The organism is Anaeromassilibacillus sp. Marseille-P3371 (assembly GCF_900169665.1).
Lineage (GTDB): Bacteria > Bacillota > Clostridia > Oscillospirales > Acutalibacteraceae > Anaeromassilibacillus.
Window position 1 is genome coordinate 1114292 of record NZ_LT835157.1, and the last position, 57671, is coordinate 1171962.

Genomic DNA, 57671 nt, shown 5'->3' on the forward strand with positions numbered 1-57671 from the left:
TTATCAGGATTTTTCTGCTGCCATTCCCTGACTGTCCTTATGGCGAGCTGTGCGGCCAGGTCAGCCGGGAAATGAAACTCGCCAGTGGAGATACAGCAGAAGGCTACGCTATGTAGGCCTTTTTCCGCCGCCAGATCCAAACAGGTGCGGTAGCAGCTTGCCAATAGTTCCCGGTCATTTTTTGTTACGACTCCATAGATGATTGGGCCAACGGTGTGCAGTACATAGCGGCATGGCAGGCTATACGCTTTCGTGATTTTTGCCCTGCCGGCGGGTTCTTCTTTCTTCTGCCCCGCCATGACACGGGCACATTCCAGACGAAGCTGTACCCCCGCATAGGTGTGAATGGCGTTGTCGATGCAGCCGTGACAGGGGACGAAGCAGCCCAGCAGCCGGCTATTTGCCGCATTCACAATAGCATCAGCGGCAAGGGTAGTAATATCACCCTGCCAGAGATAAAGTCCAGGTTGTACCGGCGCCAGACCGGCCAGCTTTGTAACACCCTTTTCGGCAAGACGCTCCCGCAGGTAAGCGTCTTGTACATTCAGAAAATCCTCACTTGCCGGGATAGGCGGGCGCGCATTCATCAGGCTGCGCAGAAGCCGCCGCTTTTCCGAGAGAGTATCCGGCACATGAATCTCTGTATATTCTTTGCGTTCCGCCAGCAGATAGCGGAGCAGATAATCCAATCTTTCGTCCTGTGTCATCCGTCTTACCTCCGCTCAATCGCCCTTGCGGGGCAGATCTCATAGCAGTTCCCGCAATGCAAACAGTGTTCCTGCCGGATGATGGCGGGCTTTGCCGAAATATCAATGCACTTCTGCGGGCACTTGGAATAGCACAGCTTACAGCCAATACACTTGTCTGTCACAAAGTAGCCGGTTTTCTCTGTCTGCGCACCACCGAAGGAAAAACTGGCGCGTTCAATCGGCTGTTTGGAAAGGTCAAACCATTCTCCCGTCCCTTCGTAAATTCTGAAAACCGTAAGGGCGCTGCGAGAGCGCACATCGGGATAGATTTTTTCCATGTACGGATTTTTTCGGAACAGGGCGGGCAGGCTGTCCGGCCCGGTTTCCTTTGCCTTACCCTGCACCGACACGGCCACACAGGAAAGGGTATCTTCGCCCTTCATGGCGGTAAATGCGATATTTTCATTGGATTTCAAACGGTTATAAAAATTCTTCCCCTTTGCAGTCAGGAAGTAAAGGCCGTTTTCATCGTAGTCCATGATGTCAATGGCGCAGGTGACTGGTCGTCCCTCGCTGTCCGTCGTGGCAAAAACGGTGGAGTGGATTTTCTCCACGATGTATTGCAAATAATCTTTTGTCTGCATAAGGAACCTCCTATTTCTGCCTGCCCTTTAAGGTAGGGGTAAGCCGTTTGTAAAGCGGCATGGTGACAATGCTGATCCCAATTCCTTTCAGCAAATTAAATGGGAATGCATTGAACAGTACAACATCCAATTTGGTCTTGATGAATGGGATAAACTCGCCAAAAGAAGCAATCAGTTGGTCGAGCGGCATAAATACTTCAAATACGGGAAGCAGAATAAAGTAGTTGACAATGGCCGCTCCAACTCCCATAATGATGCTGGCAATCAAGCAGGCAAGCATCGCCGTTTTCTTTGTTTTGTGAAATTTATAGATAAGCCCGGCAGTTACCACAAAACTGCTTCCCATGATAAAATTCGCAAGTTCACCGATTCCACCAGTAGAGGAAGTGAGCAGCTGCAAGGCGTTTTTGACAAATTCAATCAATATGCCCGATACAGGACCGTATGCAAAAGCTCCGATCAGTGCGGGCAAATCCGACAAATCCATACGCGCAAAGGTTGGAGACAGCGGAACAGGAAATTCAAAAAAAGCGAGCACAAAGGCGATGGCAGAAAGTACGGCGGTCATTGTGAGCATACGCACGTTCTGGATGGATGATTTCCTTCGGACAGTAATTGTTTTCTCCATAATTCTCCTATTGAGATATGATTTAGATTAAGAACAAGCCCCGCGAAGTCTGACACTTGCGGGGCTGTTCTTGTCATATCCTCTCTCGTCCAGACTTTTACTGTCGGTAACGGAATTGCACCGTTTCGGCTGCCCTTGCAGTTCGCAGACTGTTACTGCCGGTCAGGAATTTCACCTTGCCCCGAAGATATTTGAGTTCTGTTTACAGGTCGTATTCCTTGGGCGGGTTGCCGGAGAAGTCGGCGATTACTGCATGAACATCCTTCAGGTAGAACACCTCAAAGATAGGATTGGTAGCCTCGCCGTACTGCCCCTTGACGATGGGGTTCTGGATGCACATAGCCTTGGCAGCCATGTTGTTCTCAAACACAGCCTTGCCGTTCAGACGAATCCACGCATAGGCCGGGCTGGAAACGGAAACTTCGATATTGGGGTTGGCCTGCATATCTTTGTAGACTTCCTTCTGGTTGTTGGTGCAGAACCACAGCTTGCCGTCCAGTTCACCGGCAAACATGAAGGGGCGGCACTTGGCCTTGCCGTCACGGCCTACAGTAGCCAGATACTGTACGGGATTTTCCTGCAAAAACTTTACGACTTCGTTCATGATGAATACCTCCTGATTTTGAATGTAGGTTTTGGGGATTGCAATTTTTGTCTTGCAATATTATAATAAATCTGTAAGTATCTATTGTAAAGTAAGCACTTTATTGTGCTGTAGTTACTAAAAAGAAACTATTGAAAGGAAGTGATACCATGCAGCAAACAAAAGAGTTGCCCGCCTGCCCGGTAGAAACAACGCTTATGCTGATCGGAGACAAGTGGAAAGTCCTAATTCTGCGTGACCTCATGCCTGGAACAAAGCGGTTTGGAGAGTTAAAGAAATCCATTGGCAGCGTATCGCAGAAGGTTCTGACCGCCCAGCTTCGGGATATGGAAGAAAAGGGCCTTGTCAATCGCCATGTATACGCAGAGGTCCCGCCACGGGTGGAGTACAGCCTGACCGACTTGGGAAAAAGCCTGAAACCAATCCTGGACGCCATGTGGATCTGGGGCGAGGGCTATAAGGCGCAAAATGGTTGAGCAGAAAAAATATTTTCTGGACATATTTCATCGCCTATAGTTGGATCTAACCAATCGATCCTGCGCTTTATCATAAGCCTTCATGTCATCACGCATAAAGGAAATTTCAGCAAGTGCTCTTGACAAATCCCTTCACCTGCGCTACTCTCTTTGTAAGACAGGGAGAAGAACAATACCTCGAACGGCACGGTTCTGCCTACATCTCAAAGCAGTTCGGCGGAAGATCAAAAACAGGAAGCCATACACGGCCCGAACAGATAGTTTCGGATCGTGTATGGCTTTTTCATTTGCCGGACGGAAAGAAGGCTCCCCTTATGGCGCGGGGCAGGCCGTCAGTACCGGCCCCACAGGGGCTTACCCAAAAAGAGGAGCTTTCCGGGGTAAGGCAGGAATAGCCGCTTGAAAGCAGTGTTTTCAACGGATTTTACAGGTGTGATTTTTGAAGATTGCCCGAAAAAACGTCTTACAGCGTTTTCGGGAGAAAGGGGCATGATTGAGCCGCAGAGAACCTACTGTTTCGCCAGAATCCTTACGCGGGAGAAGATCCTTACCCCTACCGCCTACGCATACCGCACCAAAGGGGGCCGCCACTCTGCTCTGAATCTGGACAAGCCCTACACCCGGTCCGACAGCACGGTGGCCGGCATTCTGGAGCATGAGGAATATATCGGCAATACCATCAACTGCCGGACCTATACTCCATCCTTCAAGAACAAAAAGAGCCTTTTGAACCCGCCGGACAAGATACTCCGCTTTGGGGGCACCCATGAGCCATTGATCGACCTGGACACTTGGGAGATCGTCCAGCGGGTACGGCAGGGCAAACGGGGGCCCATCAAGATGAGACAGCAGGATATGCTCTCCGGGCTGGTTTACTGCACGGACTGCGGCTCACGGTACTACCTTTGCCGGTGCGGGAGCTGGGACGAGAGCCAGTACACCTTCGTCTGCGGCAAGTACCACTGCTATAAGGAGGACTGCACGCCCCACACCATCAAAACAGCGGCCTTGCGGCAGATCGTGCTGAGTGAGATTCGGCGGGTGTCTGCCGAGGCGAGGGAACATTGGGACGAGCTGTTCCAGCGGCTTACCAGCAGCCACCAGAGCAGAGTGAAAAAGGAGCTTGCGGCCAAGCAGCGGGAACTGGACAAGGGAGGACGGCGGCTGAAAGACCTGGAAACGCTGTTCCGCCGTTCCTTCGAGGAGCTGGTTTTGGGACATCTCTCCGACGGGCAGTTTCAAACACTGGTAAAAGGCTATAAACTGGAAAAGGCGGAGCTGGAGGCAAAGACAGAAACGCTCAAAGACGAGATTGCAAACTGGCAGGACACGCTTCAGAACGCCGACCGCTTCCGCAAGCTGGTGGACAAGTACACAGATATTGCGGAACTAACGCTGGAACTGGTGCGGGAGTTTATCCAGAGAATTGAGATACACGAGCGTTCCGGACGGTACAAGAAAAAGCACTATACCCAGCAGGTCGATATTTACTTTAATTTCATCGGCCAGGCATAACAAAACGGCCCCAGGATGCCGTAACATCCTGGGGCCGCTCTAGAACTACAATACATCCTTATCCGGGCGGATGATTTGCTTGCCGGCGCTTGTTTTATTTTGCAACAGAATCGTATTATTTTAGATTTTCTATATAATGGGTAATCCCATCTTCATCGGTAGGGGAGACATCACTATAAGTATGGAACAAAGAAAGGTTCTCCACATGGCGCAACGCCCCGCCCGCTTCAATCTGGTAAAGTGGACTCATGGTTTCCATGGAAAGATAATCCCCATTGCAATACGTCTCATAAGAACTACCGTAATCCGGATAAGCAGCGTCGGACTGCACAAAGCGTTTGATGAGGGTATACGTGCGATCTACATAGGCGGCCCATCCGAGCGCATTATTGGTACCAAGTTTAAGAGGCTTTTCGTTCGACGAATCGTGCTGAATCGTAATATACCGGTTTCCAATGTAAAGACGTTTATCCCGCGGATCGGTGTAGGGCCAAAACGTTAAAACACGGTTCGGTGGGAGTTCATCCTCCTCATTAACGCGGTTTTGTGGAATAATTTCCAAACCGCCCCCACGAACCATCGTGATGGGCCAAAGGGAGAGCATCTGTCGATCCTTAGAAAAATTCTTGACACTGTGTACCAGCATCACATCAGAGGAGTTTTCCCCCATAACGATTTCCAAACGGGTTTGAACTTCATTTTGTTTCTGTTTTGCCGAGGAAAAGGTCACGCCGTCCGGAAGCAATGCATAAATGACCGGATCGTTATCTGGAAAATAGGATTCCGGCATCTTCTCAGGGGCGAGCCATAATCGGTGTCCACCATAGAAATAACACGCCGCCCCTTCGGAATAATAGTCGTCCATGAATGCGTTCTGCATTTTATACTTGCGCTCCAAGTCGTTGTACAGAACATTTTCGCCTCCAACAAACCCAAAGCGTACAATACGTGGACCACAATCGATGGTCACAACAACATCAATGACGCCGTTGGAGAGCTGTACACACTTTCCATAATTTTCAAAATCAATTTCCTTGAGCTCCAAAAGAATGACACGTCCTTTAAATGAAAATTTATTCTTGCGGAGGCCCCGCAAAAGAGACGGAATCATGCTGGAAAGGAAGCTGCATATTGTCCCGTATCTTGCATATTCCTGCCGTCCAATCTCGCCCACAGGGCTGGGGGATTGGAAGAAAAAGGGAATATACGTCCGTTGATTGGCTCTCTAATTCAATCACATTTCGCGCATCATTGTCAAGAGATAAAATATCCGATGAATTGGCGATGATAGGGCGTTTTGTGGTCATTTTTGATACATGCAAAATTTCTGCTCCCCGCGTATTCATTCCCAATATGCGTACATACGGGGGAAGGCCTGCGGCATGGGGACGATTGATCCCCAGGAAAGCCGAGAGAACCAGCCGGCGGATTCTTGCCAAAGGGTAGCGCTTGGTTTTGACGGATTGATAGAGCGTCTCAAGTGAATCTGCTGTTCGAACAGCGGCGTACAAACGGTTTTCCAATCCTTCGCTGACATCCGGTAAAGAAGCGAATGCAGATGGCTCCATGGTTCTTAGTTTTGCCAGAATGGCGCGTTCCATCCGCGTTAAGGATGCAGGAGCGTGTCCGGCTTCCAATTCAGTTTGCAAAATCATCGCTGCCGCTGTTGGCATGTGGGCAGCAAAGGCCCCATTTTGTGCGGTAAGGGAACGGATCAGGCTGGCACTGGCTGCTTGTACATTCTTATCAAAAGAGTCATGTGCAGCGCCGATCCGCTTCATGGTAAAGACGCGCAGGGACGAGGATAGGGTGCGGATGGCCTTGCAATATTCTACTCCCAGCGTGTTGTTCGGGCTTTGTAGAATCTGGGCGGTATCTGGACCAGCCAATCGCTCCACGGCGCGTTCCCGTGCACGGGCAAATGTACAACCGGCGGCGAGTTCATCATGCAGGAGTGGTGGAAATGTAGGGGAGAGCAAGATGTCCGCTAAAGAGAGCAAGCGAGCGGCATCCCCACATTCACTTCCGAAGCTGATGACATCTGCCCCAAGGCAATCCAATAAAAAAACGCCGCCCTGTGCAAATTTTTCTGCGGGGGCCATCGCCCAGGGAAGGGGAAGCTCCACAACGAGATCCACACCGCAAAGAAGCGCTTGCTTTGCACGCATATGTTTATCGAGGAGGGCGGGCTCACCGCGTTGCACGTAGTTCCCACTCATAACGGCGACAATATGCGTGGCGCCCTGCCTGCGGGTTTCCTTTACTAGGGCAAGATGTCCCAAATGGAACGGGTTGTATTCACAAATAATTCCGGCAATCTGCATTTCCTTGGAAAACTCCTTGAATTTGTTCGATTCTTGTACTATTATAATAATACCATATTGTCTGATGTTTTTAAAATAAATTTGGTTCCAAAGAGATTTTTCTCTGTTTTATCCAAACGACAATATCGGATGAAAAGAGCAGTGTGGCTGTATCGGACGAAATCCCCGATATATCCTGAGGGACAGTGCACTGCAAAACAGGAGGAGAGGTTTCCAATGAAAGTTTTGGTTATCAATGCTGGTAGTTCCTCGTTGAAGTATCAGCTGATCGACATGGACAGCGAGCGGATGCTGGCCAAAGGCAATTGCGAAAGAATCGGTATGGACGGCAGCATCTTTATTCATAAAACGTCCGATGGCCGTGGAAAACGGGTTCAGGTCCCGATGAAGGACCACACGGATGCATTCATGTATGTCACACAAGCATTGACCGATGCAAAGGTGGGCGTGATTAAGAATCTGGACGAGGTCAGTGCAATTGGCCACCGTGTAGCACAGGGCGGATCAATTTTCCGGAAGTCTGTTCTGGTCAACAATGAGGTCATCGAGGGAATTCGCAGCTTGATCCCATTGGCCCCGCTGCACAATGGCCCAGAGCTGGAAGGGATTCTTGCCTGCCAAAAGGTATTTGGCGAAGAGCTTCCGGAGGTTGTGGTATTTGATACTTCGTTCCATTCCACAATGCCGCCCAAGGCCTATATGTATGCGATCCCCTACGAGTATTATAAAAAATATGGAATCCGCCGTTATGGCTTCCATGGAACATCCCACCGGTATGTCAGCCGCCATTGTGCGCATTTGATGCACCAGCCGTTGGAGGACATCAAGATGGTGACCTGCCATATTGGGAACGGTTCTTCGATTGCAGCAATCCAGGATGGCCGTGTCATTGATACCAGTATGGGATTGACGCCGCTAGATGGCTTTATGATGGGAACCCGCTGCGGCTCTTTGGACCCATCCATTGTCACCTTCCTGATGGAAAAAGAGAATTTGACACCCAGCCAAATGGATGAGGTCCTCAATAAGAAATCGGGCCTGCTCGGTGTTTCCGGTGTTTCCAGTGACGACCGCGACGTTACGAAGGCTGCAATTGAAGGCAATCCGCGCGCAATCCTGGCACATGACATGCTGGCCTATCAGATTATCAAGCAGATTGGCGCCTATGCGGCGGCGATGAACGGTCTGGATGCAGTCGTCTTTACCGCTGGTTTGGGTGAAAATCAGCCGCACCACCGTTATGCAATTTGCCGCGGCCTGCGTTATCTCGGATTGAAGATCGATGCAGAACGCAACGAAGAGATGGTTGGCGGCAAGGAAGGGAAAATTTCCACATTTGATTCCCAGGTGGCAGTCTATGTCATCCCCACCAACGAAGAGCTGGTCATCGCGCGTGATACCAAGGTGATCGTCGAGAAGTTGAACTATGCGTCTACAGAGGACAAGACTATTGTCGACTTGGAGGACATCTAAAGTATTTAAAACGTACATTTTTATAAATCAAATTCAAAAACGTGGGGTGGATTGCAAATAATCCATCCCACGTTTTTGTGTTTTTATTTTTCGAATCCCCCATGCAAGATCGATCCGATAAGAGATCTTTGACTAAAGTGGGACAGCGTGCTTATGCTTTTCTCTCAACTTCTAAGCAATCTCAGACCTTTCGGCCTTTTGGCTTTTGATCACTTTCAGACGAGAAAATTCTTCGCGTTCCTTTTCCTCCAATGCGTCTGTGATAAATTTGACGGTTTGTTCAAAACGAGGAATCATAATATTTTTCAAGGCATTGGCACGCTTTTGCGTCTTTTTGATGGCATCTGCCAACCGGTACACACTGTTTTCGACCTCTGCCAATTCAGCGGTTAAACGCTTGACTTCGTTGAATTTATTATAGGCGTCGTCCAACAGGATGTTGGTTGTATTTAAGCCAAAGGGGATGGGGATATCGCGCGGTGTCAAGGAAACCATGGGAATTTCTACACCCATAACGCTGCGATAGGCTACGTTCAGACCGTCATCCAGCGGGACAGTCTGAGAAAGTTCACCGCAGATTCCCAATGTAATATTAGCTCTCTGCAAAGCCGCATAGGCATCCTCATAGGTTTGATCGATCTTTCCTTGGATGGAATTGGCACGATCAATCAACGCCATCATTTCGCGAATCAGGATATTGCGTTTCCGATCCAACAGTTCAAATCCAGTACGGGAGAGTTCCAGGGACTTCTTGGTAGCCAGGAGGTTTCCTTTGGTAGGTACGACTTGATTAGCCATAATGGGTTCCCTCTTTTCCTTACCGGCACAACGTTACGGTGCTTGTTCGGCGGGTTGGACTTTTCGCTCCGCCTCTGATTCAAGCTGCTTTTTGGCCTTTTCATAATATTGATCGAGCAGAGCATCATCCACGCGGTCCAGTTCTTCGCGCGGCAATGTGGCCAGCAGCCTCCAACCAAGGTCAAGGCTCTCATCGATGCTGCGGTTTTCATTGAATCCCTGGTTGACATATTGATTCTCGAATCGCTTGCCAAATTCTAGATATTTTTTGTCTGTAGGGGAAAGCTCTTCTTCGCCGATGACGGAAGCCAGTGATCGTGCATCCATCACCTTTGCATAGGCGGCAAAGAGCTGATTGGACAGCGCAGAGTGATCTTTGCGCGTATAACCGGCGCCAATGCCGTCCTTCATCAGGCGGGAAAGCGAAGGGAGAACGGACACCGGCGGATAGATGCCGCTGTTGTCCAGACTGCGGTCCAGAACAATCTGTCCTTCGGTGATATAACCGGTCAAGTCGGGGACCGGGTGGGTGACGTCATCGTTTGGCATGGTAAGAATCGGAATCTGTGTGACAGACCCCTCTTTGCCGCGAACCATGCCTGCGCGTTCATACAGGGAGGCCAAGTCCGAATATAGATAGCCCGGATAACCCTTTCTTCCGGGAATTTCTCCTTTGCTGGAGCTGAATTCGCGCAACGCTTCCGCATAGGACGTCATATCCGTCATGATGACCAATACATGCATGCCGAGTTCAAAAGCAAGATATTCTGCAACCGTCAGAGCGCAACGGGGGGTCAATATACGCTCGATGATCGGGTCGTTCGAAAGATTTAAGAACATGACCACCTTTTGTAGAACACCGGATTCGTCAAAAGAACGGCGGAAGTATTCCGCTACATCGTTTTTGGCGCCCATGGCGGCGAAGACGATGGCGAAATTGTTCTCGTTCGCATCCTTGATTTTGGCTTGACGTGCGATTTGGACAGCTAACTCGTTATGCTTCATGCCGGAACCGGAGAAGATCGGCAGCTTCTGTCCCCGAATCAAGGTCATCAGAACGTCAATGGTGGAAATACCGGTATTGATGTAGTTCTTTGGATAAATTCGAGAGACCGGGTTGATCGGCGTACCGTTGATGTTCGCGCGCTTGAGCGGGAAAATATCGCCCAATCCGTCAATCGGACGGCCAGCGCCGTCAAAGACGCGCCCTAGAATCTCCGGAGAGAGCGGCATTTCCATCGGATGGCCCAACAGCCGTGTGCGTGTGTTTTGGAGGGAGATACCACGTGTGCCTTCGAACACTTGAATCACGACGCGCTTGCCCTCCATTTGCACAATACGCCCCTGGCGCATCGTGCCATCGTCCATGCGGATGTCGACTACCTCTTCAAAGGAAGCATTTTCTACATCGTCCAGAACGATCAAGGAGCCATTGATCTCCTTGACACCGATATAATCCAGAATCATATTATCACCTGCTTCCCTATGCGTTGACAATGCTGGACAGCGTTTCATCGATCTCTTTAACATATTCGTCGAACTGTTCCAGCTGATTGTTTGGTATGTCGTATTTCATTTTGACTAGCTTGTCAAACAAACCGGTTTCTACAATTCCAGAAATCGGGACACTGGCCGCGACCAGTTGCTTGGCTTTTTTATATAGGTGCAAAATGACACGCATCATTTGCTTTTGTTTCTCCAGTGGTACGAAGGTATCGTCTGCATGGAATGCATTTTGCTGAAGGAATCCGACACGAATGACACGCGCGGTCTCAATAATCAGTTTTTGATCGTCCGGCAAAACATCGGAACCAATTAGCTTGACGATCTCCATCAGTTGATTTTCCTCCTGGAGGATATGGGAGATGCGTTGACGGTACTTGACAAATTCCTCGCCGACATGATCGGTATACCACTGGTCCAAATCGCCAAAATATTCGCTATAGCTCTGGGTCCAGTTGATTGCCGGATAGTGGCGGGCATAGGCCAACGCCTTATCCAGCGCCCAAAAACAGCGGGTAAAACGTTTGGTGTTCTGTGTAACTGGCTCTGAAAAGTCGGACCCCTGCGGGGATACGGCGCCAATAATCGTGACAGAACCATCCGTCCCGTTGAGATTTTTGGTCATGCCTGCACGCTCATAGAATTCTGACAAACGGCTGGGTAAATAGGCAGGGAAGCCTTCCTCGGCCGGCATTTCTTCCAATCGGCCGCTGATTTCGCGGAGAGCTTCCGCCCAACGGGAGGTGGAATCGGCCATGATGGCGACGTGGTAGCCCATATCGCGGTAATATTCGGCCAAAGTGATACCGGTGTAGATGGACGCCTCGCGCGCCGCCACCGGCATGTTGCTTGTATTAGCAATCAGGACCGTGCGGTCCGTCATGGGACGGCCGGATTTCGGGTCGATCAATTCCGAAAACTCATCCAGAACCTGGCTCATCTCGTTGCCGCGCTCGCCGCATCCGACATAGATGATGATGTCTGCATCACACCATTTCGCAAGCTGATGCTGCGTCATGGTTTTGCCCGTGCCAAATCCACCAGGAATGGCAGCTGTGCCGCCTTTGGCGAGGGGGAAGAGCGTATCGATCACCCGCTGTCCGGTAATCAATGGGACATCGGTCCGCAGACGCTGAGAGACTGGGCGCGGAATACGGATCGGCCATTTCTGGCAGAGGGAGAGCGCATGCAGTACTCCATTCTCATCTTGTAGAGTCACAATCGTGTCATTGATGCGATACAGTCCATTTGGGACAACCGTTTGAACAACGCCGTTTAATTGTGGCGGTACCATACATTTATGGCGAATGATCGGTGTTTCCGGGCACTCAGCATAAATATCCCCGCTGTTGAGCCGGTCTCCCGGTTTGACAGTGACAGTAATTTCCCACTGACGCTGGGAATCCAGCGAGGATACGGAACTGCCGCGGGAAATGAATGCACCGCTCTCCTCTTCAATTGCTTTCAAGGGGCGCTCAATACCGTCAAAGATGTTGTCCAAGATGCCCGGACCAAGTGTGACATTCATTGGGCTGCCCGTTCCTACTACGGGTTCTCCTGGGCGAAGGCCTGTAGTCTCTTCATATACCTGAATCGTGGTAAACGCACTGGTGATACCGATGACTTCACCGACCAGCCGTTCCTTCCCGACATACACCATCTCCATCATGGAGAAAGACTGCGCAGCCTTGACCGTGACGACTGGGCCGTTGATACCGTATATGACCGTTTCATTTTTCATGTTTGGATCATTCCTTTCCCATCCTGTGGCCGCACGGCTATCCAGCCACCGTCAGTCCAGAGTTTTCTTCAAACCAACCGCGCTGTTCCTCCAGCATGGCGTCCAAGGTTTCATCTGCCATGACGCCCATCTCGCTGTTGTAAGCGCGGAGACCACCGATCCGGATGGTGGGATCGGTTTCAAAGGTACAGGGGTGACCAAATGCTTCCGCGATTTGCTGCTGATAGGAGGCATCCTCTTCGCGAAGGCGGATGACTGTACCAGGCTGCTGGAACACGGCAGCTAGATTGCGGGCATACTTTTGCATTAAGGCAGCATACGCCGGTTTTTGTGTATAGGAGCGCAGTTCTTCCGCCGCTCGTGAAAAAATCTGCTCCATAATCCCACGGCGTTTTTCCAGCAAGGCCCGCCGGCCGTCCATCTCCCGCTGTGCCATCTCGCGGGAAATGCCGCTGCGCATCTGGGCCATTTCCTTTTGTATCAGGTGATATGCCTCTGTAAGAACTTCAACCTCTGCCTCGTCCAATTCTTTTTGCTTAAATGCGGCGACCTCTTCTTCGATCTTCTTTCTTTGCTCTTCGCCGTAATGGAGGATCGCCTGATAGAATTTTCCGATTTTTTCATCGTTGTGATTGATAGCCATGTCAAACCCCCATTCTGCCGGGAAGCGGCCTAAATTTTAATCCCGATGGCCTCGCGGACATAGCGGGTAATGGAATCTTTGGTGCGCCCATTGCCATGCCGGTCGGGGATCTCCACAATTAACGGGCGCTTGGCTTTGAGCTTCAGATCGTAGATCATTTCCGGGCAAAGTTGGAGTAGGCGTTCGGTAATTAGAATGACGGCGACATCCTCCATTGCCATCGCTTCGGTCAATGCTTTTTTGACCTCCTCAGGCTCATGCACCACGATTCCTTCGATACCTGCCAGACGCATCCCGACCTGTGTATCTACGTTGTCGCTGATCAGATAAAAGCGCATATGAATCCTTCTTCCTGTAGGCCGTGGGCACGCCTGTGTTATACTTTATTCAGAATTAGAATGGAGATCAATAGGCCATACAGAGCAATGCCTTCACCCAACGCCACGAAAATCAGGGATTTACCGAAAGCCTTCGGGTCCTCGCTGGTTGCTCCGATGGCCGCTGGGGCCGCCGCTGCGACTGCGATACCGCCGCCAATACCAGCCAGACCGGTGACCAAGGCGGCTGCAAGCAATCCCATCCCCTTGGAATTGTCCACCGGGGCCGTAGCTGTTTGCGATGTAGTGGCTGTGGTATCCGGTGTACTGTCCTCAGAAGCAGCAGATGCGATCATTGGCGCTGCAAAGGTAACGACACATACAGCTAGGAAAGCGATTAACTGGGTTGCAACAGCCTGGCTGGTCTTCTTTCCACGCTTTACTGCACGGATGGAGAGCGCCACGGATACAACCAGAAAGACGATTGGAATACATAACACGATACTCATGACAAATACCTCCAAAAATGATTTTTTCACAGCTTTGGAATCTATGTTTCGCCGCGCCAAAGTGGCCGGTGTAGAGGATAACAGGGGACATGTGCGTACACGTTTTGCCGGCTAGACTTGTGCGCATTATGCATCCCTGCGAACCACAACGGGATGAAATGGTCGGCCGTCTCCGTCAAAGAAGCGGCTGAACATCTCATAAAACTCCAGACGCAGAACCTGAATCCCCACCAACAGGCCTTCCAAACCCATCACAAACACATTGCCGACGACGGCAATCAGGATATAACCAATGCCGCTGGTCATTTCTGCCAAGGTAAATACCACGAGCATCATACCAGCATGAACCAATACAAATGCGCCTACACGCAGAAAGGACATAGTGTTGGTTGCATAGCTGAGCAGGTATTCGAAAACCTCAAAAAAATTCTGCATGAGGAAATTTCCCCAACTCTCCGGTTTCCAGTCGGAGCGGCGCTCCAATAGTCCCCCGAGCACTTCCCGGAAGAAAATCACCACAATTGGCAGTACGATCAAACCGAGCACATAGGCGGTGTTGACAATCTGCCAGCCAAAAATCAGCTGCCCTCCAAATCCCACGACCAAAGACACATAGAATACAAGCCCTGCTAACCCATTTGGACCAAATAGGGCATTTTCCCAGTGCCTTCTGCGCAGGCAAGAGTAGATGTTGATGAGAATGGCCACAACGACCAGGAGCATGCCGATACCTACGGCTGAATAGATAATCAGGTTTGTAGTGTTTGGCTCCATCACTTCGATGGGTTTTTCGTCCAGACCGAACACGTTCCGGTAGAATGGGTCCAACACATGTTCAAAGCCAAAAACAGAGCCAAAAACCGTTCCGAAAATAGCCGATGAAATTCCACAGGGGATCAATGCCTTGCCGAGTTTCATCTTTTTGAATTTCCACATCAACCATCCAACGATGGAGACGCAGATTCCCTGTCCGAGATCTCCAAACATGATGCCAAACAGCAACACATAGGTGATTGCAACAAACGGTGTGGGGTCCACCTCATCGTAAGAGGGAAGGCCGTACATATCGACAAAGAACTCAAAAGGCTTGAAAATCTTTTTATTCTTTAGTGCAACGGGAGGAGAGTGGCTCATCTCCTCTTCCGCATTTTCAAAGGTGTATTCGACCGATTCCAGTTGGCCGAGCGCTCGTCGAAGGTCTGGCTCGCGGTCGGCCGGAACCCAGCCGGTCAAAATAAAATTGTCATTGTACCGCGCCGCATAACGGCGGATTCCAAAATAAACAGATTTTTCTGTCAAAAAGGAAAAGACCTTCTGACACTCTTCTTCCTCCTGTTTCCAGAGTGCGTCAATCTGCCGGTCCACGCGCTGGATGCGGGCGATTTCTTTATCGCGCAGGCCGCGCAGTTCTTCCACACCACTTTCCGGCGTACCCTTTAGCTCGGTAAAGCTGGTACGTTCAAAATAGAGGCTGGAAAAAATACGGTCTACCTCGCTTACAACATCAATTGGCGCAAAATAAACGCCCCAATAATGCTGCTCATCGCTGGTACAAGGGAAAAAGATGACATAGGGATTCTGGTTGTAGGATTGCAATTTTTCGTAGCCCTCTTTTGGAAGAGAGCCAAAACGGACCTTGATGTATTTGCAGTCGTGAATTTCATCGAGATTCAAATCCATCCCGACGAAGTGGCTGACTTGTTCAATTTCGCGGGTAAATCGCTCCACTTCCTGCTGCGCTTGAGTGCGTTCTGTTTGTAAATCGTTCAGGGAAGTGGCAAGGCGGCGAACATATGCGTCCAACTCTTCGCGGGAGTATTGGACATTTTCCATCTGTGATTCATCCAGAAGCACCAATTTTTTATGGGAACCATTCACCGCATCGGTAAGTTTCTGGAGTGGAGCAGAATACGGGTTCTCCTCATTTAACGGAGAGAAACCGGATGTATCCGAATAAAAGGAGAGGGAATTGTCCGGATGGAACGAGCCGGACTTTCCACAGACAGCAGTCACACGGTCTAGATCGATCATCCGGCCGATAATGCTCGCTACCTTAATCTTCTGTACAGCCAACCATCACGCCTCCTTTCATGAAAAATCGGCAACAGTGAGTAGTTTTTGAATTTCTTCAGGCGCCAATTGATAACGGATTCCTTCCACGATGTTGATGATGTCCTGAATTTCGATCTGCGCTAAGAAGATATAAGAGAGCATCACCACGGAAGGATGTGTAGAAAAGCGGATGTCATGACGGCAGGTTAAATATTTCATTCGGTCAGGAACTTGATCGATATACGTGTGTGCAATTTTCTGGCAACGTTTTCCAATCGGTGCTTTTGCCAGAATGTTCAAAACATCTTCTGGTTCCGCATCGAGCATCTCATCCAGAAGGTGTGGATGAATGGTGCCAAAGGGAAGCAGGGTACTGCGGATGAAGTCAGGCCCCTCTTGGTAAAACGCCTTGAGGCGGACAATACGCGACACATTGATCAGATCGATGTAGACCTGAAACATTTCGCGCAGTTGGCGGGCCGCCTCACCGCGGGTATATTGGTCGATGATAGCAAAGGCACTCTTATACAAATAGGTATATAGGGCATTTTCGATCCCAGTGTAGTTCATTGGAATGCCTGGAATCGGCCGAAACGGTTCAATCAATTTCCGATAAGGAGTATGGCTGAGCGCGTTGAGCAAATCATCGTACGTTTTGACGTGTGCCAGCGCATAGAGGTCGATGCGCGTATGACGGTTCAAAAAAGCGGGGAGGGAAAAGAGGTATTCCTCTGGATTGCCGGCGCCCAGATACATCAGACTATGCAAAATCTGTTCGATCTCGCTGTGTTCCAACAGATAGTCGGCAAAATGTTCCCCGACAGAAAGCTCATACCGGCACAGTGACGCATAGTCTTCAAAGAGTTTCTGGCGTAGCTTTCCTTCCAATTGGCCGCGATGAACCTCATTTTCATTGATGCCTGCCAACACCTTGTTGTAGGCAGTGCGACTCTTTAGATACCCGGCGACCTCGCCCACAGATTTACAATTTAGCAGTTCCCGATAGTTTTCCTTTGTCAGACGCTTTCCATACATGGCGCGCGCCTTAGAAAGGATCGCATTGGAAGCTAACGAGGAAAGCATACGATCACTCCCCAATCACTCTGGCTACGATGGTTCGTACCCATTCGTCGCCTTTCTCTTCATATAAGGCGTCCAGGCGTTGTGAAAGTGCCTGGTTTCTCGCAGCTTTACCTTTCCATTCCTCCTCAGCGGCTGCACGTTCCTGCGGCTCGTTCAATGCGATGCGCTTGCGCGCACGCGCGAGGTATTCCTCTCGGATGCGTTCACGGCGTTCAGCCACTTCTTTTTCAGAATTGACCTTTTCCAGCTGGGCAGCATCCGTGATTTCTCTGGCTTTACGGTCCATATCCACAATTTCCTTAATCATATCTTGCATGGCCGCAACCTCCTTCCGAACGGTAAGATTTGTTCGGCCGTATCAATCGGCCGCATACGCACAAGCAGTTCTGCAGCGTTTGGCAAAATCCAGATAGAGTTGCCAAAGCGCACAGAACCACATTGATTCTTCATGTTTGCAAGTTATTTTAAAAGCTCTTGCAAAATTAGGTTCCTATTATAGTCGTTTCTTTTGGGCTTTTCAATACAAATTCCGTTAAATCCACTAAATTAGAAGGGGAAAATTCGGGAAAGATTCCGAAGAAATTTATCCAATCTGCCAATATCGATTTAATTCTTTAAGCTTTGCATGGGTGCAGGAATACGCCCACCGCGGTGGATAAACTTTGCCGGGGAATACCGGTTGACCTCCATAACAGGGCCGCCCCCCAAAAGTCCGCCAAAATTGAGCTCTTCGCCTGCCTTCTTCCCAATTGCAGGGATTAGACGTACAGCGGTTGTCTTGGAATTGACCATTCCGATGGCTGCCTCGTCCGCAATAATGGCGGAGATCACCTCGGCCGGGGTATCGCCGGGAACAGCAATCATATCGAGGCCCACAGAGCAGACTGCTGTCATAGCCTCTAGTTTGACGAGAGAGAGCGCGCCACAGCGTGCGGCATCAATCATACCGGCGTCCTCCGTCACAGGAATGAAAGCACCGGAAAGGCCGCCGACGTGGGAGGATGCCATTATACCGCCTTTTTTGACGGCATCATTTAGAAGGGCAAGCGCGGCGGTCGTACCATGCGCACCACAGCTTTCCAAACCCATCTCTTCTAAGATATGCGCCACGGAATCGCCGACCGCCGGCGTTGGAGCCAAGGATAAGTCAACGATGCCGAAGGGGACAAACAGGCGGCGGGAGGCCTCCTGTGCGACCAGTTGGCCCATACGGGTAATTTTAAATGCAGTTTTCTTTACAATGTCAGCCACCCCGGAGAGGTCGCAGTCGCCAGCCTTGGCTAGAGCGGCCCGTACAACGCCCGGTCCGGAAACACCGACGTTGATGACGCAATCCGGTTCACCGGGACCGTGAAAGGCGCCTGCCATAAAGGGGTTATCCTCTGGAGCGTTGCAGAAAACAACCAGCTTTGCAGCGCCAATACAGTCGCGATCCGCTGTACGTTCTGCCACCTCGCGGACAATACCGCCCATTTTTTGGACGGCATCCATATTGATGCCCGCTTTCGTTGTGCCAATGTTGACCGATGAGCAAACAAATTCCGTTTCCGCGAGTGCTTCGGGGATACTGGCCATCAAAGCGTAATCACCCGGGCCAAACCCCTTATGCACCAGTGCCGAATAACCTCCAATGAAATTCACACCGGTTGTTTTTGCCGCCCGGTCGAGAGCCTTAGCAAAGTGCACAGGGCTGCTTCCAGGGCAGGCAGCAGCCAACATGGCGATGGGGGTGACAGAAATACGTTTGTGAATGATCGGAATGCCATATTCTTTGCTGATGTCCTCGCCGGTCTTTACGAGATTTCCGGCATAGCGGCAGATTTTATCATAAATTTTATCGCACGCGGCCGCTACATTGCTATCAGCGCAATCCAACAGGGAAATCCCCATGGTGATGGTACGTACATCCAGATTTTCATTGTCGATCATATTGATCGTTTCCAGAATATCGTGGGAATTGAGCATATTTGGGACTCACTCCTTATCTTTTACTCGAGAGCTTGTAGAAATGAATAGAAAAATTTGATGAAGATTTAAGGCATGCATGTAGAAAGGCAGCAAATACCTTAAAAGGGTTGATCAGATGCGATGCATGGAATTGAAGATGTCCTCATGCATAACATGGATGGTCAGCCCCATGCCTTCTCCGATGGCGGTGAGCGCATCCACCAACTCTTGGAACGGGATGGAACATTTAGAGATGTCCACCATCATAATCATGGCAAACAGATCCTGTAGGACGGACTGGGTTACTTCTACAACATTGACGTTATGCTCTGCACAGATGGAGGAAACGCGGGCCAGAATGCCCACCATGTCCTTTCCAATTACGGTGATGACTGCACGCATAAATAATAACCTCCCAATTATCTTTTTTGGAATACAGCCGAAACGGCCAAAAAGGCTCTCCGAATCTGCACAAATGCAGTCCGGAATGCACAAAATACTTGTCCTCATTATGAACGGAAATGAATCTTATGTCAAGAAAAGGGAGCGGCCTTTCCCTTGGAAAAGCGCCAGATGTTATTCCTGAAAAAGAGAGAAGAGGGCGCAAAACAAATCGAAACATCCAACAGAATATATGGTTAAACTGCGTAAAATCCAGCGGCGGCGCGGTCCGCTTATGCATCTCTTGGGAAATATGTTTAAAAACGGAAGCGTTTTCCAACGCCAAAATGGGAAGGATTCATCTATAAATAAAGTCGATTCTATGTTAGACTGAATACAAATAAAAGGCGGATGATTCTGCTTTGCGATCATACATAATGGACCGATTTTTTTAGAAAGTGAGTTGGACAATGAAATATAGATATCTTTCGGATTGCCACACCCATAGTGATTGTTCCCGCGATGCTTCTGACCCAACGATGATGTTATGCGAATGTGCGTGCCGGTTGGGGCTTTACGCATTGACCATCACGGACCACTGCGAGTGTAATGTTTATGAAGAGGACGGTTATGACCGTTCGGTTCGGCAGTCGTATTTCGAAGCGCGTAAGGCTTCCGCTGTATTTCATGGCCGCCTGCATGTGCGGGCTGGGGTGGAAATTGGGCAGCCCATGCAAAACTTGGCGGCAGCGGAAGAAATCCTGGATGCCTGCGATTTTGATTTTGTGCTTGCCTCCGTACACAATGTGCGGGGAATGCCCGATTTTTATGAGCTAGATTACAGTCAGGTGGATATTACAAAGGTATTGCATCTTTATTTCGACGAAATTTTGGAAACCATCGAATGGGGAAAGTTTGATTCTCTGGCACATCTAACTTATCCTTGGCGGTACATCGTTGGGGAGCATGGCCTTGCCATCGACAACGCACAATTTTCCGGACGCATCGATGAAGTTTTAAAAGCATTGATTAAAAAGGGAAAGGCTTTGGAGGTCAATACCAGCGGCTTACGCCAAAAATTGGGGGATACTATGCCGAATTTGCCGATTGTAGAGCGGTATCATGAATTGGGAGGAAAGCTCATAACGCTTGGTTCGGATGCACACCGTTGGCCGGACGTCTGCGGTGGCGTGGAACAAGGGATGGAATTGATTAAAAAAGCAGGTTTTACACATTTTTCCCTGTATTCCCACCACGAGCCAAAGCTGCTTCCCATTGAGTGATCTGAGCGCCGTATCCAATTCACCCATGATTTACGAGAAGGCTTTTCCGAAAACAGCGGAAGAGCCTTCTAATTTTATGGATTGGATATTTCCATTGGCCTTCGTTTGATGTATACTATATCTTATTATCCGATTTTTCAGATGATGCCAAGGGTTCCAGTCCTTTTGGAACCTTCCAATTTTTAACTGGAGGAGTGAATGTCATGGATCGTTTATTGGAATTGTTGAATCAAAATGCCCGTCTGACTACCCGCCAGCTGGCCACCATGCTGGACCGCCCTGAATCGGAAATCTGCAACCAGATGGACGCCTATGAAAAGGCGGGAATTATCCGTGGTTATCAGACGTTGATTAATTGGGAACGAGCCGATGCAAACAAGGCGTTTGCCTTGATCGAACTGCGCGTTACTCCGAAGCGCGACCGTGGATTTGACGAGATCGCACAAAAAATCATGCAGTTTGAAGAGGTGGACAGCGTTTATTTAATGTCTGGCGGATTCGATTTGGCTGTGATGGTGCATGGGGATACGATGCAACAAATTGCAATGTTTGTTGCCCGCCGCTTGTCCTTGCTGGATTCGGTACTTTCGACGGCCACCCATTTTATTTTGACCCGTTACAAGGATGGCGGCGTAGTCCTCAATACGGAGGATGAAAACGATGAGAGAAGGAGTGTGCTCTGTGATTGACTATAGCACCGTGCTGAACAAGAAGGTGCAGGCGATCAAGCCATCCGGTATCCGCCGTTTCTTTGACATCGCCAATGAGATGGAAAATGTGATCTCCCTCTCCATTGGAGAGCCGGACTTTACAACTCCGTGGCATGTTCGAGAAGAAGGAATTCATTCCTTAGAGGACGGCAAAACGTGGTATTCTCCAAACCGTGGCTTTATGGAACTGCGCCGGGAAATTGCGCGTTGGCTCAAGCGCCATTACCATGTGGATTATAATGATAAAGATGAGATTCTTGTCACTGTGGGCGGATCAGAGGCCATTGATCTCTGTCTGCGTTCTCTTATTTGCCCGGGGGATGAGGTGCTCATTCCGGAACCCTCTTTTGTTTGTTATGTGCCATTGACAGAGATGGCAGGAGGGGTTCCAGTTGTTTTGGAGACCAAGGCGGAAGACTGTTTCCGTGTGACTCCGGAGGCTCTGCGCGCCAAGATCACGCCCAAGACAAAGCTGCTCATTTTACCCTATCCGAACAATCCGACCGGTGCGGTGATGCGCAGGGAACATCTCCAGGCAATTGCGGAGGTGGTTCGGGAAAACAATTTGATGGTGTTGTCGGACGAGATTTACAGCGCCCTTACTTACGGGGATACCAACCATGTCACGTTCAGCGCAATAGATGGCATGCGGGAAAGGACCATTGTGGTGAACGGATTCTCTAAAGCATTTGCCATGACGGGATGGCGTTTGGGATATGCGGTTGGTCCAGCGGACATCATCAAGGCGATGACAAAACTCCATCAGTATGGCATTATGAGCGCGCCGACGACAGCGCAGTATGCCGCAATTGAAGCCTTAAAAAATGGGGATGAGGACATCGTTTATATGCGCGAACAGTACGACATGCGCCGCCGTCTGGTAGTGGATGGCTTTAATTCGATGGGGTTGACCTGTTTTGAACCGGAAGGCGCATTTTATGTGTTCCCTTGTATTAAAAAGACCGGTCTGTGTTCAGAGGAGTTTTGTGAAAAACTGCTTTATGAGGAGCATGTAGCCGTGGTTCCAGGGACTGCATTTGGCGACTGTGGCGAAGGTTTCGTGCGTGTCTCGTATTCCTATTCCATCAAACATATCACCGAGGCGCTTTCACGCATTGAACATTTCATCAAGCGATTTGAACCTTGAACATGGGGGATTCGTCGGCGATGAAAAAGCAGGTGTACCTTTCTGCCTGTGCGGAATATGATTTTGAGACGGTACGCCATGTGTTACGGGAACAGTTGGATGCGCTCCATGTGCAAGAATTCCTGTTTCCAGGATGTCGTGTGGTTTTAAAACCCAATTTGGTGCTTCGTTCCAAACCGGAGGAGGGGATGATTACCCATCCGGTGGTAGTCGCTGCGGTAGCGGTAGAGCTCTTTGAACGGGGCGCCGGACAGGTTGTGGTTGCAGAAAGCCCCGGTGGCCCCTATTCTCCGCCTCTGTTGCGTTCGATTTATGAGGCGGGCGGATACACAGAAATGGCCAAGATGTATGGATTTGCCCTGAATAACGATTGTTCATATGCAGCGCTGGAAGTTCCACAGGGACGCCGTTCCAAACAGTTTGACATTATACGGCCTATTTTAGAGGCAGACGTTCTGGTCAACATTGCAAAACTGAAAACCCACGGAATGATGGGCTTGAGCGCTGCGGTAAAGAATCTATTTGGATGTGTGCCGGGTTTGATGAAACCAGAGCTACATTGCCGTTTTCCAGAGCGGGAGGCCTTTGCAGAAATGCTGGTCGATTTGTGCTGTGCCTTAAAACCATCGCTCAATGTGGTTGATGGGATTGTAGGGATGGAGGGCAATGGCCCGACTGGCGGAAAGCCGCGCTTTGTGGGAGCGTTGGCCGCTTCGCGGGACCCGTTTGCTTTGGATTTGGTCTGCGCGGCGTTAATCCATCAATCGCCCGTCCAGGTCCCTTATTTGCGGGCGGGAATGGCGCGCAACGTATGTCCGGAGAGCGTCGAAGAACTTATCCTTTTGGGGACGTCATTGCCGTCTTTGTCCGTTCCGGATTTTGAACAACCGGAGTCGTGTAGTGTCAACTTTTTGGATTGGCTGCCAAAATTTCTTCGTCCTTTGGCGGAAAAAATTGCCACGCCTGTGCCACGCATCCAGCAGAACAATTGTGTAGGGTGTGGAAAGTGTGCGGAGAGCTGTCCACAGCACACCATACGAATGGTAGACGGGCATGCAACCATCGATTACCGAAACTGTATCCGCTGCTATTGCTGCCACGAAATGTGTCCAAAGCATGTGATCGACATCAAGCGTTTTCGGCTGTTTCGTTTATAAATGAAAAGATTTTTCTGGGATTGCCGTAGGCGGTGATCCCGGTTTTGCTATGGGGGATGATCTATGCGAATCAAGGCATATGCAAAAATCAATCTGGCTTTGGACATTGTGGGCAGGCGTTCGGATGGTTATCATGTACTGGATATGGTGATGCACACCATTTCGCTCCACGATACGCTCATTATCAAACGGGGTACAGGGGGACTTTCGATCACTTGTGCAAGGGAGGATGTGCCGTGCGGTGAGGGCAATACCGTTTACCGCGCAGCGAATGCCTTTTTCCAAGCGATTCAGACACTGCCCGACGTATCCATCGTGATTGAAAAGCAAATCCCTTCTCAGGCAGGCCTGGCAGGAGGAAGTGCGGATGCAGCGGCGACTCTCCACGCATTGAATCGATTGTATCATGCGAAGTTGCCTTTGGAGACGCTCTGCGAGCTTGGTTTGACCGTAGGGGCGGATGTTCCCTTCTGTTTATGTGGGGGTTCTGCGCGCGTCCAGGGAATCGGAGAGATCCTGAAACCTGCGCCGTTGCTGCCAAAGTGTTGGTTGGTGGTCTGCAAGCCTCCCACGGGTGTGGACACGCGGCTGGCATACCGGGCAGTGGATGAACAGGGAGGAGGCCCTTCCGCACATGCCCAACACGTTTTAGAGGCTCTGCAGCGAGGCGACTTGAAAAAGATTGGAGCAACTTTAGGGAATGTATTTGAAGAAGTTCTACAGCTACCAGAGGTGAAAACGATTAAGGAACAGATGCTTGCATGGGATGCAAAAGGGGCTTGTATGACCGGCAGTGGGTCAGCCGTATATGGCTTGTTCGATCAAGCGGATGCCGCTGTAAACTGTGGAGAACAGCTGCGGCCGTTCTATCCAGAAACGTTTGTGTGCCAGCCAATGGGCATGCCTGTAGAATTTATGGAATAAAATGGAGCACATAAACCTTTTTAGGGCTTCGTCCACAGAACCGTGTAGATACAAAAGTATCCCCCATCCCGGTGTGTGAACAGGTCCAGTAAAAACGGACAATAGATAAAGCCCCCTGATGTGGGAAAATGGTGCACTGCCCCAGTTTGTGCGGATAGCACAAGCTGGGGCAGTGCACCATTGGCATGAGGGATATTTTATTTGTTCAAGATGTTAACAACATAAAAGAAAGCACAAAATTTAGGACCCAAATGACAATTCCAAGAACAAGGCCAATGATGCCTGTGATAAAACCGGCGGTTGCCAGGCCTTTTGCAGTGCTCTGTTTACCAACTTTGCCGGTTGAAATTCCAATGATACCGAGGATGACACCAGCTAATGGAATATACAGAGAAGCGATGATACTGAGAATGCCTGTAATAATGGATACAGTTGCCTTGCTGGTGGGATTATGTACGGCTACAGGGACAGGAGCCGGAATTGGCTGTGCCATGCCATCCATTGTTGGAGGAGATTGTACAGAGGCCGCATCTGGAATCTCCTGTGTCAGCAGCCGCACTAAATTTTGAACTCGGCTGTTCAATTCGCTCTTGGGCAGAGCGCCATAAAAACCGGTCAAACCGTGCTCGCCAAAGGATTTAATCCAAGCCTCTAAATGGACTTTTCCCTGTCCATATTCCAATTTAATAAATTGGGGAGCGGTGACGGCCCCGATGCCCTTTTTCCAAACATTTTCCCCTTTGTAAACCGTCTGCTGGAAGCCTTCTTTGGTCAAAAAATCCTCTGCAATGAATTTGATGAGGTCATCCGATTTGTTCACATTGTACTCTGCAACGTATCTGGACATAGTCTCCCTCCCATTTTTAGATATTAGCATTATATCTGATAATTTATAATTTGTCAAATAATTTCTTGTGAATTTGCACATTTTTTATGTTGATAGGTGGGGGGTTACACCGAAAAATGAAAAAGTATAGCATCGGTTATCTTTTTTAACTGTTACATTTTACAGGTAGGATGGCGACTTTTTTTACAAATCGACGTATAATTTGAAAAAAATGGGACAATACTCCCGACATCAAACATAAAGAGGGATGTTCCATGAAAAGACTTGAAAAGGCGATTTGTCTTGCCATGATTTTTACGGTGTTGTTTTCCTTTACAGGATTTGCTGCACAGTGTGAAGATATCCCAGAGCATGTTCTACGGCTGCATGTTCTGGCAAACTCGGATTCGAAAGAGGACCAGACGTTAAAGCTCCAAGTGCGTGACCGCATTTTACAGGAAAGCGCTGGGATGCTCGATGATGTTCAGAACAAGGAGGATGCGGAACAGTGCATTCGAGAAAAGCTGCCGGAGTTACAGCGAGCTGCTGCGGATGAAATTGCAGCGCGTGGATATGACTATCCGGTTACAGTGGAATTGGAACGCACCTATTTCCCAACAAGAGAATATGAACAGGTTACATTGCCAGCGGGAATGTATGAGGCTCTACGGGTTTGTATCGGGAACGCAGAAGGGCATAATTGGTGGTGTGTGATCTTTCCTCCTATGTGCCTTCCAGCCGCAGAGGAATCGCAGGAGTTGGAAGATGTCTTGGACGCCCAACAGCTTCAGATTGTAGAGGGACAAAACCGGTATATCATCAAATTCAAAACCTTAGAGTACTATGAACAAATAAAAGCATGGCTGGCCGGCTTTTAAAAAATGTACACAGGAAGGGAACCCGTGTAGGGTTCCTTTTTTTATATGCGGAATTATTCTTGCGTAGAAAGAACGTATAATGAATAGGAACGAACGATCGGAGGGGTTCATATTGCTACATTTACTTCTTGGACGTGCAGGAAGTGGAAAGACCACATATCTGCGTAATTTGTTAAAGGAAACACCTGTAACCCGACAGCCGATTTTGCTTGTACCAGAACAGGGGTCCTTCCAGAATGAACGGGCAATGTTGCGCCTTTTGGGACCAAAAGATGCACAACGTGTTTGGGTGCTCAGTTTTTCTCGACTGGCGGATCGGGCGTTTCGCACATATGGAGGTGTGGCGGGCCGGCGTCTGGATGACGGTGGACGCAGTATCTTTATGAGCCTGGCGCTGGAACAAGTGAAGGACCAGTTGGATTTTTACCGGAAAAGTGCAGAGGATACAGAACTGGTTCGCTTGCTTCTGGAAGAAGCAGCAGAATTAAAGATGTGTGGGATTCATCCGAAAGATCTGTCCGATGCGGCGGAGATACCGGCAAGTCCATTGTCCAGTACACTGCGGCAGAAGGCGAAAGAGCTCGCCTTGATCTTCGCGGCATATGATGCCCTGGTAGCGCAAAGTTATGTGGACCCCCTGGATGATCTTACCCGATTAAAGGCCCTGCTGGAAGAGCATGCCTTTTTCAAAAATTGTGTGGTGGCGCTCGATTCTTTTCAGAGCTTTACGGTTCAAGAATATCAAATCCTTGCTTCCATGCTGGAACAGGCGGACGAAGTGTACGTCTCCCTGTGTGTCGATCAGCTGGATGATCCGGAACGGGGGATGGGATTGTTCTCGCTTGTGCGCCATACGGGAAACACGTTGATCCGGATGGCCAAAGAGCGAGGGGTTAAAGTGGCTGCCCCGGAGCTTCTGGAGCCAGGAAAGCGATTCCGGTCAAAAGGGCTTTCTGCTCTGGAAGCGAATGTATTCCGGACGACTCGCCGTGCTTCGTGCCCCGCCTCAGGAGCGGTTCTCTATGAAGCGAAAGACTTGTATGATGAAGCGGAATATGTAGCAGCTACGATTCGCAATTTGGTGATGGAGCGCGGATACCGTTATCGAGACTTTGCAGTCATCGTTCGTACGCCAGAGCAGTATAGGGGAATCCTGGATGTGGCTTTGGAACATCGGAATATCCCATATTTTATGGACAAGCCACAGGCGATAGACGCTGAACCACTGATGCGGTTGGTTCTTTCTGCCTTTCAGGTGGTACGGTCAGGTTTTGCCTCTGGGGATGTATTTACGTTTTTGAAAACCGGCCTGGTGGGACTATCTACAGAGCAAATTTCTGAACTGGAAAACTATACATATCTTTGGAATCTCTCCGGACGAAAGTGGAAAGAAGAATGGACGGATCATCCACAGGGGTTTGCGGAAGAATGGACCGATCATGACCAGCAGCAGTTGGAATCTTTGAATCAGAACCGGAGAACGATCGTAGAACCGCTGCTCCGTTTTTCAAAGCGTGTGGTAGAGGCGGACGGAGAAGGAATGGCTTTGGCGGTGTACCGGCTTTTGTCCGATCTACAGGCTGCCGAACATCTGAAAGCATTGGCGGGTCGGCTTGCTGCAAATGGTAGGACAGAACTCGCGGAACGACAGCTTCGCCTGTGGGACATACTGATGGCGATTCTCGACCAAAGCGCTCTGGTGCTCAAGGAATGTTGCCTACAGTACACGCGGTATGCGGAGTTACTGCGTTTGGTGATCCTAGCGAATGACATTGCGAGCATTCCAGAGGGGTTGGATGAGGTGACCGTTGGCGCAGCGGACCGCATCCGAACAGAAGAACCCAAGGTGGTTTTTCTTTTAGGGGCGACCCAGGGGGATTTTCCCCTTTCTCCCAGTGCGAACTGTGTATTTAGCAACGGAGAACGTCGGGAATTGATTGCCTTGGGGTTGCCGCTGAACGATACCTTAGAGGGGATTGCTGTGCAGGAGCGGTTTTTGGCCTATGCGGCTATGAGTGCAGCTTCTGAACGCCTTTATATCAGCTTCCCGGCTGCTGGAATAGAGGGGGAACCGAAGCACGCATCTCCGATTGTCACAGAATCACTGGCAATTTTGCAGGATTTGCCGGTATATACTCCTTACAGTATTCCTCAGACGTGGATGGCCAATGCAGAACAGCCTGCGTTTGCTTTAGCGGCTCAAAACTGGAACGATAATACGCCGCTCTCCGCTACGATGCGGAAGCTCTTCACCGAACGCCGGGAATACGAGGCGCGTATAGCAGCCTTGGACCGCGCTGCAAAGAAACGGGTGGTTACCTTTGCAGATGAGCGGAAGGCGCAAAAGTTATTTGGCGTAAATATGAATGTTTCAGCAACTCAAATTGAAACGTTCTATCTCTGCCGGTTTCAATATTTTTGCCGGTATGGGTTGCGGGCAAAGGAACGCCGTACCGCCGAGATGGACGCCTTGGAATATGGAAGCTTGATGCACTATCTACTGGAACATCTCTTCCGCGATACAGGTGCTCAAAAGCTCCACGCAATGAAACAGCAAGAACTCAAAGAAGAGATTGGCAGCCTTTTGGAACAGTATCTGGAGACCCGCTTGGGGGGGATGCAGAATAAAACGCCGCGGTTTACCTATCTTTTTGCGCGGTTATCCGAGGCCGCATTGGTGATCGTTGCCCACATTGCAGAGGAACTTTGTCAAAGCCGGTTTGAGCCGGTCGATTTTGAATTGCCGATCGGCGGCGATGGAATCCCTCCGCTGGCGATTCCTCTGTCGGATGGAGGAATGGTATCTATCAATGGAAAAGTGGACCGGGTGGATCTGTTTGATCGGGACGGCGTACAGTATCTGCGTGTGGTGGACTATAAAACTGGAAAGAAAGAGTTCAAACTGTCCGATGTGATCTATGGCGTCAACATGCAGATGCTGATTTATCTGGCTACTCTCAGTGAAAATGCAGAAGCACGTTATGGTGGCAAACTTGCACCTGCGGGAATCCTTTATGTCCCAGCTTCCCGGCCGAACCTTTCTGCCGCGCGCGATGTTTCTAAAGAAAAAATCCAGAGGGAAGAAGCCAAAAAGCTACGCATGAACGGCTTGCTGATCGATGACCCAGACATCTTGACCGCGATGGAGCCCGATGCTGCTGGGACCTATATCCCGGTAGTCCTGAAAAATGGCGTGCCTGCGAGGCGGGATAGCGTGGTATCCCCGCGGGAAATGAATGCCATTCTGCGCCGGGTGCGGGACTTAGCAGCTTCTATGGCGGAAGAACTTCACCGCGGCCATTTGGCAGCTGTGCCCCTCAAGGGGGATACGGACGCCTGCAACTGGTGTCCCTATTTTGCGGTTTGTTGCAGGGAACAGGAGGATACAGCAAGACAGATGAACAAATGGGATCGCGATGCTGTGATCGCAGAATTGACGGAGAGGGAGGAAGAACCGGATGGGCCGAAATTGGACCCCCAGCCAGCGGGACGCCATTGAGGCGCGCGGCGGAACCCTATTGGTTTCTGCTGCTGCTGGTTCGGGGAAAACCGCTGTTTTGGTGCAGCGCGTGATGGAGCGGTTGACGGATGAGCAGCATCCCACGGATGCAGACCGCCTTTTGGTGGTTACCTTTACAAAGGCGGCAGCGGCCGAAATGCGCGACCGTATAGCTGCACAAATTTCCCGTCTGTTGGAAGAGGACCCATATAATGTTCGCCTACAGCGCCAACAGATTTTATTGGCGCGGGCACAGATCAGCACCATACACAGTTTTTGCAGCGAACTGGTGCGAGAAAACTTTTATAAGCTCGATGTATCGCCGGATTTCCGCATCTTAGACGATGCGGAAATGACGTTGCTGCGGCACGATGCGATCACTCAGGTGTTGGACGAATATTATGCGTTGGGAGACGCGCTATTCTTTCAGTTAGTGGATGCTTTTTCTGCTGGACGCGATGATGTACAGCTCGTATCGACTGTGGAAACACTCTATGAATTTGTTCGTTCGCATCCGTTTCCAGAGCGCTGGTTGCGTGAGAAAGCCGCGCTTTACCGGGAGGAACTCCCTGCCTCTCAGACGGTTTGGGGGGAAACCGCTCTGCATTATGCGCAGGATGCCATAACATATGCGGTCGCGTTGACGCAAAATGCGTTGTCTTTGATGGAACAGGAGGCGGCCATCCAGAAAGCCTATCACGATGCATATGCTTCGGATTTGGCCGGATTGCTTGCATTGCAGACGTACGTACAAGAGAAGGATTGGAACGGACTTGCTTTTGCATGCCGGAATTTTTCTTATGAGAAGCTGAAACCTTTGCGTGGCTATGGAGATGACCCGCTCAAAAATAAGTTGACCGCATCCCGCAAAGAAGTCAAAGCGACCATAGAAAAACTGACGGGGTTATTCCATGAGAGTGAAGAGGAATGTGCAGAGGACATCGCACAATTGGCTCCATTGGTAGCCAAACTGTTTGAAGTGACTCTTCGTTTTGGGGAAACGCTTGACCGGATGAAGCAGGAGCGCCGTGCAGCCGACTTTGGGGATTTGGAGCATTGGGCGCTGAAGCTTTTGGTCCGCGATACGCCGGAAGGTATGGTCCGTACTTCGGATGCCGAGGAGTTGGCTGCCCGCTTCGATGAGATCATGGTGGACGAGTACCAAGATACCAACGAAGCACAGGATATGATTTTTCGCGCAGTTTCCCGGGAGGAATCCAATCTCTTTTTTGTAGGCGATGTTAAGCAGAGCATTTACAGTTTCCGGCAAGCCATGCCGCAGATTTTTCTGCGCCGCCGGGCTGCTTACCCGCCCTATGACCGAACATTGGACGCCTATCCGGCAAGCATTGCTCTGGATCGGAATTTCCGGAGCCGGGCAGGGGTCACAGGCGCAGTCAATTTTGTTTTTCGCCAACTGATGAGCGCCCAAACAGGCGACCTTGATTATGGAGAAGGGGAAGAGTTAGTTCCCGGTGCAGCGTATCCACCTTCCTCTGGGGCGGATACAGAATTGACGGTCCTCGACCTCTCCAAAGGGGACGAAGAGGAGATGGTGCGCGCAGAGAGCCGTTATATTGCACAACGGATTCATCGGATGTTGGCGGAAGGCTTGCAGGTCACAGAGGACGGCGTTCAACGTCCGGCAGGGTATCACGATTTTTGTATCCTGCTGCGCAGTGCAAACCGCTATGCCAAAGAATACGCCAAGGAATTGCAGCGATTGGGGATTCCCGCTTGGGCGGATACCGGCGGGGGATTCTTTGCTGCTCCAGAGGTGGCCGTAGCGGTGTCGTTGTTGCGCGTCATCGACAATCCCATTCAGGATATTCCACTTTTGGCGGTACTGATGAGCCCTATCTATGGATTCACTCCGGATGATCTGGCGGATATTCGTGCGAAGGAGCGAAAAGAACCGCTCTACGTTGCCCTGGTACGGGCGTCTCAGGACGGGAATGGGCGTGCGGAGCAAGTTCTGCGGGATATTGAAGAATATCGCACGTTGGCCGCAACACTGCCTTCGGACCGTTTGATTCATCTTGTTTACGAAAAGAGCGGATATCCCGATCTGGTACAGGCGATGCCCAATGGGACGCTTCGATTGGCGAATGTACGCCTACTGATGGAATACGCAAAAAAATATGAGCGTTCTGGCTTCAATGGTCTGTCCGGTTTTGTGCGTATGCTGGATCGCTTGGAGCAGCAAGATGCAGACCTCGCCTCGGCGTCCTCTGTGAGTGGAGCCGAAGTCGTACAGATTATGAGCATTCATCGAAGCAAAGGTCTGGAATTTCCCGTGTGTATTTTGGCTGGATGTTCTCGCCGTTTCAATAAGGAGCGCGGCGATGTATTGCTGCATCCGGAATTGGGGTTGGGGGTAAAACTGAGGGACTCGGAAACCGGTGCACGGATGACCACGCTTCCGCGGGAAGCAGCTGCTTTGGAGATCGACCGCGGAGAGATGAGCGAGGAGTTGCGCGTATTGTATGTGGCAATGACACGCGCAAAAGAAAAGCTTCTTCTGTTGACTACGGTCAAGGATGCAGAAAAGACACTGGGAAAGTTGGCCTCCCGTTTGACGGAAGAACCGAGGCTACAGCCCTATGTGGTGCGCAGTGCTTCCTGCATTTCCGACTGGCTGCTCCTATGTGCGATGCGCCATCCGGACGGAGGAGCATTGCGCGAGATGGCTGCCGCTTTGCCGGGGATTACATTGCCCTGCGATACTCCATGGAAAATCGGTGTGGTTTATCCGGAAGTACAGGAAGAATCTTTGCCCATTGAGAAGGAAGGGCAAGCGCTTCCGGATATAACCCTTCAGAAAGATTTGGAACAGAAACTAAACTATGTTTATCCATACGATGGATTGCGCGGTGTGCCAACCAAGGTGGCTGCCAGCGATTTGGCGGCAGAACCGTTTTCCTTTCAATATGCTGCTACGGCACGGCCAGCCTTTTTAAGCGAGCAGGGGTTGACTCCCGCAGAGCGCGGGACAGCCTTGCATCATTTTATGCAGTTCTGCGACTTTGCGGTGGCGCGTGTTGATCCTGCACAAGAGAAGGACCGTTTGGTAAAGCAGGGATTCCTTTCTCGGGAAGAGGGGGAGGCTGTAGAGATCAGACGTGTACAAGCATTTTTTGCTTCCTCTTTGGCACAGAGAATGTTCCAAGCAGACCAGATTCTGCGGGAATACCGATTTACAGTGGAAATTACTGCGGGCGAGGTACAGCCCGGGTTGCCCCAAGCGCTCGCAAATGAAGCGGTTGTAATGCAGGGGGCAGTGGACTGTGCTTTTGAGGAGGACGGCAAATGGGTGGTCGTAGACTTTAAGACCGACCATGCCAAGGATGAAGAAGCCCTTTGGAAGCGATATGCGGCCCAGCTCGCCCTGTACCGCCGGGCACTTGTGGCTTGCACCGGCATTCCGGTCAAGGAATGCCTGCTGTACTCGTTCTTCTTAAACCGGGAGATTCGTGGAAAGGAGTTGCCTGAATATGCAATTAAAGCTTTTGAATGAGGAGTTTGCCGTCTGTAAACTTGCTCGTGCGGAACAAGTTCCGTGGGAGGCCCAATTTGTGTTTGTGGGAAAGACAGATGAAGAACTGTCGCTAGTCTGTCCAGTAGAGTCGGTCCCAATGGAGTGCCTCCAACAGGAGAGGGGATGGCGGTGTTTCCGCGTGGAAGGCCCCTTGAATTTTACACTGGTTGGCATCCTTTCAAAGATAACCGGGGTGTTGGCGGAAAGACAAATCCCGGTGTTTGCCGTATCGACATTTGATACGGATTATCTCTTGGTGCGTACCGGCCACCTCTGCCAAGCCAGGAAAGCGTTGGAATTGGCGGGATATACCTTTGTTTAACAGGATGTTTTTTCGTACGTGACCAGCATTTTCTACATTTCTACAAAAGTGGTTTGACCGTATGGATGCAGGGAATATCGGAAAAATGAAAAACGGGGAGACAGCGTGTAGCTATCTCCCCGTTGGCGCACGAGTGCGTAAGACCTATTATTTAAACTTTACGGCTGTACCGTATGCGATGACCTCAGCAGCGCCCTGCATGACAGCTGCTGAAGCATAGCGGATATTGATGACCGCGTCCGCTCCCAATTGCTCTGCTTCTTCCACCATACGTTTCGTGGCCAGTGCGCGGGCTTCATTCATCATATCCGTATAGGCTTTTAGTTCGCCGCCGATGATGGTTTTAAAACTCTGCGTGATGTCGCGTCCGATGTTCTTTGACTGGATGGTACTTCCTTTTACAAGACTAAGCATCTCCAGTTCTTTGCCCGTGATATAATCAGTATTTACTAAGATCATTTTCTTCACCGCTCCTTATTTCTTTGATTCGTTGAACCAACACATATACCGATACGCCGATCCATGCAGCGGACACGAGGATTCCGATTCCCTTCCAAAACCAAGGGATAGGCAGTAGGGCACAACCAATCAACCAGACTGCAAACCAGGCGACTAAAAGGACAGTAATCAGAATCGGTGCCAGCATCTTTTTCCACATGGCGCTCATCCCTTTCGCGCTCATAGTAGTACAGGGAACCGATAAAATAGTTTTAATAAAGAATATTACACAATTTTTATCTTCTACCCAAATGGATGAAATAATCCTTGACAAATGAAGGATGGAATGATAAAGTTAATAGGTAAAAACAAAGCGGGGCATTGCCCACACCTGTGTGGTTCCGTCCGTCATGGGTCAATACGTACACAGAAGCGGTTTGTAACTGTGGTATTGATGCGCGAGCGGAGGAATTCTGCCCGCGTTTTTTGTTGAATTGCAGATAACGTGATTTGGAGGTGCTTAACCATTAGCAACAAGGAACTACAGATTAACGAAGAAATTCGTGACAGAGAAGTGCGTGTCATCGGTTCGGATGGCAACCAGCTTGGGGTGATGCCCACTGCAAAGGCGCTGGAGATGGCGTTCGGACAAAATTTGGACCTTGTAAAAATTGCACCGCAGGCAACGCCCCCGGTATGCAAGATTATCGATTACGGAAAGTACCGGTTTGAACAGACGAAACGTGAGAAGGAAGCCAGAAAGAACCAGCGTGTCGTCGAGATCAAGGAAATCCGCCTGTCCCTCAATATCGACACCCACGACTTTGAGACGAAGGTTGGCCATGCCACCCGATTCTTGAAGGAAGGCAATAAGGTCAAGGTTTCCATCCGCTTCCGCGGCCGTGAGATGGGGCATCCCGAGCAGGGCCACGAGATTATGCGGCGGTTTGCAGAGGCGCTCAGCGAGATTGCCAATGTGGAGAAACCGTCGAAGCTGGAAGGACGCAACATGCTGATGTTCCTTGCATCCAAACCCGCTAAATAATCATTTTTAAGGAGGAGCATACCATGCCCAAGATTAAAACACACAGCGGCGCGAAAAAGCGCTTCAAGCTTTCTAAGAACGGAAAGGTCATCCGCGCCCACGCCAATAAATCTCACATTTTGAACAAGAAGACCACCAAGCGTAAGAGAGGCCTGCGTCAGACCACTGTGGCGGATAAGACGAATGTACGCCAGGTGAAGCGCCTGGTGCCTTATAAATAAGCACAGGCAACGCTTCGTTTTTCACAAAATTATAACCATTACTGGAGGTATATAAAATGGCACGTGTAAAAGGCGCGTTGATGACACGCAAAAGAAGAAAAAAGACTTTGAAGCTCGCAAAGGGCTACTTTGGTGCAAAGAGCAAGCACTTTAAAATGGCCAAACAGGCCGTTATGAAATCCGGCAACTATGCATACATCGGCCGCAAGCAGAGAAAGAGAGATTTTCGCCGCCTGTGGATCACCCGCATCTCCGCCGCCTGCCGCATGAACGATATCAGCTATTCGGTGTTCATGAACGGGCTGAAGAAGGCAAACATCGCCCTCAACCGCAAGATGCTCGCTGAAATCGCTGTGAGCGACGAGGCCGCATTCAAGGCGCTGGTCGAGAAGGCAAAAGCAGCAAGATAAAAAAGCTGGAATTGCGCCCGGAACAGAAACCGGGCGCAACTTTTCGTTATAGGTGAATTTATGCTGGATGTGATTACAAGCCGAAAAAATGAATGGGTGCGCTATGCCGCAAAGCTTGCCTCCTCCGCGGAATTTCGCCGGAGCGAGGGCCTTTTTATACTAGAGGGCGCTCGTCTGTGCGCCGATGCGGCGGACAGCGGCATAGTGATTCAAACACTGTTTTACACAGAGCAGGCGGCACAGCGTTATAAGCCTTATCTTGAGCGGATCATGCCCCTTGCGGCACACCGCTGTTTCATTGCCCCGCATGTGGCAGAGCTGTTAGCAGAGACAAAGACGACGCAGGGAATTTTTTGCGTGTGCCAAAAACGGCCGGGGACCGTAGGGCTGGAAGATCTTCCAGCAAAAGGCCATCTGTTGGCTGTGGAGAATCTGCAGGACCCGGGCAATATGGGGGCGGTATTGCGTACGGCGGAGGCCTTGGGTTTAGCCGGTGTGTTATTGGCAGGGACTTGTTGCGACGTATACAGCCCAAAGGTATTGCGTGCCAGTATGGGAGCGGTGTTTCGTCTGCCCTTTCGCTTCGTGGAAAGTTTGGCAGGTGCGGCGCCGGTTCTTCGGAACCGCGGATTCGCATTATATACTGCGGTGCCGGATCGCACAGCAAAGCCAGTAACCGAGCTTTCCTTTGAAAAGCCTGTTATCATCGCTGTGGGCAATGAGGGGAACGGACTGGATGCAGATACTGTGGCGGCCTGGGACCAAGCTGTGACGATTCCCATGCGAGGGCGTGCGGAGTCGCTCAATGCAGCGGCTTCTGCGGCGATTCTGATGTGGGAAATGATGCGAATTTGAAAGGAGAAAGGACAGGATGGCTATCGACCAGCGTGCCTATTGGGTTTGGTTGCAGCATGCCTTACAAGCGGGCAGCAGTAAGACGCGCCACATCCTGGAATCCTTTGAGAATTTGGAGGCATTTTATCGTGCGGGGTTACGGGAATGGAGCTTAATGGGAATTTTTACCCAGCGTGAATTGGCTGCGTTGCGGACCTACACGTTACAAGATGCGTTGGCGCAGATCGACCTTTGCCAGAAGTTGGGGCAGCATATTTTGACGCCAGAAGACCGGGACTATCCCTTTTTGCTCCGGCAAATCCACAACCCGCCAGCTGTTTTATATGTACAGGGAAGGCTTCCAGATTTTTTGGAATTTCCGTCCGTTTCCATTGTGGGAACACGTAAGGCGACGCTGGTAGGAAAGCGTGTTGCCCATAGTTTGGGATATGGACTGGCCAAAGGCGGCGCAATTGTTGTCAGTGGCGGCGCGTTGGGCATTGATACAGCAGCACATAAAGGCGCGCTTCTCGCAGGAGGGAAAACCGTTTGTGTCCTCGGATGCGGCATTTCCCATCCGTATTTATTGGCCAATGCCGATCTCCGCGATTCGATTGCGCAAAATGGTGCGCTGCTTTCGGAATATCCTCCTCATACGCCCGCTCTACGCAACCATTTTCCGGTGCGCAACCGCTTAATTTCTGGGCTTACTTTAGGGACAGTGGTAGTGGAAGCCACAGAAAAAAGCGGCTCACTGATTACCGCAAACGAAGCCATCCATCAAAACCGCGATGTTTTTGCCGTGCCCGGCTTGGTGGGGAGCCGTGCTTCTCAGGGGCCGAACAACCTTTTGCGCGAAGGAATGCGGGCAGTCAGCTGTGCGAATGATATTTTGCAGGAATATCTTTTCCGATTTCCAGGAAAAATCCACTTGGAGGAATCGACGGAAAGTGTTATGCTGATAGAGACCGCTCAAAAAGAACAGAAGACGGTGCAAGGGAATACGGAAGACAGAGAAGAACCCGCCGGGCTTTCCCCTTATGCAGCGGCGTTGTTTCGTGTGCTCACCTGTGAGCCGCGTCCTTTTTTGGAGTTATGCCAGGAAGCTGACATCCCCACAGTTTGTGCGCTGCCAGCTGTCACAGAATTAGAGCTTGCGGGGATCATTCAAGGGTATTCCGGAAGGCGATATTCCTTAAAAGAATCTTAGGCTTTATGAAAGCCTGCCCAATGGGTGTTTATGGAAAGGGCAGGTTTTCACAAAGTCTAAAAGACTTTGCATTTTTTAGAGATCAACATTGTTTTATGTGACATAGATATATAGGAAGGTTGTTGTGCGGGGAAATGGAGCGCCCGCAATGGTATGGCCTGAGCGCTATACGACATGAAAGAGGTGTATGGATAGATGTCGAAATTGGTGATTGTGGAATCGCCGGCAAAAGCGAAGACGATTAAGAAATATTTAGGTCCCGGGTATGATGTGATAGCGTCTATGGGACATGTGCGCGATTTACCGGAAAACCGGTTGAGCGTTGATATTAAAAAAGATTTTAAACCGAAGTATGAAGTGATTAAGGGCAAGGAAAAGCTGGTAGACGAATTAAAGGAAAAAGCGGAGAAAAGCGACTACGTGTTTCTGGCGACTGACCCGGACCGTGAGGGGGAGGCAATTTCTTGGCATTTGGCCTATCTGCTCGATTTAAAGACAGAGGACGAAAACCGTGTGACATTCAATGAGATTACAAAGACGGGTGTCACCAATGGGATGGAGCATCCCCGCAGCATCGATATGGATTTGGTCAATGCACAACAGGCGCGGCGCATTTTGGACCGGCTTGTAGGCTATAAACTCAGCCCATTTCTTTCCCAAAAGATTCGACGGGGCCTCTCTGGGGGGCGCGTACAGTCCGTGGCGGTCCGGCTGGTAGTGGACCGCGAGGAGGAGATCCGTAAATTTGTTCCAAAAGAGTATTGGACCATTGATGCGAAGATGATTCCCAAAGGTTCCCGTAAGGCTTTCCCTGCGACATTCTACGGCGATGAAAATGGAAAGATCGAGATTGAAAATAAAGAGCAGGCGGACCGTATTCTCGCAGAACTGGAAGGAGCGGACTATAAAATTTCCAAACTCAAAAAGGGAACGCGCCGCAAATCTCCGGCGCCGCCGTTTATCACCTCTACGTTGCAGCAAGAGGCTTCCCGCCGCCTGGGTTTTCAGGCCCGCCGCACCATGAAGGCTGCGCAGGAACTCTACGAAGGTGTAGAAATCGAAGGAATGGGAGCGGTCGGTTTGATTACCTATATGAGAACCGACTCTCTGCGTTTGTCGGAGGATGCGCTCAAGGATGCTGCCGACTATATTTTGGAGCGATGGGGGAAGAAGTATCTGCCGGATACGCCGCGCCATTTTAAAACAAAAAAGAATGCGCAGGATGGGCATGAAGCCATTCGTCCGACAATGCCGAGTCTTTCTCCGGATCAGGTAAAGGAAAGTTTGAGTTCCGATCAATATAAGCTCTATAAACTGATCTGGGAGCGTTTCATTGCGTGCCAGATGGCCAACTGTTTGCAGAGTACGACCCAGGCAGAGATTTCTGCGAAAAACTATATCTTCAAGGCGTCTGGATATACCGTCACATTTGATGGCTTTACAGTCCTTTATGAAGAGAAAAAGGACGAAGACTCTGAGGACAGCGGCGCTTTGCCGCCTCTGGAAAAGGATATGCCTTTGCGTTGTAAGGAAATCGCTGGAAACCAGCATTTTACCCAACCGCCGGCCCGGTATACAGAGGCGTCGCTGATTAAGGCACTGGAGGAAAATGGCATTGGCCGCCCATCCACCTATGCGACGACGATCTCGACGATCACAGGGCGGGAATATGTGATTCGGGATGGAAAGGCGCTCAAACCCACCGAATTGGGCGAGGTCATTACCAAGCTGATGAAAGAGCGTTTTCCGAAAATCGTGAATGTCAAATTTACCGCCCAGGTGGAAGAAGAACTGGATGAAGTTCAAAGCGGAAAAATCAATTGGGTTGAGACCCTGCATGATTTTTATGGGGACTTTGAAAAGACGTTAAAAAAAGCCAAGGAAGAGATGCAGGGTGTCAAGATCCAGTTGAAAGAGGATGAAACCGATATTATTTGCGAGAAGTGCGGCCGTAAAATGGTGGTCAAGATGGGGCGTTACGGAAAATTTATCGCCTGTCCAGGATACCCGGAATGCAAAAATGTCAAGAAGTTGGTGCAGGAGACAGGAGCGGAATGCCCAAAATGTGGCGGTAAGGTGATTGTGAAGAAATCCAAAAAGGGCCGTATCTTCTATGGATGTGCAGAATATCCCAATTGTGATTTTATCTCTTGGGATGAACCGAGTATGGAAAAATGCCCCCGTTGTGGAAAAACGCTGTTAAAGAAAAAAGGCAAGCATCCCAAGTATTACTGTATTACTCCCGACTGTGGCTATGAGCGGGTGGAACATCCGGATGAGGAAAATAAAGACGAGGCTTAAAGGAGACATCGATGAAAATACGAGTGATCGGCGCTGGGCTGGCTGGTTGTGAAGCTGCGTGGCAGGTAGCCCGTGCAGGAGTGGAAGTGGAACTCTGGGAGATGAAGCCGCAAAAGTACTCCCCAGCGCACCACAGTCCTGGCTTCGCGGAATTGATCTGCTCGAATTCGTTGAAGGCAGAACGTGTGGACAGTGCAGCTGGCCTTCTCAAAGAGGAGATGCGGCGTCTGGATTCCCTTTTGATGCAATGCGCAGATCTCTGCCGTGTGCCGGCAGGCGGAGCGCTTGCCGTTGACCGGCATGCGTTTTCTGCGGCAGTGACCAAAGCGATACGGGGGAATCCGCTGATACAAATTTGTAATGAAGAGGTCACCGAGCTACCAACCGATGGCATTCATGTGGTCGCCACAGGGCCGTTGACGTCCGACGCGTTGGCGGGGCAAATCGCCGCCCTCTGTGGAGGATGTCTGAGTTTTTTTGATGCGGCAGCCCCTATCGTCACTGCCGAAAGCTTGGGCCTGGATCGGATTTTTGCCGCCTCACGCTATGGTAAGGGGGAGGACGATGCCTATTTAAATTGTCCGATGAATAAAGAGGAATACGAGCGTTTCTACGAGGCGTTGGTTCATGCGGAGCGGGCGCCAATCCATGACTTTGATGTGGCAGACCCAAAGGTTTACGAAGGATGTATGCCCATTGAAGTGATGGCACAGCGCGGACCGGATACCATTCGTTTTGGCCCGCTCAAGCCGGTCGGACTTCGCGATCCGGCCACAGGACACAGGCCTTGGGCGGTGGTGCAACTGCGGCGCGAGGATCGAGAGGGGACTCTTTACAATTTGGTCGGTTTTCAAACGAACCTCAAATTTGGCGAACAAAAACGGGTGTTTGGCCTGATTCCTGGCTTGGAACAGGCTGAATTTGTGCGCTATGGCGTGATGCACCGCAACACGTTTCTCAATTCCCCAATGGTATTGAACAGCGATTTTAGCCTGCGGTCCCACCCGAATCTATTCTTTGCGGGACAGATCACCGGTGTGGAAGGCTATATGGAGTCCGCTGCAAGCGGAATAATGGCTGGACGAAATGCGGTGCGTAGGCTACAGGGAAAGCATACGATCACGCTTCCACCTGAAACGATGATCGGTGCGTTGAGCCGTTATGTACAAGATGGAGGGGACAGCGACTTTCAACCCATGGGGGCTAACTTTGGCGTGATTCCCCCGATCGTTCCACATATTCGGGACAAGCGTTCCCGTTATGCCGCATTCTCAGAGCGTTCGTTACAAAGCTTAGATGCGTTTCTAAAACATATATAGAAAATTAGTAAAACAAAGTAATAGCCGCGACTGCGGCAGGAGGTAATCGCAATGAAGATTATAGTGGATGCTTTCGGCGGCGACAATGCGCCCTTGGAAATTTTGAAGGGTTGTGCGGAAGCTGTAAACGAGCTGGATATCGACATCCTGCTCACTGGTAGCGAAGCGGAGATCCGCCGTGTGGCGAACGAGAACAACATTTCGCTGAACCGCATGGAGATTGCAGATACCCCAGATGTGATTACCATGGAGGATCATGCGGGCGACATTCTGAAGGAAAAATCCAATAGTTCCATGGCTTTGGGATTGAAGCTTCTTGCAGAGGGCAAGGGCGACGGTTTTCTCTCGGGCGGCAACTCAGGAGCCCTTGTGGTCGGTACAACCATGATTGTCAAGCGTATTAAGAACATCAAGCGAGTGGCTTTTGCGCCAGTTTTGCCGAAGGAAAAGGGATTTTTCATGTTGATTGACAGCGGGGCCAATGTCGATTGTAAGCCGGAGATGTTGCGTCAATTCGGTGTGATGGGTTCAATTTACATGAACAAGGTAATGAACGTCTCCAATCCGCGTGTGGGCTTGGCTAATATCGGTACGGAGGAACATAAGGGCGGCGATTTGCAGCATGAGGCCTATGCGTTGTTGAAGAGTTCCGGGTTGAACTTTGTTGGAAATATTGAAGCGCGCGAGGTACCGCGCGATGCCGCCGATGTGGTTGTGACGGATGGTTTTACCGGCAACATGCTGCTCAAGATGTATGAGGGTGTGACCACGGTCATGATGCAGTTGTTCAAGGGAATTTTCTTCAAGAATTGGAAAAATAAGCTGGCGGCCTCCGTGCTTTTAGGGGATATTAAAGATCTCAAAAAGACGATGGACTATAACGAATACGGCGGGGCGCCGATCATGGGAGCAGCAAAGCCGGTGTTCAAGACCCACGGAAGTGCTAAGGCAAAGACCGTGAAAAATGCACTTCGTTTGACAAAGTCCTATATCGCTGGAAATGTTGTGGATGAAATCGCCGCTGCCGTGGCAGCCTATAAGGAGAGCCAGACGAAGGAGAATCAGGCGGACTAATTGGCAGGAGGCCGAGAGATGGACTATAGAGCATTTGAAGAAAAGTTAGGGCATCATTTTCACAATAAGAAGTATCTAGTCACAGCGTTGACCCACTCCTCCTATGCGAATGAAGCAAAAGGGAAAGAAGAAAGCAATGAGCGCTTGGAATTTTTAGGAGATTCTGTTTTAGGGTTTGTTGTGGCGGATTATTTGTTTAAAAACTACACGGAATTTCCAGAGGGCGATCTCACCAAAAACCGCGCTGCTTTGGTATGTGAAAAGGCATGCTGTGGATTTGCAAAACAGATTGATCTTGGAAATTACCTGCGGTTGAGCCATGGAGAACAGAATTCTGGCGGACGCACCCGTTCCTCCATTTTAGCGGATGCTTTCGAAGCCGTAATTGCAGCGATTTATCTGGATGCGGGGATGGAGGAAGCTCGCAGCTTTATCCTGCGCTTTGTGTTGCCCATGCTCAAAACCCAGAAGCCCAAAGCTTTTAAGGATTATAAAACCGCATTGCAGGAGATCATCCAACAGAATCCGGAAGAGCATCTGGAATATGTGCTCACAGGGGAAAGCGGTCCCGACCACGACAAGCATTTCACTGTAGAGGTACACCTCAACAGCAATGTGATTGGCAAAGGCGGCGGACGTAGTAAAAAAGAAGCGGAGCAGCAGGCTGCCCGCGAGGCATTGGAGCTGATGGGCTATTGAGACATGCCAATGTGGCGATTTTTGTACCGCACAACGGCTGCCCGCACCAGTGCAGCTTTTGTAACCAGCGGAGCATCACTGGCCAGCGGGAACAACCAACACCGGATGATGTGCGTAGAGTGGTCCAAAAAGCCAGGGAATGCCTGAACGGCGAAGAGCAGGCGGAAATTGCCTTCTTTGGGGGAAGTTTTACGGCAATCGACCGGGGATACATGGTTGCCCTTTTAGAAGCAGCCGTACCGTTTGTGCGGGAGGGGCCCTTTATGGGGATTCGGATTTCAACCCGTCCGGATGCGATTGACCGTCAAATTCTCGCCCTGTTGAGGACATACGGCGTGACCTCGATCGAACTCGGTGCACAAAGTATGGACGATTGTGTGCTTGCCTGTAACGGAAGGGGGCATACAGCCGTACAAGTGGAGGAAGCCGCCGCATGTATCCGTTCGGAAGGATTTTCTCTGGGGCTACAGATGATGACCGGTCTTTATGGCGACACGCCTGCAGGAGCAAAACAGACAGCACACAGGCTTGCGGCCTTAGAGCCCGATACGATGCGAATCTATCCGACAATTGTGATGCGCGGTACGGACTTGGAAAGGAAATATCGCGCGGGTGACTATTTGCCCATGCCGTTAGAAGATGCAGTGGACCTTTGTGCGGAACTGTTGGAGGGGTTTGAGCGCCAGGGAATTCGTGTGATTCGTTTGGGATTGCACAGTACGCCCGAACTTGAGAGAGATCGTGTAGCTGGTCCGTGGCATCCAGCCTTTCGGGAACTCTGTGAAAGCAGGCGCATCTTCAATGGCCTTTTAAGAGCGTTGGAAGAAAATCGTATTTACAATGCAACTATTAAAATCAAAGTAAATCCAAAATGGCGATCAAAAGTTGTCGGCCAAAAACGCGCAAATGTAATGGAGTTGTTTAAAAGAGGGTATACCGCTTATGTGGTGGAGGACCCCACCGTGTTGGAAAATCAATTGGTTATTGCCTCTTCGAAGAAGGATGTGACAGTTTGCTTTTAAAATCGTTGGAAATACAAGGATTTAAGACGTTTCCGGATAAAACGACCCTTCGGTTCGACCGCGGTATCACGGCGGTGGTGGGGCCGAATGGAAGCGGCAAAAGCAATATCAGCGATGCGGTAAGATGGGTGCTGGGAGAGCAATCCACCCGTACTCTGCGTTGTACCCGGATGGAAGACGTGATCTTCAACGGGACGCCAGCGAGAAAGCCCCAGGGGTTTGCCGAAGTGACGCTCACCATTGACAACGCCGACCGGCGTTTGGACTTTGACAGCGATACAGTAGCGGTGACGCGCCGGTATTACCGCTCCGGCGATAGCGAATATCTCATCAATAAAGTGGCTGTTCGTCTGCGCGATATCAATGAACTGTTCATGGATACCGGTTTGGGCCGTGATGGATATTCGATAATTGGGCAAGGGAAGATCGATAGCATCGTCGGCGCACGCAGTGAAGATCGGCGTGAAATCTTTGAAGAAGCAGCGGGTATTTCCCGCTTTCGCTATCGAAAAGAAGAATCCGAACGCCGTCTGAATCAGGCGGAGGAAAATCTGTTGCGCCTGCGGGACATTCTCGCCGAACTGGAAGACCGTGTTGGGCCTTTGAAGGAGCAAGCTGAAAAGGCGCAGCGTTATTTGGAATTTGCCTCTGAAAAACGTACACTCGAAATTGGCCTGTGGCTCAATACACTGGAACGTTCCGGACATGTCCTTCGGGAACACGACGACCGGATTGTGATTGCCAAAAGCCACTATGACGAATTGGAGACACAGCTGGCAGCGATTGAGCAGCAAATCGAGGAAAATTTTACGCAGGCAAATGCCTGTACTGCGCGCGTGGACGAGGCCCGTCAAGAGGCTGCACACTTGGAAGAAGCAGCTGTTGCCAAAGATGGGGAGGCTTCCGTCCTTGCAAACGACATTTTACATAACCGCGAGAATATTGCCCGCATAGAACGAGAGATTGCGCAGTCCGACCAGTCTGGCAAGGACATGGAGGAGGAGATCGCGCGAAAAAATGCGGAAATTGCGGAAAAGACTGCGTTTATTGAGGCAAAAGAGGCGGAGAGCGCTGCCTGTACGAAGCGGTTGGAAGAGATCCGCAAAGGAATGGGAGAGACGGCGGCAAAAATCGACGACTATTCCCGACAGATTCGTGCATTGTCCGCAGAATCGACACAACAAAAGTTGGCTTCCATGACAGCTGCGTCGACCATTGCGGAGATTCAGCTGCGGATGCAAACCGTCGACCAAACGCTTGCGGAAAAGCACGAACGTGCAGAGGCGTTAGAGCAAAGTGATGCGGATTTTACAAAGATGCTGGCGGATAGCCAGGAGCGCATACAAGCGCTCTCCAATGCGGTAAAAGGTTATGAACTGCGGCTCAATTCCCGCCGGCAACGCGCTGAAACGGCCAAACAGCAGAGTGAAAAGCTCAATTTAGATGCCAATGAATGTGCGCGCCGTGCACGCCTGTTGGAGGATTTGGAGCGCAATTTGGAAGGTTTTTCCCAGAGCGTCAAACTTGTGATGAAAGAGGCAAAGCATGGGACGCTTCCGGGAATTCATGGGCCGGTTTCCCGCCTAATTAAAGTGCCACGTGAATATGCGGTGGCAATTGAAACCGCTTTGGGCCCGGCCATGCAAAATGTCGTGGTGGGCAGCGAGCAGGATGCAAAGCGCGCCATCGGCTTTTTGAAACAGAGAGACGGCGGACGTGCGACCTTTCTGCCGCTATCCAATATCCATGGGAATGTGCTCAACGAACCGGGGGTGGAGGATTGTCCAGGCGTAGTTGGAATTGCAGGAAAGCTTTGTACCTGTGACGAGCAATACAATGGGATTTTGCATTCCCTCCTGGGGAGGATTGTAGTGGCTGAAGATTTGGATGCTGCCACTGCGGTTGCCCGGCGCTATCGTTACCGTTTCCGCATCGTTACCTTGGATGGCCAGGTAGTCAATACAGGCGGTTCCTTGACAGGCGGTTCTTTGGCCCGAAATTCCGGTCTGTTGAGCCGCGCTTCGGACATTGAACGGATTCGTGCGCAAGCAGATCAGCTCCGTGAAAAAGCGGAGGAGGCCGCTGCTGCTTTGCGCTCTGCCAATGAGGAGGCCAGCGCAGCGGAGGCGGCTCTTGCCGGTGCGCGTGGGGAGTTGGCAACGGCACAGGAAGAGCGCATTCGCATAGAAGCAGAGCATGACCGTGCAAAGGCGGACCGGCAAACGATTGCGGCAGACCTTGCATCCTTAGCGCAGGAAAAAGCGGTTGCTTCAGAACGTCTGGAGGAACAGCGCGCTGTGCAAAAGCAGGCAGAGCAAAAGTTGGAAGAAATGACGATCGAGATTTCCGTGTTACAGGGAAAGATGAACGAGGTCAGTTCCAGCCGCAGTGAACAAAACCAAATCTGTGATGCTCTGTCCGTTGACGTGCAGGAGTTGCGCATTGAAAGCCTTTCTGCGCAAAAGGACATTGAATCCCTGCGTGCTGCAATTGCAGACATCGAGCGCAGAAAGGAAGACCGTGTGGGTCACGTGGAGGCATTGCGCCAAGAAATGCAGCGGGTTTATGCTTCTATTGCCAGCTTGCAAGAGCGTATCGAGGACTTGAAACAAGAGGCGGCCTCTCTCCGGGAACAGGCAAAGGCCTCCATCGCTCGAATCGAAGAGCTCAATGCGCAAAGAATGGCCTTTGAAAAAACGTCCGCGGAGTTGCGCGCCAAAGAGCGTGAACAGTCTGGCGCGCGGGAGAATGTTGGCCATGAATTGGCCCGTTTAGAGGAACGAAAGGCAAGCCTGCAAAAGGAATACGATGAAATTATTAGCCGCTTGTGGGAAGAATACGAATTGACCCGGCGGGAGGCAGAAGAAATCGCTGGACCCATTGATGATGAGGGGCAAGCGCAAAAGCGTTTGAATGAATTAAAGGGGAAGATCAAGTCTCTGGGAACCGTCAATGTAGCGGCTGTGGAAGAGTACAAAGAGGTTAGCGAACGATATGCATTCCTGAATTCGCAAGTAGAGGATGTTGAGCAAAGCCGTGACGAGTTGAAGCGTTTAATCGGGGATCTTACCCGTCAGATGCGGGATCTCTTTATAGAACGGTTTCAACAGATCAACACGAACTTTTTGCAGACCTTCAAGGAATTATTCGGAGGTGGAACGGCGGGCCTCTCCCTGACCGATCCGGAGGATATTCTCCGGTCCGGCATAGAGATTTCGGTTCAGCCTCCCGGAAAAATTGTCACCCATTTGGAACTCTTATCCGGCGGGGAAAAAGCGTTGGTGGCGATTGCGCTCTATTTTGCGATTATGAAGGTGAGTCCTCCTCCGTTTTGTATGCTGGATGAGATTGAGGCTGCATTGGACGATGTCAATGTCGACCGTTTTGCGGCCTATCTACGGCGTATGACGGACAATACGCAGTTTATTGTCATCACACACCGCCGCGGAAGTATGGAAGAAGCGGATGTTTTGTATGGCGTTACCATGCAGGATGAGGGTGTGTCGAAGCTCTTGGAGTTGCGTGCGAGTGAAATTGAACAAAAACTGGGGATGGATGCTGCAAAGTAAGCAGTTGACGTCCTTTGAATTTTTCAGATAGGCAGGTGTAATCATCATGGGTTTGTTTTCAAAAATTAAAGAAGGCTTAAAAAAGACCAGGGAAAGCTTTAGCGCATCTTTGGATACGATGCTTGGCTCTTATACAGAAATCGATGAATCTCTCTTTGAACAGCTGGAAGAGTTGCTTGTCATGGCCGACACGGGCGTTCCAACAGCGGAACGTATCTGTGATGAGGTCAAGAAGCGCGTCAAGGAACAGAGGATTACCGATCCAACGCAAATTTTTGAGATGCTGCGGACGACGGTGGCAGAGATGATTGCCGGAGATGAGGAGCTGCATGTCCACACAAAACCTTCGGTGATTTTGGTAATTGGCGTAAACGGCGTGGGAAAAACCACCACAATTGGAAAGATTGCTTCTCGCCTGCGCCAAGAACGAAAACACGTTCTCTTGGCAGCTGCGGACACCTTCCGTGCAGCGGCAATTGAGCAATTGGAGGTCTGGGCAGATCGCAGTGGCAGCGACATTGTGAAGCATCCGGAGGGTTCGGACCCGGCGTCCGTGGTGTATGATGCAATTGCAGCGGCCAAGGCCCGTGGTACGGATGTGGTGATTTGTGATACAGCAGGGCGTCTGCACAATAAGAAAAATTTGATGGATGAATTGGCAAAAATCAACCGCATTATCGACCGTGAGTTGCCTGATGCGGACAAGGAAGTTTTATTGGTTTTGGATGCAACAACCGGCCAGAATGCCGTCAACCAGGCGCGAGAATTCCAAAACGTCGCCAACCTCACCGGGATTGTGCTCACCAAGCTGGACGGTACCGCGCGCGGCGGTGTTGTATTGGCCATTCGTGAGGAGCTCAAGTTGCCGGTGAAGTTTATCGGTGTGGGCGAACAGGTGGATGATTTGCAGCCATTTGATGCAAGAGCGTTTTCAGAAGCTTTGTTTACACGATAAGGAGGGGCGGCTTGTGAAATATGTAATGGCGACGCACAATCCCAACAAATTGTTGGAGTTGCAGCGAATTTTGGAACCCCTGCATATTGAGGTAACAACAGCCGATTTGCAGGATGTGGAGGAAACCGGCGAGACTTTTGCAGAAAATGCATTTTTGAAGGCAAAGGCAGCCTGTGACCAGACCGGCCTTCCAGCCGTGGCGGATGATTCCGGGCTAGAGGTAGACGCCCTGCATGGAGCGCCGGGAGTGTACTCCGCACGCTATGCCGGACCGGATGCTACGGATGCACAGCGAATGGAGAAGTTGCTGGGGGAGTTGGAAGGGATTCCTGCCGGACAGCGAACAGCGCGATTTGTCAGTGCTATCTGTGTGGTTTATCCGGATGGAAAACGGATCGATGTAGAGGGAACCTGCGAGGGGAGCGTGGCTTTTGCGCCGCGCGGTACGGACGGTTTTGGCTATGATCCGATTTTCCTTGTGGGAGAGAAAACATATGCGGAGTTGACACCAGCGGAAAAGGATGCGGTCAGTCACCGTGGAAAGGCGCTGCGGGAACTAGCTGTACGATTGGAGACGCACCATGGCATTTGAATATTCTATCCTCAAGGCCACACAGGAAGACCTGGAACATGTGGCAGAACTATACGATGCGATTTGCAATTATTTGGAATCGACATACAACTATCCCGGCTGGAAACGTGGAGAATATCCTGCGCGGTGGACGGCGGAAGAAGGCCTAAAAAATGGTGAGCTTTATATCTGCACCGATGGGGAAGCCGTTTTAGGAACCTGTATTCTCAATGGTGTACAGCCCGATGGGTATCAGGACATTTGTTGGCAAGAAGGGATTGCGCCCAATGAAGTATTGGTGGTGCACACCTTGGCCGTACATCCGGCTCATTTGCGCAAGGGAGTCTCCGGGCAGCTGCTGCGATTTGCGGAACAGTATGCGCGTGAGCATGGAAAACACAGCATCCGGTTGGACGTATATGAGCGGAATATCCCCGGCGTACAGTTATATGAACAGAACGGATATAGGGTAGCGGGAAAAACAGATTTACATCAGGGGAACAATGGCCCGCAGATTTCCCGTTGTTACGAAAAGATTGTATAAAAGGAAAAAGGAGAACCCGATATGTTGACCAGTAAACAGCGCGCTTATCTCCGCTCGTTGGCAGTGGACATCGATACGATTGTAATGGTAGGTAAGTCAGGGATGAGCCCGGAACTGACTAAGCAGGCGGATGATGCCCTGACAGCAAGAGAACTCATCAAAGGGAAAGTACTTGAAACGGCTCCTGTGTCTTCGCGCGAAGCAGCAGAAGAGATTGCCGCAGAGGTACACGCCGACGTGGTACAGGTGATTGGCTCAAAGTTTGTTTTGTACCGTAAAAATGAAAAGGAACCGAAAATCACTCTTCCCAAACCGGCAAAAAAGTAATAAAATAGTGAGGAATAGAGCAGCATGAACCGGATTGCGATATTTGGCGGTACCTTTAACCCTATTCACAACGGCCACCTGCATATTGCACAGCAATTTGAAAAGCAATTGCATGTGCAGCGGCTGCTGTTTATTCCGACCTTTGTGCCTCCGCATAAGCAGATATCCGATTTAGCGCCGGCTGAGGATCGACTGGAAATGTGCCGTTTGGCCTGTTTAGGGACATCCTATGAGGTGAGCGACTTAGAAATCCGTCGTGGTGGGCCGAGCTATACAGCGGATACGCTCGCGGAGTTAAAACAGAATAACCCTGGGACAGAGCTCTATTTTATCACAGGGGAGGATATGTTTCTCACATTGGAGCAATGGTATCAGCCGGAGTTGATCTATTCATTGGCGACTATCTGTGCGGCGCCGCGCAGTACGGATGGAGTGGATAAGCTTCATGCATATGCAAAGCGGCTTGCTGCGCATGGAGCGAGGGTGATTTTGCAGAATATCGATTATTTGCCGGTTTCCTCGACGATGGTCCGCGATGCGGTGCGTCAGGGGCGATCGATTGATGCGCTGGTCCCACCGAGGGTAGCACATTATATCCAGGAAAACGGCCTGTACCAGCGAAACTGAATCGAAAAGGAAGCGGTAAAATGAGCCATAAGGATTATAAAGCGGTCATCAAACCGTTTTTAAGTGAAAAGCGTTATCGCCATTCTTTGGCAGTTGCAGAAGAAGCGGTACACTTGGCAAAAAAATATGGGGCGGATGAGGAGAAAGCCTATACAGCGGGAATTCTGCACGACATCATGAAAGATATGGACCCAGAAGAACAGCTCAAGCGTATGACACGGTACGACATCATACTGACCGAGGTCGAGCGCAGCGGCCAGAAGCTTTGGCATGCCATGCTGGGAGCAGCCTATGTGGAGAATGAGCTGCACATCGACGACCCGGAGATTTTAAACGCCATTCGGTATCATACCACTGGCCGCGCCCATATGACGTTGTTAGAAAAGGTACTGTTTGTGGCTGATTTTACCTCTTCTGACCGGGACTATCCCGGCGTGGAGGACATTCGCAAAGCGGCCCGAAAGAGTTTGCTGGAGGCCATGCTGTCCGGCATGACTTATACCATCCAGGACTTGACGGAACGCCGTTTAGCAATTCATCCGGATACCATCGCTGCTTACAACGAGGCAGTGCTGGAAGCCCGGGCTATTTAACGCCGATTAAAGGGGAGAAGGATATGACATCATTGGAATTGGCCAAGGCGGCCGTTCAGATACTGGACAAGAAAAAGGGAATGGATCTCAAGCTGATTGGAATTCGGGATATTTCGGTTTTGGCAGACTACTTCGTGATTGCCACTGGTACAAGTAGCACCCACGTAAAGGCGCTGGCAGATGAAGTGGAATTTCAGTTGAAAGAGCAATATGGGGTTTCGACCGAGCACACAGAGGGCTATCGTTCCAATTCCTGGATTCTGTTGGATTACGGCAATGTGATCGTCCATGTCTTTACAGAGGAATCCCGTGCGTTCTACGATTTGGATCGTTTGTGGCAGGACGGCGAAATCGTAGATATTCAGGAGATCCTGAAGGCAAATGAAGAATAAATTTTGGGAGCGAAACAGATCATGAACAAATACGACCATAAGCCAATTGAGAAGAAGTGGCAGGACAAATGGGAAGAGGCGGGAGTTTTCCACGCTTCCAATACGGATACACATAAACCCAAGTATTATGCGTTGATCGAATTCCCATATCCGTCCGGGCAAGGACTTCATGTGGGACATCCGCGTTCTTATACCGCGTTGGATATTGTGTCGCGCAAGCGTCGCTTGCAGGGCTACAATGTTCTGTATCCGATCGGCTGGGATGCGTTTGGCCTGCCGACGGAGAATTATGCGATTAAGAATCACGTTCATCCGGCTATTGTAACGGAAAAGAACATTGCGCGGTTTAAGCAGCAGCTTCAGTCGCTCGGAATTTCGTTTGACTGGTCCCGCGAGATCAATACGACGGACCCGGATTATTACAAGTGGACACAGTGGATTTTTCTCCAGCTTTTCAAGCATGGATTGGCCTATAAAAAGGAAATGTCCGTCAACTGGTGTACCTCCTGCAAATGTGTATTGGCCAACGAAGAGGTGGTTGAGGGCGTCTGCGAGCGCTGTGGCAGCGAAGTGGTGCACAAGGTAAAATCCCAGTGGATGTTGAAAATCACAGAGTATGCACAGCGTTTGATCGACGACCTGGAACTCGTCGACTATCCGGAGCGCGTCAAGGCACAGCAGCGCAATTGGATTGGGCGCTCTACAGGCGCAGAGGTGGACTTTTCCACCACGGCTGGTGATAGACTGACCATCTACACGACACGCCCGGATACGCTTTACGGGGCAACTTATATGGTGATTTCTCCGGAACATCCGCTGATTGAGAAATGGGCGGACCGGATTCAAAATATGGAAGAGGTCCGCGCTTATCAGGCGGAGGCTGCTAAAAAGTCTGACTTTGAGCGAACCGAGGTCGCCAAGGAGAAGACGGGCGTACGTCTGGATGGCGTCATGGCGATCAATCCGGTCAATGAAAAGGAGATCCCGATCTTTATCTCCGATTATGTACTTGTCTCTTACGGCACGGGCGCGATTATGGCCGTACCGGGACACGATACCCGCGACTGGGATTTTGCCAAGAAATTTGGCCTGCCGATCATCGAGGTGGTCAAGGGCGGCGACGTGGAAAAGGAAGCCTTCACAGACTGCGCCACCGGTATCATGGTCAATTCTGGCATTCTGGATGGCCTGACCGTCGAAGAGGCCAAGAAAAAGATCATTGCTTTTTTGGAGGAAAAGGGTATTGGCCATGCAAAGGTCAACTTCAAGCTGCGCGACTGGGTATTCTCCCGCCAGCGCTATTGGGGCGAGCCCATCCCGATTGTATATTGCGAGAAGTGCGGCTATGTACCACTGCCGGAGAGCGAGCTTCCTCTGCGCCTGCCGGACGTAAAATCCTATGAGCCGACGGACAACGGCGAATCCCCGCTGGCCCATATGACGGACTGGGTGAACACAACCTGCCCGCATTGCGGCGGCCCGGCCAAACGCGAGACGGACACAATGCCGCAGTGGGCGGGGTCTTCCTGGTATTTCTTACGGTATATGGACCCGCATAACGACCAGGCATTGGCCAGCCCGGAGGCACTCCGGTACTGGTCCCCGGTTGACTGGTACAACGGCGGAATGGAACATACGACTTTGCACCTGCTGTACAGCCGTTTCTGGCACAAGTTCCTCTACGACATCAAGGTAGTCCCGACGCCGGAACCGTATGCCAAGCGCACCAGCCACGGGATGATTCTCGGGGAAAACGGAGAGAAAATGAGTAAGAGCCGTGGCAATGTAGTCAATCCGGACGATATTGTAAATGAATATGGCGCGGATACGATGCGTCTCTATGAGATGTTTATCGGTGACTTTGAAAAAGCAGCTCCGTGGAGTACGTCCAGTATCAAAGGATGCCGCCGCTTTATCGAGCGCTATTGGAACTTGCAGGGCGTTGTCTGTGATGGAGAGGGAATTCGGGTGAAGATGGAAACGCCTTTCCATCGTACGATCAAGAAAGTCAGCGAGGACATTGAAAACCTGAAGTTTAACACCGCAATTGCGGCGTTGATGAGTTTGCTCAACGACATTGCGGCAGAGGGTTCCATCACCCGCGAGGAGCTGCGTATCTTTACGTTGTTATTGAATCCTTTCGCACCGCATGTAACCGAAGAAGTCTGGAATGCCATGAATTTTGGCGGTATGGTTTGCGAGCAGGAATGGCCAGCCTATGACGAAGCGAAATGTACGGAGGATACGGTCGAGATTGCAGTGCAGATCAATGGCAAGGTGCGTGCGCGTTTGCGTATTGCCGCGGATTTGGCAAAATACGATGTGTTTGCAGCGGTCAAGGCAGACGAGAAGGTGGCGGCTGAGATTGCCGGGAAAAATATCGTCAAGGAAATCTATGTGCCGGGCAAGCTGGTCAACATTGTAGCGAAGGGCTAATTGGACGATTTAGAATAATTGCGACTCTGTGTGGAGCATTCCATACAGAGTCGTTTTGTATTGTGGAACCGTATAAAGGAACTTGACAAAAGAATAAAATAGCTGAAAACCAGGTGTCAACTTACGTTAAAAACGCCGCTATTGGAGACGATAGGCGGCGTTTTTGCGTACAAGCGAGATACAGACTCGCGTCGGCTCATTTCGTGCGCTTCTGAATATTTTTGCCCGGAAGGAATGGGCTAGCGCAGGTTTTCAAAACCGTGAGCATATAACGCTTGTCCAGTTTACTGGTTAGCGAAAGGACAAAAAACCGTACGAGAAAGACGTTGACAAATATATAAGACAGATGTATTATATAATTAATAATACATCTGTCTTATTGGAGGTGAAAATTTTGGAGACAAGGGTTGATAAAATCTCAGATACGGAGGCGGAAATTATGAAAGTGGTTTGGAACAAGGGGGGACCTACCACATACGCTGAAATCCGCTCTGCGTTGAGCGTGAAGTTTGATATAGGAAATCAGAGTATCCAGACATTACTAAAACGTCTGGTTCAGAAAAAAGTTTTGAAGCAGGAAAAGCGTGAGGTATATTACTATTCTACACTTGTTTCAGAAGCCGATTATGTAAAATCTAAGACTATGGCACTGCTCGAAAAAGTCTTTGATGGCGACGCAAAGGGCTTGTTATCTGCCCTCGTTAGTTATAAGGAAGTTACCCCGGAAGATTTGGAGGACTTATATAGGTTTTGGCAGAAAGGCAGGGAGATAGATGAATGAGATATTTTTAATAATCCTTTCCCTTTCCATATCCGGCTCTTTAATAGCATTACTCTTACTTTTGCTAAGGCCAATTATTAAAGATCGTTTGAGTAAAACATGGCAGTATTATATTTTTTTGATTGTAATTATTCGGCTTTTGCTTCCATTTGGGCCAGAATTTAGCCTAATGGGAATGATTTTTAATCAGTTTGAAAGCCATATAACAACAACCGATGTCCCTACGTCTGCTTCAGATACGGTTCATTTTTTACGGTTGCCGGACGAAACACCAGAAGAGCAAACAAATAATGAGTCTGTTTCCATGGTAACTGCTCAGGAAGATAGAAAAGAAACACTGTTAGGATGGTGGTGGATTGCGTGGCTCGTTCCTGCCATTTTACTGTTGATCCGGAAGTTGGTCCGTTATTATCGCCAGACACGTTTTATCAAAAATAGTTCGGGTTTAATTGATGATATTCACTTGCTCAATATGTATCGCGAAACTTGCAAAATAATGGGTATCAAACACGCACCAAGCCTCGCAAAAAATGAACGGGTGCCCGCTCCTATGATTGTCGGAATCGTTCAGCCGATGGTTATTCTGCCAGGCACAAGCCTAAAAGACACGGATATAAGACTTGTTATGCAACATGAGCTAACCCATTATAAACGGTTGGATATTGTGTATAAATGGCTTGTACAGATTGCACTTTGTATCCATTGGTTTAACCCTGTTGTATATTGGGTCAGTCGTGAGATTAACCGCAACTGCGAGTTATCTTGCGACGAAGCGGTTATTAAGTGTCTAGACAAAAAAAGTAGGTTTGATTACGGAGATATGTTGCTTAACGCAATCAAGATTGACAAAATGCCGTCCCATACAACAGTCTCCCTTCTGTTGAGCGATGATGCAAAACGAATCAAAGAAAGATTAAAAGCGATCATGACATATAAAAAACAGTCGCACAAATTGGTTATGGTTTCTGTGTTATTGGCAGTCTGTTTGCTTTTTGGTGCCGTTTGTGTAGGCTCATATACATCATCGGCGCCTAATTCTGTGCAACAAATACCGACTGATGTCGTTACCCCTAGTGCCAACAACATTACCGGAACACAGACTCAGACAACTCCTTTAGAAGTAGCGAAAAACCCAGCAATCATTGAGGAAATGGAAATGCGGTATTATGAGGACGACGATCCGGACGGTAGATGGCCTTATCTCCACTGGATCATTACCAACAATTCAGATAAGACAATAACCGATTACGAAATGGCCTGTCTTGCATATGACAAAGACGGAAATCCATTAGAACTTATTTGGCAACAAATTGCATTGACAGATGGAAACAAGGTTACTGGATTTACATCTCAAAGTGACGAATCATATGAATGGATCATTACAGAAGCGGAAAAACCATTACTACCGGGTGAAAAAGAAGATTTGAATGGTGGCTGGTCTTTATGGGATGGATGGAACCAGTCGGACGGATCCCATGAAGTAGCTTATGTGCTGGCGTGTATGAAGCAAATCACCTTTGATGACGGGACTGTATGGGAAAACCCGGAGTATCAGAATTGGTTGTCAACATATAAGGCACAAAGTATAGCGCCGGAAATCCTTCATACTTTTTATGGTGCATAATATTCCCATTGGTGATCTCAATGAAAGCGGTGGTTTTATTGGGCACCGCGATTGTACTGTTAATCAAGCGAATCGATAAGATAAAATGAGCCATTGGACGTCGAAAGAACATCGGCGTCCAATGGCTCTATTTTGGCAATTATCAATTATAAAGAGGATTGTTCATGATTTCTGCTACAAAGACGTTCACTTCAATAAAAAGGGACATATCGAATGACTAGAAAAAATATTACCAATTGCCCCACAAAGATCGCCGGAATTCCCCACATGAATTTGCGGTGTTGCGTCTTATGATGGATCAAACGCATGGTTATATACATTCCCAGGGAACCGCCGAGGATGGATACCCACAAAAGCGTCGCTTCTGGGACACGCCAATGATGTTGTTGGGCAGCGTGTTTGTCGCGGATTGTCAAAATGATAGCAATCAAATTGATGAAAACCAAATAGCATATAAAACCATATCTCATGGCTTTCCTCCTAAAAAAGTGCCACACTGGGGGCAGTACCGGCTGTTCCACTCCACATTGCATCCACAGTACGGACAACAATGCCGCCCATTTTGCCGCACAAAACGAAGTGTAGTAGGATCTGCCTGGGCATGTGGTTCCCGCTCTAGGCGCCGCCCTTCCTCCTTCGAAAGCTCATAGATGGAGCCACAATAGGGACAGGTCAAAAAATATCGCCTTCGAAATCGAAACAGCGGGATGAAAAAAAGTGTGAACTGATGGAAACTACAGGTGAGAATAGCCCGTACAGTTCCACAGCAGGGAAGTGTACAACACCGAATACCGAGATCGCGCAAACCGCTGACAACACCAAAAATAAAAAACATCCGCCACACCTCTTTTTCACCGCGCAAAATGCTATAGCTGTATCCTACATGATTTGCGCGTTTCTGTCAAACGCTTTGGAGTACAATGAAAATCGGAAGCGGTAGACCCCTTTCGGATGCGCCTCTGATTTTTATTCCTGCCTTTAATGATGAGGACTACACAATCCGGCAAGTTGTGCATCCGAACCTTTAAAAGAGAAAGGATGAACAATCGATGGTAATCAAGCTCTTTC

At 50.0% G+C, this 57671-nt stretch carries 56 protein-coding genes and 1 riboswitch (1 of these 57 cut by a window edge); of the genes, 34 read left to right on the top strand and 22 right to left on the bottom strand.

Annotated features, from left to right (window positions below; genetic code table 11):
* The 4 genes from B9Y59_RS03695 to B9Y59_RS03710 form a co-directional block, all read right to left on the bottom strand.
* Positions 1–707 (bottom strand): protein-ADP-ribose hydrolase (locus B9Y59_RS03695; protein ID WP_085531857.1); only part of this gene is annotated, 707 nt, incomplete at its 3' end.
* A 5-nt stretch (positions 708–712) separates the two neighbouring features.
* Positions 713–1333 carry a 4Fe-4S binding protein gene (locus B9Y59_RS03700; protein ID WP_085531853.1) on the bottom strand — a complete coding sequence of 207 codons (621 nt, stop codon included), beginning with the start codon at positions 1331–1333 and terminating at the stop codon, positions 713–715.
* Between the two features lie 10 nt (positions 1334–1343).
* Complete coding sequence (locus tag B9Y59_RS03705; protein ID WP_085531859.1) at positions 1344–1961, bottom strand: ECF transporter S component; 618 nt, start codon at positions 1959–1961, stop codon at positions 1344–1346.
* A 73-nt stretch (positions 1962–2034) separates the two neighbouring features.
* Positions 2035–2154: riboswitch (FMN riboswitch) on the bottom strand.
* Positions 2155–2163: 9 nt separating this feature from the next.
* Positions 2164–2565, bottom strand: coding sequence for a pyridoxamine 5'-phosphate oxidase family protein (locus B9Y59_RS03710; protein WP_054323696.1), 402 nt, complete (start codon positions 2563–2565; stop codon positions 2164–2166).
* Positions 2566–2714: 149 nt separating this feature from the next.
* On the opposite strand from B9Y59_RS03710, the gene B9Y59_RS03715 reads away from it, so the two are divergent.
* Entirely contained in the window at positions 2715–3041 is a 327-nt protein-coding gene (locus B9Y59_RS03715; RefSeq protein WP_085531861.1) for a winged helix-turn-helix transcriptional regulator, read from the top strand.
* A gap of 489 nt (positions 3042–3530) precedes the next feature.
* Positions 3531–4556: a DUF4368 domain-containing protein gene (locus B9Y59_RS03725; protein ID WP_143255227.1), complete on the top strand. Its 1026-nt coding sequence runs from the start codon at positions 3531–3533 to the stop codon at positions 4554–4556.
* Between the two features lie 115 nt (positions 4557–4671).
* Here B9Y59_RS03725 and B9Y59_RS03730 read toward each other — a convergent pair whose 3' ends face one another.
* Positions 4672–5601 carry a hypothetical protein gene (locus B9Y59_RS03730; RefSeq protein ID WP_085531867.1) on the bottom strand — a complete coding sequence of 310 codons (930 nt, stop codon included), beginning with the start codon at positions 5599–5601 and terminating at the stop codon, positions 4672–4674.
* Between the two features lie 28 nt (positions 5602–5629).
* Positions 5630–6880 carry a tRNA(Met) cytidine acetate ligase gene (locus B9Y59_RS03735; RefSeq protein ID WP_085531870.1) on the bottom strand — a complete coding sequence of 417 codons (1251 nt, stop codon included), beginning with the start codon at positions 6878–6880 and terminating at the stop codon, positions 5630–5632.
* 216 nt (positions 6881–7096) lie between these two features.
* On the opposite strand from B9Y59_RS03735, the gene B9Y59_RS03740 reads away from it, so the two are divergent.
* Positions 7097–8353, top strand: a complete 1257-nt coding sequence (locus B9Y59_RS03740) for an acetate/propionate family kinase (RefSeq protein WP_085531872.1) — start codon at positions 7097–7099, stop codon at positions 8351–8353.
* A gap of 171 nt (positions 8354–8524) precedes the next feature.
* On the opposite strand, the gene B9Y59_RS03745 is transcribed toward B9Y59_RS03740, so the two are convergent.
* The 11 genes from B9Y59_RS03745 to B9Y59_RS03795 all read right to left on the bottom strand — a co-directional run bounded on the left by B9Y59_RS03745 (position 8525) and on the right by B9Y59_RS03795 (position 19348).
* The gene (locus tag B9Y59_RS03745; protein WP_085531874.1) at positions 8525–9151 is read right to left on the bottom strand and encodes a V-type ATP synthase subunit D; all 627 of its coding nucleotides are present in this window, start codon (positions 9149–9151) and stop codon (positions 8525–8527) included.
* Positions 9152–9184: 33 nt separating this feature from the next.
* Complete coding sequence (locus B9Y59_RS03750) at positions 9185–10618, bottom strand: V-type ATP synthase subunit B (protein ID WP_054323688.1); 1434 nt, start codon at positions 10616–10618, stop codon at positions 9185–9187.
* Between the two features lie 16 nt (positions 10619–10634).
* The gene (locus B9Y59_RS03755; RefSeq protein ID WP_085531876.1) at positions 10635–12395 is read right to left on the bottom strand and encodes a V-type ATP synthase subunit A; all 1761 of its coding nucleotides are present in this window, start codon (positions 12393–12395) and stop codon (positions 10635–10637) included.
* A 37-nt stretch (positions 12396–12432) separates the two neighbouring features.
* Positions 12433–13038: a V-type ATP synthase subunit E gene (locus tag B9Y59_RS03760; protein ID WP_085531878.1), complete on the bottom strand. Its 606-nt coding sequence runs from the start codon at positions 13036–13038 to the stop codon at positions 12433–12435.
* Positions 13039–13067: 29 nt separating this feature from the next.
* A complete protein-coding gene (locus B9Y59_RS03765) occupies positions 13068–13376 on the bottom strand; it encodes a V-type ATP synthase subunit F (RefSeq protein ID WP_054323685.1) in 309 nt (102 codons plus the stop codon).
* Between the two features lie 38 nt (positions 13377–13414).
* Positions 13415–13864 (bottom strand): ATP synthase subunit C, encoded by a 450-nt coding sequence (locus B9Y59_RS03770; protein ID WP_054323684.1) that lies wholly within the window; start codon positions 13862–13864, stop codon positions 13415–13417.
* A gap of 126 nt (positions 13865–13990) precedes the next feature.
* On the bottom strand, positions 13991–15937 hold the full coding sequence (locus tag B9Y59_RS03775; RefSeq protein ID WP_085531880.1) for a V-type ATP synthase subunit I: 1947 nt from the start codon (positions 15935–15937) through the stop codon (positions 13991–13993).
* 15 nt (positions 15938–15952) lie between these two features.
* Positions 15953–16999 (bottom strand): V0D/AC39 family V-type ATPase subunit, encoded by a 1047-nt coding sequence (locus tag B9Y59_RS03780; protein WP_085531882.1) that lies wholly within the window; start codon positions 16997–16999, stop codon positions 15953–15955.
* A gap of 4 nt (positions 17000–17003) precedes the next feature.
* Entirely contained in the window at positions 17004–17315 is a 312-nt protein-coding gene (locus tag B9Y59_RS03785) for a hypothetical protein (RefSeq protein ID WP_054323682.1), read from the bottom strand.
* 290 nt (positions 17316–17605) lie between these two features.
* Positions 17606–18964, bottom strand: coding sequence for a PFL family protein (locus B9Y59_RS03790; protein WP_054323681.1), 1359 nt, complete (start codon positions 18962–18964; stop codon positions 17606–17608).
* Positions 18965–19078: 114 nt separating this feature from the next.
* Positions 19079–19348, bottom strand: a complete 270-nt coding sequence (locus tag B9Y59_RS03795) for an ACT domain-containing protein (protein ID WP_054323723.1) — start codon at positions 19346–19348, stop codon at positions 19079–19081.
* Between the two features lie 449 nt (positions 19349–19797).
* Here B9Y59_RS03795 and B9Y59_RS03805 point away from each other — a divergent pair, with 449 nt between their 5' ends.
* The 5 genes from B9Y59_RS03805 to ispE all read left to right on the top strand — a co-directional run bounded on the left by B9Y59_RS03805 (position 19798) and on the right by ispE (position 24548).
* Complete coding sequence (locus B9Y59_RS03805) at positions 19798–20610, top strand: histidinol-phosphatase HisJ family protein (RefSeq protein ID WP_082402141.1); 813 nt, start codon at positions 19798–19800, stop codon at positions 20608–20610.
* Between the two features lie 203 nt (positions 20611–20813).
* Positions 20814–21299, top strand: coding sequence for an Lrp/AsnC family transcriptional regulator (locus B9Y59_RS03810; protein WP_054323721.1), 486 nt, complete (start codon positions 20814–20816; stop codon positions 21297–21299).
* Positions 21271–22467, top strand: a complete 1197-nt coding sequence (locus B9Y59_RS03815; RefSeq protein WP_085531886.1) for an aminotransferase class I/II-fold pyridoxal phosphate-dependent enzyme — start codon at positions 21271–21273, stop codon at positions 22465–22467. Before B9Y59_RS03810 ends, B9Y59_RS03815 begins: the two co-directional genes overlap by 29 nt.
* Before the next feature lie 20 nt (positions 22468–22487).
* On the top strand, positions 22488–23624 hold the full coding sequence (locus B9Y59_RS03820) for a DUF362 domain-containing protein (protein WP_158088943.1): 1137 nt from the start codon (positions 22488–22490) through the stop codon (positions 23622–23624).
* A 63-nt stretch (positions 23625–23687) separates the two neighbouring features.
* Positions 23688–24548: a 4-(cytidine 5'-diphospho)-2-C-methyl-D-erythritol kinase gene (gene ispE, locus B9Y59_RS03825; protein WP_085531889.1), complete on the top strand. Its 861-nt coding sequence runs from the start codon at positions 23688–23690 to the stop codon at positions 24546–24548.
* Between the two features lie 205 nt (positions 24549–24753).
* Here ispE and B9Y59_RS03830 read toward each other — a convergent pair whose 3' ends face one another.
* A complete protein-coding gene (locus B9Y59_RS03830) occupies positions 24754–25395 on the bottom strand; it encodes a DUF4190 domain-containing protein (RefSeq protein ID WP_085531891.1) in 642 nt (213 codons plus the stop codon).
* A gap of 254 nt (positions 25396–25649) precedes the next feature.
* Between B9Y59_RS03830 and spoIIR the strand changes: the two genes are divergently transcribed.
* The 4 genes from spoIIR to B9Y59_RS03850 all read left to right on the top strand — a co-directional run bounded on the left by spoIIR (position 25650) and on the right by B9Y59_RS03850 (position 33611).
* Positions 25650–26252, top strand: a complete 603-nt coding sequence (gene spoIIR / locus B9Y59_RS03835) for a stage II sporulation protein R (protein ID WP_085531893.1) — start codon at positions 25650–25652, stop codon at positions 26250–26252.
* Positions 26253–26364: 112 nt separating this feature from the next.
* Complete coding sequence (locus tag B9Y59_RS03840; protein ID WP_158088944.1) at positions 26365–29751, top strand: PD-(D/E)XK nuclease family protein; 3387 nt, start codon at positions 26365–26367, stop codon at positions 29749–29751.
* Positions 29711–33268 carry a helicase-exonuclease AddAB subunit AddA gene (gene addA, locus B9Y59_RS03845; RefSeq protein WP_085531897.1) on the top strand — a complete coding sequence of 1186 codons (3558 nt, stop codon included), beginning with the start codon at positions 29711–29713 and terminating at the stop codon, positions 33266–33268. Before B9Y59_RS03840 ends, addA begins: the two co-directional genes overlap by 41 nt.
* Positions 33246–33611 carry an ACT domain-containing protein gene (locus tag B9Y59_RS03850; RefSeq protein ID WP_085531899.1) on the top strand — a complete coding sequence of 122 codons (366 nt, stop codon included), beginning with the start codon at positions 33246–33248 and terminating at the stop codon, positions 33609–33611. The genes addA and B9Y59_RS03850 overlap by 23 nt, the downstream gene beginning before the upstream one ends.
* 147 nt (positions 33612–33758) lie before the next feature.
* On the opposite strand, the gene B9Y59_RS03855 is transcribed toward B9Y59_RS03850, so the two are convergent.
* Both B9Y59_RS03855 and B9Y59_RS03860 read right to left on the bottom strand, forming a co-directional pair.
* Complete coding sequence (locus tag B9Y59_RS03855) at positions 33759–34070, bottom strand: YbjQ family protein (protein WP_054323673.1); 312 nt, start codon at positions 34068–34070, stop codon at positions 33759–33761.
* Positions 34051–34269 carry a hypothetical protein gene (locus tag B9Y59_RS03860; RefSeq protein ID WP_054323672.1) on the bottom strand — a complete coding sequence of 73 codons (219 nt, stop codon included), beginning with the start codon at positions 34267–34269 and terminating at the stop codon, positions 34051–34053. Before B9Y59_RS03860 ends, B9Y59_RS03855 begins: the two co-directional genes overlap by 20 nt.
* Before the next feature lie 285 nt (positions 34270–34554).
* On the opposite strand from B9Y59_RS03860, the gene infC reads away from it, so the two are divergent.
* The 21 genes from infC to B9Y59_RS03965 all read left to right on the top strand — a co-directional run bounded on the left by infC (position 34555) and on the right by B9Y59_RS03965 (position 56603).
* The gene (gene infC, locus B9Y59_RS03865) at positions 34555–35094 is read left to right on the top strand and encodes a translation initiation factor IF-3 (protein WP_198945593.1); all 540 of its coding nucleotides are present in this window, start codon (positions 34555–34557) and stop codon (positions 35092–35094) included.
* 23 nt (positions 35095–35117) lie between these two features.
* Positions 35118–35315 carry a 50S ribosomal protein L35 gene (gene rpmI / locus B9Y59_RS03870; protein ID WP_085531901.1) on the top strand — a complete coding sequence of 66 codons (198 nt, stop codon included), beginning with the start codon at positions 35118–35120 and terminating at the stop codon, positions 35313–35315.
* A 56-nt stretch (positions 35316–35371) separates the two neighbouring features.
* Positions 35372–35725, top strand: a complete 354-nt coding sequence (gene rplT, locus B9Y59_RS03875; RefSeq protein WP_054323670.1) for a 50S ribosomal protein L20 — start codon at positions 35372–35374, stop codon at positions 35723–35725.
* A gap of 60 nt (positions 35726–35785) precedes the next feature.
* Positions 35786–36580, top strand: coding sequence for a TrmH family RNA methyltransferase (locus B9Y59_RS03880; RefSeq protein WP_054323669.1), 795 nt, complete (start codon positions 35786–35788; stop codon positions 36578–36580).
* A gap of 16 nt (positions 36581–36596) precedes the next feature.
* On the top strand, positions 36597–37769 hold the full coding sequence (gene dprA, locus B9Y59_RS03885) for a DNA-processing protein DprA (RefSeq protein ID WP_085531903.1): 1173 nt from the start codon (positions 36597–36599) through the stop codon (positions 37767–37769).
* Positions 37770–37964: 195 nt separating this feature from the next.
* Positions 37965–40070, top strand: a complete 2106-nt coding sequence (topA, locus tag B9Y59_RS03890) for a type I DNA topoisomerase (RefSeq protein ID WP_054323666.1) — start codon at positions 37965–37967, stop codon at positions 40068–40070.
* 11 nt (positions 40071–40081) lie between these two features.
* A complete protein-coding gene (trmFO, locus tag B9Y59_RS03895; protein ID WP_085531905.1) occupies positions 40082–41389 on the top strand; it encodes a methylenetetrahydrofolate--tRNA-(uracil(54)-C(5))-methyltransferase (FADH(2)-oxidizing) TrmFO in 1308 nt (435 codons plus the stop codon).
* Positions 41390–41440: 51 nt separating this feature from the next.
* Positions 41441–42463 (top strand): phosphate acyltransferase PlsX, encoded by a 1023-nt coding sequence (plsX, locus tag B9Y59_RS03900; protein WP_054323665.1) that lies wholly within the window; start codon positions 41441–41443, stop codon positions 42461–42463.
* A gap of 18 nt (positions 42464–42481) precedes the next feature.
* Positions 42482–43162 (top strand): ribonuclease III, encoded by a 681-nt coding sequence (gene rnc, locus B9Y59_RS03905; protein WP_085531907.1) that lies wholly within the window; start codon positions 42482–42484, stop codon positions 43160–43162.
* Complete coding sequence (locus B9Y59_RS03910; protein WP_085531909.1) at positions 43159–44184, top strand: elongator complex protein 3; 1026 nt, start codon at positions 43159–43161, stop codon at positions 44182–44184. Before rnc ends, B9Y59_RS03910 begins: the two co-directional genes overlap by 4 nt.
* On the top strand, positions 44175–47753 hold the full coding sequence (smc, locus tag B9Y59_RS03915) for a chromosome segregation protein SMC (protein ID WP_085531911.1): 3579 nt from the start codon (positions 44175–44177) through the stop codon (positions 47751–47753). Before B9Y59_RS03910 ends, smc begins: the two co-directional genes overlap by 10 nt.
* Positions 47754–47799: 46 nt before the next feature.
* Positions 47800–48708, top strand: a complete 909-nt coding sequence (ftsY, locus tag B9Y59_RS03920) for a signal recognition particle-docking protein FtsY (RefSeq protein ID WP_085531913.1) — start codon at positions 47800–47802, stop codon at positions 48706–48708.
* A 13-nt stretch (positions 48709–48721) separates the two neighbouring features.
* Entirely contained in the window at positions 48722–49300 is a 579-nt protein-coding gene (gene rdgB / locus B9Y59_RS03925) for an RdgB/HAM1 family non-canonical purine NTP pyrophosphatase (protein ID WP_085531915.1), read from the top strand.
* On the top strand, positions 49290–49823 hold the full coding sequence (locus B9Y59_RS03930) for a GNAT family N-acetyltransferase (protein ID WP_085531917.1): 534 nt from the start codon (positions 49290–49292) through the stop codon (positions 49821–49823). The genes rdgB and B9Y59_RS03930 overlap by 11 nt, the downstream gene beginning before the upstream one ends.
* 21 nt (positions 49824–49844) lie before the next feature.
* Complete coding sequence (locus B9Y59_RS03935) at positions 49845–50150, top strand: YhbY family RNA-binding protein (protein ID WP_054323663.1); 306 nt, start codon at positions 49845–49847, stop codon at positions 50148–50150.
* 24 nt (positions 50151–50174) lie between these two features.
* Positions 50175–50777: a nicotinate (nicotinamide) nucleotide adenylyltransferase gene (gene nadD / locus B9Y59_RS03940; protein WP_054323662.1), complete on the top strand. Its 603-nt coding sequence runs from the start codon at positions 50175–50177 to the stop codon at positions 50775–50777.
* A gap of 20 nt (positions 50778–50797) precedes the next feature.
* On the top strand, positions 50798–51370 hold the full coding sequence (yqeK, locus tag B9Y59_RS03945; protein ID WP_085531919.1) for a bis(5'-nucleosyl)-tetraphosphatase (symmetrical) YqeK: 573 nt from the start codon (positions 50798–50800) through the stop codon (positions 51368–51370).
* A 23-nt stretch (positions 51371–51393) separates the two neighbouring features.
* Entirely contained in the window at positions 51394–51762 is a 369-nt protein-coding gene (gene rsfS, locus B9Y59_RS03950) for a ribosome silencing factor (RefSeq protein ID WP_054323661.1), read from the top strand.
* Between the two features lie 21 nt (positions 51763–51783).
* Entirely contained in the window at positions 51784–54198 is a 2415-nt protein-coding gene (leuS, locus tag B9Y59_RS03955; RefSeq protein WP_085534494.1) for a leucine--tRNA ligase, read from the top strand.
* A 394-nt stretch (positions 54199–54592) separates the two neighbouring features.
* Complete coding sequence (locus tag B9Y59_RS03960) at positions 54593–54979, top strand: BlaI/MecI/CopY family transcriptional regulator (protein ID WP_054323660.1); 387 nt, start codon at positions 54593–54595, stop codon at positions 54977–54979.
* A complete protein-coding gene (locus tag B9Y59_RS03965; RefSeq protein WP_085531922.1) occupies positions 54972–56603 on the top strand; it encodes a M56 family metallopeptidase in 1632 nt (543 codons plus the stop codon). The genes B9Y59_RS03960 and B9Y59_RS03965 overlap by 8 nt, the downstream gene beginning before the upstream one ends.
* A 191-nt stretch (positions 56604–56794) precedes the next feature.
* Here the strand turns inward: B9Y59_RS03965 and B9Y59_RS03970 are convergent, their stop codons facing one another.
* Positions 56795–57073 (bottom strand): DUF1294 domain-containing protein, encoded by a 279-nt coding sequence (locus B9Y59_RS03970; RefSeq protein WP_085531924.1) that lies wholly within the window; start codon positions 57071–57073, stop codon positions 56795–56797.
* On the bottom strand, positions 57070–57438 hold the full coding sequence (locus B9Y59_RS03975) for a zinc-ribbon domain-containing protein (RefSeq protein WP_085531926.1): 369 nt from the start codon (positions 57436–57438) through the stop codon (positions 57070–57072). The genes B9Y59_RS03970 and B9Y59_RS03975 overlap by 4 nt, the downstream gene beginning before the upstream one ends.
* A gap of 214 nt (positions 57439–57652) precedes the next feature.
* On the opposite strand from B9Y59_RS03975, the gene B9Y59_RS03980 reads away from it, so the two are divergent.
* Positions 57653–57671 carry the 5' portion of a glycoside hydrolase family 10-like protein gene (locus tag B9Y59_RS03980; RefSeq protein ID WP_085531928.1) on the top strand. It continues 1274 nt past the right edge of the window, so only the first 19 of its 1293 coding nucleotides appear in the window; its start codon is at positions 57653–57655; the stop codon falls past the right edge of the window.

Bases quoted from the DNA above. Each gene is read 5' to 3' on its own strand.
- B9Y59_RS03815 (WP_085531886.1), top strand. From the start codon at position 21,271: ATGAGAGAAGGAGTGTGCTCTGTGATTGACTATAGCACCGTGCTGAAC.
- B9Y59_RS03785 (WP_054323682.1), bottom strand. From the start codon at position 17,315: ATGCAAGATATGATTAAGGAAATTGTGGATATGGACCGTAAAGCCAGA.
- B9Y59_RS03715 (WP_085531861.1), top strand. From the start codon at position 2,715: ATGCAGCAAACAAAAGAGTTGCCCGCCTGCCCGGTAGAAACAACGCTT.
- B9Y59_RS03710 (WP_054323696.1), bottom strand. From the start codon at position 2,565: ATGAACGAAGTCGTAAAGTTTTTGCAGGAAAATCCCGTACAGTATCTG.
- addA (WP_085531897.1), top strand. From the start codon at position 29,711: ATGGGCCGAAATTGGACCCCCAGCCAGCGGGACGCCATTGAGGCGCGC.
- B9Y59_RS03935 (WP_054323663.1), top strand. From the start codon at position 49,845: ATGTTGACCAGTAAACAGCGCGCTTATCTCCGCTCGTTGGCAGTGGAC.
- B9Y59_RS03820 (WP_158088943.1), top strand. From the start codon at position 22,488: ATGAAAAAGCAGGTGTACCTTTCTGCCTGTGCGGAATATGATTTTGAG.
- B9Y59_RS03745 (WP_085531874.1), bottom strand. From the start codon at position 9,151: ATGGCTAATCAAGTCGTACCTACCAAAGGAAACCTCCTGGCTACCAAG.
- topA (WP_054323666.1), top strand. From the start codon at position 37,965: ATGTCGAAATTGGTGATTGTGGAATCGCCGGCAAAAGCGAAGACGATT.
- rnc (WP_085531907.1), top strand. From the start codon at position 42,482: ATGGACTATAGAGCATTTGAAGAAAAGTTAGGGCATCATTTTCACAAT.
- nadD (WP_054323662.1), top strand. From the start codon at position 50,175: ATGAACCGGATTGCGATATTTGGCGGTACCTTTAACCCTATTCACAAC.
- B9Y59_RS03930 (WP_085531917.1), top strand. From the start codon at position 49,290: ATGGCATTTGAATATTCTATCCTCAAGGCCACACAGGAAGACCTGGAA.
- B9Y59_RS03790 (WP_054323681.1), bottom strand. From the start codon at position 18,964: ATGCTCAATTCCCACGATATTCTGGAAACGATCAATATGATCGACAAT.
- B9Y59_RS03850 (WP_085531899.1), top strand. From the start codon at position 33,246: ATGCAATTAAAGCTTTTGAATGAGGAGTTTGCCGTCTGTAAACTTGCT.
- leuS (WP_085534494.1), top strand. From the start codon at position 51,784: ATGAACAAATACGACCATAAGCCAATTGAGAAGAAGTGGCAGGACAAA.
- yqeK (WP_085531919.1), top strand. From the start codon at position 50,798: ATGAGCCATAAGGATTATAAAGCGGTCATCAAACCGTTTTTAAGTGAA.
- dprA (WP_085531903.1), top strand. From the start codon at position 36,597: ATGGCTATCGACCAGCGTGCCTATTGGGTTTGGTTGCAGCATGCCTTA.
- B9Y59_RS03880 (WP_054323669.1), top strand. From the start codon at position 35,786: ATGCTGGATGTGATTACAAGCCGAAAAAATGAATGGGTGCGCTATGCC.
- B9Y59_RS03810 (WP_054323721.1), top strand. From the start codon at position 20,814: ATGGATCGTTTATTGGAATTGTTGAATCAAAATGCCCGTCTGACTACC.
- B9Y59_RS03795 (WP_054323723.1), bottom strand. From the start codon at position 19,348: ATGCGTGCAGTCATCACCGTAATTGGAAAGGACATGGTGGGCATTCTG.
- B9Y59_RS03760 (WP_085531878.1), bottom strand. From the start codon at position 13,038: ATGGCTATCAATCACAACGATGAAAAAATCGGAAAATTCTATCAGGCG.
- B9Y59_RS03855 (WP_054323673.1), bottom strand. From the start codon at position 34,070: ATGATCTTAGTAAATACTGATTATATCACGGGCAAAGAACTGGAGATG.
- plsX (WP_054323665.1), top strand. From the start codon at position 41,441: ATGAAGATTATAGTGGATGCTTTCGGCGGCGACAATGCGCCCTTGGAA.
- trmFO (WP_085531905.1), top strand. From the start codon at position 40,082: ATGAAAATACGAGTGATCGGCGCTGGGCTGGCTGGTTGTGAAGCTGCG.
- rplT (WP_054323670.1), top strand. From the start codon at position 35,372: ATGGCACGTGTAAAAGGCGCGTTGATGACACGCAAAAGAAGAAAAAAG.
- B9Y59_RS03770 (WP_054323684.1), bottom strand. From the start codon at position 13,864: ATGAGTATCGTGTTATGTATTCCAATCGTCTTTCTGGTTGTATCCGTG.
- B9Y59_RS03830 (WP_085531891.1), bottom strand. From the start codon at position 25,395: ATGTCCAGATACGTTGCAGAGTACAATGTGAACAAATCGGATGACCTC.
- rpmI (WP_085531901.1), top strand. From the start codon at position 35,118: ATGCCCAAGATTAAAACACACAGCGGCGCGAAAAAGCGCTTCAAGCTT.
- B9Y59_RS03965 (WP_085531922.1), top strand. From the start codon at position 54,972: ATGAATGAGATATTTTTAATAATCCTTTCCCTTTCCATATCCGGCTCT.
- B9Y59_RS03765 (WP_054323685.1), bottom strand. From the start codon at position 13,376: ATGCGCTTTTATCTGATCAGCGACAACGTAGATACACAGGTCGGGATG.
- B9Y59_RS03805 (WP_082402141.1), top strand. From the start codon at position 19,798: ATGAAATATAGATATCTTTCGGATTGCCACACCCATAGTGATTGTTCC.
- spoIIR (WP_085531893.1), top strand. From the start codon at position 25,650: ATGAAAAGACTTGAAAAGGCGATTTGTCTTGCCATGATTTTTACGGTG.
- B9Y59_RS03860 (WP_054323672.1), bottom strand. From the start codon at position 34,269: ATGTGGAAAAAGATGCTGGCACCGATTCTGATTACTGTCCTTTTAGTC.
- B9Y59_RS03700 (WP_085531853.1), bottom strand. From the start codon at position 1,333: ATGCAGACAAAAGATTATTTGCAATACATCGTGGAGAAAATCCACTCC.
- B9Y59_RS03970 (WP_085531924.1), bottom strand. From the start codon at position 57,073: ATGAGATATGGTTTTATATGCTATTTGGTTTTCATCAATTTGATTGCT.
- B9Y59_RS03705 (WP_085531859.1), bottom strand. From the start codon at position 1,961: ATGGAGAAAACAATTACTGTCCGAAGGAAATCATCCATCCAGAACGTG.
- rsfS (WP_054323661.1), top strand. From the start codon at position 51,394: ATGACATCATTGGAATTGGCCAAGGCGGCCGTTCAGATACTGGACAAG.
- B9Y59_RS03755 (WP_085531876.1), bottom strand. From the start codon at position 12,395: ATGAAAAATGAAACGGTCATATACGGTATCAACGGCCCAGTCGTCACG.
- ftsY (WP_085531913.1), top strand. From the start codon at position 47,800: ATGGGTTTGTTTTCAAAAATTAAAGAAGGCTTAAAAAAGACCAGGGAA.
- ispE (WP_085531889.1), top strand. From the start codon at position 23,688: ATGCGAATCAAGGCATATGCAAAAATCAATCTGGCTTTGGACATTGTG.
- B9Y59_RS03975 (WP_085531926.1), bottom strand. From the start codon at position 57,438: ATGTTTTTTATTTTTGGTGTTGTCAGCGGTTTGCGCGATCTCGGTATT.
- B9Y59_RS03735 (WP_085531870.1), bottom strand. From the start codon at position 6,880: ATGCAGATTGCCGGAATTATTTGTGAATACAACCCGTTCCATTTGGGA.
- B9Y59_RS03750 (WP_054323688.1), bottom strand. From the start codon at position 10,618: ATGATTCTGGATTATATCGGTGTCAAGGAGATCAATGGCTCCTTGATC.
- B9Y59_RS03740 (WP_085531872.1), top strand. From the start codon at position 7,097: ATGAAAGTTTTGGTTATCAATGCTGGTAGTTCCTCGTTGAAGTATCAG.
- B9Y59_RS03725 (WP_143255227.1), top strand. From the start codon at position 3,531: ATGATTGAGCCGCAGAGAACCTACTGTTTCGCCAGAATCCTTACGCGG.
- B9Y59_RS03780 (WP_085531882.1), bottom strand. From the start codon at position 16,999: ATGCTTTCCTCGTTAGCTTCCAATGCGATCCTTTCTAAGGCGCGCGCC.